The organism is Paraburkholderia sediminicola (genome assembly GCF_046030555.1).
GTDB classification, from domain to species: Bacteria; Pseudomonadota; Gammaproteobacteria; order Burkholderiales; family Burkholderiaceae; genus Paraburkholderia; species Paraburkholderia sediminicola_E.
The window spans coordinates 115,344-173,014 of sequence record NZ_JAQQCH010000014.1 but is presented as its reverse complement, the minus strand read 5'-3'; the positions used below and the strand labels follow the sequence as shown (position 1 = coordinate 173,014).

General features: G+C 60.4%; 51 protein-coding genes and 2 tRNA genes (2 of these 53 cut by a window edge). 21 read left to right on the top strand and 32 right to left on the bottom strand.

Annotation, left to right across the window (positions count from 1 at the left end):
- On the top strand, positions 1-1,126 hold the 3' portion of the coding sequence (rodA, locus tag PQQ52_RS20915; RefSeq protein WP_408215279.1) for a rod shape-determining protein RodA. The gene continues 23 nt to the left of window position 1, outside the view; only the last 1,126 of its 1,149 coding nucleotides appear in the window; its start codon lies beyond the left edge, outside the window; its stop codon occupies positions 1,124-1,126.
- A gap of 168 nt (positions 1,127-1,294) precedes the next feature.
- On the opposite strand, the gene PQQ52_RS20910 is transcribed toward rodA, so the two are convergent.
- From PQQ52_RS20910 to def, 14 genes are all read right to left on the bottom strand, one after another.
- On the bottom strand, positions 1,295-1,945 hold the full coding sequence (locus tag PQQ52_RS20910; RefSeq protein ID WP_408215387.1) for a tetratricopeptide repeat protein: 651 nt from the start codon (positions 1,943-1,945) through the stop codon (positions 1,295-1,297).
- Positions 1,946-1,995: 50 nt separating this feature from the next.
- Complete coding sequence (locus PQQ52_RS20905) at positions 1,996-2,778, bottom strand: HpcH/HpaI aldolase family protein (protein WP_408215276.1); 783 nt, start codon at positions 2,776-2,778, stop codon at positions 1,996-1,998.
- A 206-nt stretch (positions 2,779-2,984) separates the two neighbouring features.
- A complete protein-coding gene (gene queD, locus PQQ52_RS20900) occupies positions 2,985-3,431 on the bottom strand; it encodes a 6-carboxytetrahydropterin synthase QueD (RefSeq protein WP_408215274.1) in 447 nt (148 codons plus the stop codon).
- 6 nt (positions 3,432-3,437) lie between these two features.
- Complete coding sequence (gene queE, locus PQQ52_RS20895; protein WP_408215272.1) at positions 3,438-4,070, bottom strand: 7-carboxy-7-deazaguanine synthase; 633 nt, start codon at positions 4,068-4,070, stop codon at positions 3,438-3,440.
- A 76-nt stretch (positions 4,071-4,146) separates the two neighbouring features.
- Entirely contained in the window at positions 4,147-4,878 is a 732-nt protein-coding gene (gene queC / locus PQQ52_RS20890; RefSeq protein ID WP_408215270.1) for a 7-cyano-7-deazaguanine synthase QueC, read from the bottom strand.
- 428 nt (positions 4,879-5,306) lie between these two features.
- Positions 5,307-5,382: transfer RNA gene (locus PQQ52_RS20885), tRNA-Phe, on the bottom strand.
- A 94-nt stretch (positions 5,383-5,476) separates the two neighbouring features.
- On the bottom strand, positions 5,477-6,169 hold the full coding sequence (gene esaR / locus PQQ52_RS20880; protein ID WP_408215266.1) for a response regulator transcription factor EsaR: 693 nt from the start codon (positions 6,167-6,169) through the stop codon (positions 5,477-5,479).
- Positions 6,170-8,584 (bottom strand): sensor histidine kinase, encoded by a 2,415-nt coding sequence (locus tag PQQ52_RS20875; RefSeq protein ID WP_408215263.1) that lies wholly within the window; start codon positions 8,582-8,584, stop codon positions 6,170-6,172.
- Positions 8,574-9,173, bottom strand: a complete 600-nt coding sequence (locus tag PQQ52_RS20870; protein WP_408215260.1) for a DUF4390 domain-containing protein — start codon at positions 9,171-9,173, stop codon at positions 8,574-8,576. The genes PQQ52_RS20875 and PQQ52_RS20870 overlap by 11 nt, the downstream gene beginning before the upstream one ends.
- Positions 9,170-10,609 carry a 16S rRNA (cytosine(967)-C(5))-methyltransferase RsmB gene (gene rsmB, locus PQQ52_RS20865; protein WP_408215257.1) on the bottom strand — a complete coding sequence of 480 codons (1,440 nt, stop codon included), beginning with the start codon at positions 10,607-10,609 and terminating at the stop codon, positions 9,170-9,172. Before rsmB ends, PQQ52_RS20870 begins: the two co-directional genes overlap by 4 nt.
- Before the next feature lie 310 nt (positions 10,610-10,919).
- The gene (gene htpX, locus PQQ52_RS20860) at positions 10,920-11,777 is read right to left on the bottom strand and encodes a zinc metalloprotease HtpX (protein ID WP_408215255.1); all 858 of its coding nucleotides are present in this window, start codon (positions 11,775-11,777) and stop codon (positions 10,920-10,922) included.
- A gap of 103 nt (positions 11,778-11,880) precedes the next feature.
- Positions 11,881-12,522, bottom strand: a complete 642-nt coding sequence (locus PQQ52_RS20855; RefSeq protein WP_408215252.1) for a LysE family translocator — start codon at positions 12,520-12,522, stop codon at positions 11,881-11,883.
- Between the two features lie 112 nt (positions 12,523-12,634).
- Positions 12,635-13,621, bottom strand: a complete 987-nt coding sequence (fmt, locus tag PQQ52_RS20850; RefSeq protein ID WP_408215249.1) for a methionyl-tRNA formyltransferase — start codon at positions 13,619-13,621, stop codon at positions 12,635-12,637.
- Positions 13,622-13,652: 31 nt separating this feature from the next.
- On the bottom strand, positions 13,653-14,156 hold the full coding sequence (gene def, locus PQQ52_RS20845; protein WP_408215247.1) for a peptide deformylase: 504 nt from the start codon (positions 14,154-14,156) through the stop codon (positions 13,653-13,655).
- 243 nt (positions 14,157-14,399) lie between these two features.
- Between def and dprA the strand changes: the two genes are divergently transcribed.
- The 3 genes from dprA to PQQ52_RS20830 all read left to right on the top strand — a co-directional run bounded on the left by dprA (position 14,400) and on the right by PQQ52_RS20830 (position 19,024).
- Positions 14,400-15,644, top strand: a complete 1,245-nt coding sequence (gene dprA, locus PQQ52_RS20840) for a DNA-processing protein DprA (protein WP_408215244.1) — start codon at positions 14,400-14,402, stop codon at positions 15,642-15,644.
- Between the two features lie 89 nt (positions 15,645-15,733).
- Positions 15,734-16,111: a thioredoxin family protein gene (locus PQQ52_RS20835; protein WP_408215242.1), complete on the top strand. Its 378-nt coding sequence runs from the start codon at positions 15,734-15,736 to the stop codon at positions 16,109-16,111.
- 249 nt (positions 16,112-16,360) lie between these two features.
- A complete protein-coding gene (locus PQQ52_RS20830) occupies positions 16,361-19,024 on the top strand; it encodes a DNA topoisomerase III (RefSeq protein WP_408215240.1) in 2,664 nt (887 codons plus the stop codon).
- 152 nt (positions 19,025-19,176) lie between these two features.
- Here the strand turns inward: PQQ52_RS20830 and gvmR are convergent, their stop codons facing one another.
- Both gvmR and PQQ52_RS20820 read right to left on the bottom strand, forming a co-directional pair.
- Positions 19,177-20,277 (bottom strand): transcriptional regulator GvmR, encoded by a 1,101-nt coding sequence (gvmR, locus tag PQQ52_RS20825; protein ID WP_408215237.1) that lies wholly within the window; start codon positions 20,275-20,277, stop codon positions 19,177-19,179.
- A gap of 342 nt (positions 20,278-20,619) precedes the next feature.
- Positions 20,620-22,488, bottom strand: coding sequence for a phosphoenolpyruvate carboxykinase (GTP) (locus PQQ52_RS20820; RefSeq protein ID WP_408215235.1), 1,869 nt, complete (start codon positions 22,486-22,488; stop codon positions 20,620-20,622).
- 377 nt (positions 22,489-22,865) lie between these two features.
- On the opposite strand from PQQ52_RS20820, the gene PQQ52_RS20815 reads away from it, so the two are divergent.
- On the top strand, positions 22,866-23,879 hold the full coding sequence (locus PQQ52_RS20815) for a D-2-hydroxyacid dehydrogenase family protein (protein ID WP_408215232.1): 1,014 nt from the start codon (positions 22,866-22,868) through the stop codon (positions 23,877-23,879).
- A 139-nt stretch (positions 23,880-24,018) separates the two neighbouring features.
- On the opposite strand, the gene PQQ52_RS20810 is transcribed toward PQQ52_RS20815, so the two are convergent.
- Both PQQ52_RS20810 and PQQ52_RS20805 read right to left on the bottom strand, forming a co-directional pair.
- On the bottom strand, positions 24,019-24,894 hold the full coding sequence (locus PQQ52_RS20810) for a patatin-like phospholipase family protein (protein ID WP_325047471.1): 876 nt from the start codon (positions 24,892-24,894) through the stop codon (positions 24,019-24,021).
- Positions 24,895-24,945: 51 nt separating this feature from the next.
- Positions 24,946-25,350 carry a PaaI family thioesterase gene (locus PQQ52_RS20805; protein WP_097390878.1) on the bottom strand — a complete coding sequence of 135 codons (405 nt, stop codon included), beginning with the start codon at positions 25,348-25,350 and terminating at the stop codon, positions 24,946-24,948.
- A gap of 203 nt (positions 25,351-25,553) precedes the next feature.
- On the opposite strand from PQQ52_RS20805, the gene PQQ52_RS20800 reads away from it, so the two are divergent.
- The 3 genes from PQQ52_RS20800 to PQQ52_RS20790 all read left to right on the top strand — a co-directional run bounded on the left by PQQ52_RS20800 (position 25,554) and on the right by PQQ52_RS20790 (position 27,181).
- Positions 25,554-25,629: transfer RNA gene (locus tag PQQ52_RS20800), tRNA-Lys, on the top strand.
- Between the two features lie 131 nt (positions 25,630-25,760).
- A complete protein-coding gene (locus tag PQQ52_RS20795) occupies positions 25,761-26,507 on the top strand; it encodes a UPF0149 family protein (protein ID WP_408215229.1) in 747 nt (248 codons plus the stop codon).
- An 86-nt stretch (positions 26,508-26,593) separates the two neighbouring features.
- A complete protein-coding gene (locus PQQ52_RS20790; RefSeq protein ID WP_408215228.1) occupies positions 26,594-27,181 on the top strand; it encodes a LysE family translocator in 588 nt (195 codons plus the stop codon).
- 28 nt (positions 27,182-27,209) lie between these two features.
- Here the strand turns inward: PQQ52_RS20790 and PQQ52_RS20785 are convergent, their stop codons facing one another.
- Positions 27,210-28,055, bottom strand: a complete 846-nt coding sequence (locus PQQ52_RS20785; protein WP_408215225.1) for a helix-turn-helix transcriptional regulator — start codon at positions 28,053-28,055, stop codon at positions 27,210-27,212.
- Positions 28,056-28,266: 211 nt separating this feature from the next.
- On the opposite strand from PQQ52_RS20785, the gene PQQ52_RS20780 reads away from it, so the two are divergent.
- Together PQQ52_RS20780 and PQQ52_RS20775 are read left to right on the top strand one after the other, a co-directional pair.
- Positions 28,267-28,926: a PadR family transcriptional regulator gene (locus PQQ52_RS20780; protein ID WP_408215223.1), complete on the top strand. Its 660-nt coding sequence runs from the start codon at positions 28,267-28,269 to the stop codon at positions 28,924-28,926.
- Entirely contained in the window at positions 28,923-30,290 is a 1,368-nt protein-coding gene (locus PQQ52_RS20775) for an FAD-dependent oxidoreductase (protein WP_408215220.1), read from the top strand. Before PQQ52_RS20780 ends, PQQ52_RS20775 begins: the two co-directional genes overlap by 4 nt.
- A 26-nt stretch (positions 30,291-30,316) precedes the next feature.
- Here PQQ52_RS20775 and PQQ52_RS20770 read toward each other — a convergent pair whose 3' ends face one another.
- The 6 genes from PQQ52_RS20770 to PQQ52_RS20745 form a co-directional block, all read right to left on the bottom strand.
- Positions 30,317-31,111 (bottom strand): ABC transporter substrate-binding protein, encoded by a 795-nt coding sequence (locus PQQ52_RS20770; protein ID WP_408215217.1) that lies wholly within the window; start codon positions 31,109-31,111, stop codon positions 30,317-30,319.
- A gap of 199 nt (positions 31,112-31,310) precedes the next feature.
- A complete protein-coding gene (locus PQQ52_RS20765; protein WP_408215214.1) occupies positions 31,311-32,465 on the bottom strand; it encodes a pyridoxal phosphate-dependent aminotransferase in 1,155 nt (384 codons plus the stop codon).
- A 365-nt stretch (positions 32,466-32,830) separates the two neighbouring features.
- Positions 32,831-34,234 (bottom strand): ATP-dependent RNA helicase DbpA, encoded by a 1,404-nt coding sequence (gene dbpA / locus PQQ52_RS20760; RefSeq protein ID WP_408215212.1) that lies wholly within the window; start codon positions 34,232-34,234, stop codon positions 32,831-32,833.
- Positions 34,235-34,288: 54 nt separating this feature from the next.
- Positions 34,289-34,489, bottom strand: coding sequence for a hypothetical protein (locus tag PQQ52_RS20755; RefSeq protein ID WP_074285771.1), 201 nt, complete (start codon positions 34,487-34,489; stop codon positions 34,289-34,291).
- A gap of 114 nt (positions 34,490-34,603) precedes the next feature.
- Positions 34,604-35,035, bottom strand: a complete 432-nt coding sequence (gene cadR / locus PQQ52_RS20750; RefSeq protein ID WP_408215209.1) for a Cd(II)/Pb(II)-responsive transcriptional regulator — start codon at positions 35,033-35,035, stop codon at positions 34,604-34,606.
- The gene (locus PQQ52_RS20745; protein ID WP_408215207.1) at positions 35,032-35,352 is read right to left on the bottom strand and encodes a hypothetical protein; all 321 of its coding nucleotides are present in this window, start codon (positions 35,350-35,352) and stop codon (positions 35,032-35,034) included. Before PQQ52_RS20745 ends, cadR begins: the two co-directional genes overlap by 4 nt.
- Before the next feature lie 114 nt (positions 35,353-35,466).
- On the opposite strand from PQQ52_RS20745, the gene PQQ52_RS20740 reads away from it, so the two are divergent.
- Entirely contained in the window at positions 35,467-37,542 is a 2,076-nt protein-coding gene (locus PQQ52_RS20740) for a heavy metal translocating P-type ATPase (RefSeq protein ID WP_408215384.1), read from the top strand.
- Between the two features lie 84 nt (positions 37,543-37,626).
- Here PQQ52_RS20740 and PQQ52_RS20735 read toward each other — a convergent pair whose 3' ends face one another.
- Positions 37,627-38,670, bottom strand: coding sequence for a helix-turn-helix domain-containing protein (locus PQQ52_RS20735; RefSeq protein ID WP_408215204.1), 1,044 nt, complete (start codon positions 38,668-38,670; stop codon positions 37,627-37,629).
- A gap of 326 nt (positions 38,671-38,996) precedes the next feature.
- On the opposite strand from PQQ52_RS20735, the gene adh reads away from it, so the two are divergent.
- Entirely contained in the window at positions 38,997-40,517 is a 1,521-nt protein-coding gene (gene adh / locus PQQ52_RS20730) for an aldehyde dehydrogenase (protein ID WP_408215202.1), read from the top strand.
- 75 nt (positions 40,518-40,592) lie between these two features.
- Entirely contained in the window at positions 40,593-40,988 is a 396-nt protein-coding gene (locus PQQ52_RS20725) for a DUF779 domain-containing protein (protein WP_408215199.1), read from the top strand.
- A 70-nt stretch (positions 40,989-41,058) separates the two neighbouring features.
- Here PQQ52_RS20725 and eutC read toward each other — a convergent pair whose 3' ends face one another.
- The 3 genes from eutC to eat are packed head-to-tail and all read right to left on the bottom strand — an operon-like array spanning position 41,059 to position 44,681.
- Entirely contained in the window at positions 41,059-41,844 is a 786-nt protein-coding gene (eutC, locus tag PQQ52_RS20720; RefSeq protein ID WP_408215196.1) for an ethanolamine ammonia-lyase subunit EutC, read from the bottom strand.
- A complete protein-coding gene (locus PQQ52_RS20715; protein WP_408215194.1) occupies positions 41,841-43,235 on the bottom strand; it encodes an ethanolamine ammonia-lyase subunit EutB in 1,395 nt (464 codons plus the stop codon). The genes eutC and PQQ52_RS20715 overlap by 4 nt, the downstream gene beginning before the upstream one ends.
- A gap of 42 nt (positions 43,236-43,277) precedes the next feature.
- The gene (gene eat, locus PQQ52_RS20710; RefSeq protein WP_408215191.1) at positions 43,278-44,681 is read right to left on the bottom strand and encodes an ethanolamine permease; all 1,404 of its coding nucleotides are present in this window, start codon (positions 44,679-44,681) and stop codon (positions 43,278-43,280) included.
- Between the two features lie 258 nt (positions 44,682-44,939).
- Between eat and PQQ52_RS20705 the strand changes: the two genes are divergently transcribed.
- Both PQQ52_RS20705 and PQQ52_RS20700 read left to right on the top strand, forming a co-directional pair.
- Positions 44,940-45,806: an AraC family transcriptional regulator gene (locus PQQ52_RS20705; RefSeq protein WP_408215189.1), complete on the top strand. Its 867-nt coding sequence runs from the start codon at positions 44,940-44,942 to the stop codon at positions 45,804-45,806.
- Between the two features lie 997 nt (positions 45,807-46,803).
- Positions 46,804-48,171: a reverse transcriptase family protein gene (locus PQQ52_RS20700; RefSeq protein WP_408215381.1), complete on the top strand. Its 1,368-nt coding sequence runs from the start codon at positions 46,804-46,806 to the stop codon at positions 48,169-48,171.
- A 281-nt stretch (positions 48,172-48,452) separates the two neighbouring features.
- Here the strand turns inward: PQQ52_RS20700 and PQQ52_RS20695 are convergent, their stop codons facing one another.
- The 3 genes from PQQ52_RS20695 to PQQ52_RS20685 form a co-directional block, all read right to left on the bottom strand.
- A complete protein-coding gene (locus PQQ52_RS20695) occupies positions 48,453-49,109 on the bottom strand; it encodes a hypothetical protein (protein ID WP_408215187.1) in 657 nt (218 codons plus the stop codon).
- 88 nt (positions 49,110-49,197) lie between these two features.
- Positions 49,198-50,124: a pentapeptide repeat-containing protein gene (locus PQQ52_RS20690; protein ID WP_408215185.1), complete on the bottom strand. Its 927-nt coding sequence runs from the start codon at positions 50,122-50,124 to the stop codon at positions 49,198-49,200.
- A 156-nt stretch (positions 50,125-50,280) separates the two neighbouring features.
- On the bottom strand, positions 50,281-50,724 hold the full coding sequence (locus tag PQQ52_RS20685; protein ID WP_408215182.1) for a DUF6708 domain-containing protein: 444 nt from the start codon (positions 50,722-50,724) through the stop codon (positions 50,281-50,283).
- 331 nt (positions 50,725-51,055) lie between these two features.
- On the opposite strand from PQQ52_RS20685, the gene PQQ52_RS20680 reads away from it, so the two are divergent.
- The 6 genes from PQQ52_RS20680 to PQQ52_RS20655 form a co-directional block, all read left to right on the top strand.
- Positions 51,056-52,621 carry a recombinase family protein gene (locus tag PQQ52_RS20680; RefSeq protein ID WP_408215179.1) on the top strand — a complete coding sequence of 522 codons (1,566 nt, stop codon included), beginning with the start codon at positions 51,056-51,058 and terminating at the stop codon, positions 52,619-52,621.
- A complete protein-coding gene (locus PQQ52_RS20675; RefSeq protein ID WP_408215178.1) occupies positions 52,618-53,520 on the top strand; it encodes a ParB/RepB/Spo0J family partition protein in 903 nt (300 codons plus the stop codon). Before PQQ52_RS20680 ends, PQQ52_RS20675 begins: the two co-directional genes overlap by 4 nt.
- On the top strand, positions 53,517-54,419 hold the full coding sequence (locus PQQ52_RS20670) for a plasmid partitioning protein RepB C-terminal domain-containing protein (RefSeq protein WP_408215176.1): 903 nt from the start codon (positions 53,517-53,519) through the stop codon (positions 54,417-54,419). The genes PQQ52_RS20675 and PQQ52_RS20670 overlap by 4 nt, the downstream gene beginning before the upstream one ends.
- Before the next feature lie 298 nt (positions 54,420-54,717).
- Positions 54,718-55,473 carry an HNH endonuclease gene (locus PQQ52_RS20665; RefSeq protein WP_408215174.1) on the top strand — a complete coding sequence of 252 codons (756 nt, stop codon included), beginning with the start codon at positions 54,718-54,720 and terminating at the stop codon, positions 55,471-55,473.
- Between the two features lie 208 nt (positions 55,474-55,681).
- Positions 55,682-56,194 (top strand): hypothetical protein, encoded by a 513-nt coding sequence (locus PQQ52_RS20660; protein ID WP_408215172.1) that lies wholly within the window; start codon positions 55,682-55,684, stop codon positions 56,192-56,194.
- Positions 56,195-56,996: 802 nt separating this feature from the next.
- Positions 56,997-57,671 carry the 5' end (the start) of a type VI secretion system Vgr family protein gene (locus PQQ52_RS20655; protein WP_408215169.1) on the top strand. 1,968 nt of this gene lie beyond the right edge of the window, so 675 of the gene's 2,643 nt are visible here — the first part of the coding sequence; its start codon is at positions 56,997-56,999; its stop codon lies beyond the right edge, outside the window.

The following is a 57,671-nucleotide window of genomic DNA, read 5'->3' as shown; positions in this document are numbered from 1 at the left end:
GCTCGACCGCATCAAGCGGATGTTCGTGGGCTTCGACCGGCCGCTCGCACTGATCGTGTTTCTGCTGCTGTGCGTCGGCATTGTCACGCTATACAGTGCGACGCTGGACATGCCGGGCCGGGTGGAAGACCAACTGCGCAACATCATGCTGACGTTCGTGCTGATGTGGGCACTGGCCAATGTGCCGCCCACCACGCTGATGCGCTTCGCGGTCCCGCTCTATACATTCGGGATCGCGCTACTGGTTGCGGTGGCGATGTTCGGCCTCACGCGTAAGGGTGCGAAGCGCTGGATCAACGTCGGCGTGGTGATCCAGCCGTCGGAGATTCTGAAGATCGCCACACCGCTGATGCTGGCCTGGTACTACCAGCGCCGTGAAGGCGTCATGCGCTGGTACGACTTTCTGGTTGGCTTCGTGATTCTGATTGTGCCGGTCGCTTTGATCGCCAAGCAGCCTGACCTGGGCACCGCGGTGCTGGTGTTCGCGGCGGGCTTCTTCGTGATTTACTTCGCGGGGCTGAGTTTCAAGCTGATCGTGCCGGTGCTGATTGCGGGCGTGATCGCGGTTGGCTCGATCGCGGCGTTCCAGGACAAGATCTGTCAGCCGGAAGTGCAATGGCCGCTGATGCACGATTATCAGAAGCACCGTATCTGTACGCTGCTCGATCCGACGTCCGATCCGCTCGGCAAGGGTTTCCACACGATCCAGGCGGTGATTGCAATCGGCTCGGGCGGCCCGCTTGGCAAGGGCTGGCTCAAGGGTACCCAGGCGCATCTGGAATTCATCCCCGAGAAGCACACCGACTTCATCTTCGCGGTATTTTCCGAGGAGTTCGGGCTGGCGGGCGGGATCGTGCTGCTCACGCTTTATATGCTGCTGATCGCGCGCGGTTTGTATATCGCGGCCAATGGGGCGACGCTGTTTGGGCGATTGCTGGCCGGGTCGCTGACGATGGCGTTCTTCACCTACGCGTTCGTCAACATCGGCATGGTGAGCGGGATCTTGCCAGTGGTGGGCGTGCCGTTGCCATTCATGAGTTACGGAGGCACCGCGCTGACTACGTTGGGGGTCGCGATTGGCCTCATCATGAGCATCGCGCGGCAGAAGCGGTTGATGCAGAGTTAGAGCGGCACACAGGGCTGCGGCGCAGCGCTAATCGACTCGCGAAAACGCCACAGAAAAACGGCCGAACGAACAAAAAGGGGCGCACCGTCTGAACTGCACCTCAAAAGTTGGACACGCTCTCGTCCATGCTTTTGGGTGCAGTCCCCGTCAGGAGCGCCCCTTTTTCATTTACTGCGGTTTCACCTCGTGTTGATCCCGCAGCTGCGCGCTCAGTTGCTGATACTTGAGTTTCGCCGCCGGGTCGCCCTGAACGGCCGCTGCCGCGTAATACGCACGCGCCACGTTCAGGTTTTTGTCCACGCCGTCGCCACCGCGTTCGTAGAACGAGCCGGTTACGTACTGCGCGGTCATGTCGCCGCCTTGCGCGGCCTTCTTGTACCAGACGAACGCCTGCTGGTTGTCGCGTGCAGTGCCGCGGCCGTCAAGGAACTGGTTGGCCAGTGCAAGTTCCGCCTGCACGTGTCCCTGACGCGCGGCCTTCAGGAACCACCGATGTGCCTCGACCGGATCACGCCCGACGAACTCGCCGTCGTCGTACATCTTGCCGTAGACGTACTGCGCGTGCGACATGTTGGCATCGGCGGCTTTGCGCAGCCACTTCTTGCCTTCGTCGACATTGGCTGGGGCGCCCTCACCATTGAGCAGCATCATCGCGTAGTTGAACTCAGCGAGCCGGTTGCCGCGCTCGGCGGCTTTACGGAACTCGGTAAGCGCTGCGCCCAGATTGCCGGCGTTGTAATCGGCGACCGCAGTTTGCGTCTCCGGATCGTTCGACTTCGCGACGCGGCTGTCCTGCGCATACGCCGTCATACTCGCCATCAACGCCGCTGTGACCACCAGACGCACCACGACGCACTGCACCATCCCCTTCATATCCTCACCTCCTGCAACGCCTGGCGGGTCGCGCGCAACATCCACATGACGTCGGCGGCCAAGGCAATAAAACGAAAACCGGCATCGCGATGCTGCTTTGCGCTCGCGGCATCCATAGCAAAAATTCCCGTGGCGATACCGGCCTTGTCGGCCGCGCTAACAACGCGCGCCATCGCGGTCTGTACCTCGGCATGTTTCGAATCGCCGAGATGACCAAGGCTCGCGGCCAGATCGGCCGGTCCGACGAACAGGCAATCGACACCCGGCGTCGCCGCAATCTTCTCCACTTCCTCCAAGCCGCGCGCCGACTCGATCTGCACGATGCTAGCAATCTGCGCATTGGCGCTCTGCACGTAGTCGCGCCGCATGCCGTACGCAGCCGCCCGCACCGCGCCGGCGACGCCACGCTCACCGTCGAGCGCATCGGCGGTCGGATACTGCGTCAGACGCACGGCGTGTGCCGCCTCCTCGGCGGATTCGATATTCGGGAACATCAACGTGCGAGCGCCCGCGTCCAGCACGCGTTTGACGAGCCACGCTTCGCTGGCGGGCACGCGCACGACCGGCTCGCTCGGCAGATGCGCTGCGGCAATCGCGCGCAATTGCGACGTGACATCGCCGCTATCGTTCGGCGCATGCTCCATGTCGATCAGCAGCCAGTCGAAACCGGCGTGCGCGAGCGCCTCGGCAGCCGAATCGCTGCCGAGCGAAAGCCATAGGCCAAACAGCGGATCGGCTTCTTTCAGACGTTGCTTGAGGGGATTCGTGAAGGTGCTCATTGCCGCGCTCCCTGGCGATGGAATACATCGACTGAAACACGGTTGAGGATGCTGGCGCGGTGGAACAGCTCAACGCCAGGGCCATGGCGGCCTGAATGCCTGCTGCGACGCAATGCGGTGACCGGCATGTCTCGCTCCGTGTGGTTATCGGAGCGATCATACCGTGACAATAACGCGGGGGTTGGGTCGTGAAGTTGACCCAGCGTTTAGTCGCGAACGACGTCGGCCCAGCAATTCGGCGTCTCGAACAGACGCACCTTATGCAGACGCAGATTCACGCCGTAATGCGCGTCGTAGACGTTCGCGAGGATGCCGAACGCGACGGCAGCAAGATTTTCAACGGTGGGGATGCGGTCGAGCACGACCGTCTTGTGTCCCGCCATCGTTTCCAGAAAGCCGCGCACCTGCGTATCGCCTTCGTAGACGAGGAACGCATGGTCCCACTTGTCGACCAGATGCTCGACGGCGAGCGACTTCACGTCGGCGAAGTCCATCACCATGCCGCGATCCGGTGCGCCTTCGGTGTCGACCAGATCGCCTTGCAGCGTGATTTCGAGCACATAGCGATGGCCGTGCAGATTACGGCACTGGCTGCGGTGATCGGGGATGCGGTGGCCCGCGTCGAATTCGAGTTTTCGTGTAATCGTCAGCACGGCAAATCAGGGAATGTTCAGATACTTGTGGGTCTGCATCGACAGGCGCCATTGCGGATGGCGTTTGCACCAGTCGATCGCGAGCTTGGTGTTGAGATCGCGCGACGGGCCGTCCATTGGCTGGACGAGGAAATACTCGAAGTCGAGCTTCGCATAGTCGGACAAGCGCTGGTTGTCCTGCGGAATCACGACCTTCAATTCGTTGCCCTTGGTGACGACGAGCGGCGCGTCCGCCTTCGGGCTCACGCAGATCCAGTCGATCGTCTCGAGCACGGGCAGTGAGCCGTTAGTCTCGATGGCGATTTCAAAGCCAGCGGCATGCAGCGCGTCGACAAACGGCGGGTCGATCTGCAGCATCGGTTCGCCGCCCGTGCAGACCACGAAGCGCTCGCCTTCGCCTTCCGGCCATTGCGACGCAATCATCTGCACCAGTTCTTCGGCGGTGCGGTACTTGCCACCGTTCTCGCCGTCGGTGCCGACGAAGTCCGTATCGCAGAAGCGGCACACCGCCTCCGCACGATCTTCCTCTCGGCCCGACCACAGATTGCAGCCGGCGAACCGGCAGAACACGGCCGGACGCCCGGCATTCGCGCCCTCGCCCTGCAATGTGTAGAAGATTTCCTTGACCGCGTACGTCATGCTGCTTTCTGCCTTGTGTTCCTGAAAATGATTGCCCGTTAGGGCACCGTTCGCACGATGCGCTAACGTCAGACCGTCAGACTGGCTCGGTGACCTTCTCGCCGGCCAGATACGCTTCATAACCCCGCTTGCGCAAGCGGCACGCCGGGCATTCGCCACAGCCGAAGCCCCATGCATGCAGTTCGGCGCGCTCGCCAACATAACAGGTGTGCGTTTCGACGCGCACCAGTTCGACGAGTTCGTCGCCACCAAGCTCGTGCGCGAGACGCCATGTGTCGGCCTTGTCGAGCCACATCAACGGCGTTTCGAGCAGGAAGCGCGTGTCCATGCCGAGGTTCAGCGCGACCTGCAACGCTTTCATCGTGTCGTCGCGGCAATCGGGGTAGCCCGAGAAGTCCGTCTCGCACATCCCGCCGACCAGCACTTGCAAACCGCGCCGATACGCGATGGCCGCCGCGATCGTCATGAACATCAGATTGCGGCCCGGCACGAACGTATTCGGCAAACCGTTGGCGGTGGCGTGAATCTCGATTTCGCGTGTCATCGCGGTATCGCTGATCGAACCGAGTACTGACAGATCGATCATGTGATCTTCGCCGAGCCGGTCGGCCCATGCCGGAAATGCCTGTACGACGCCGTTGCGAAACCCTTCGCGGCATTCGAGTTCGACGCGGTGCCGCTGACCGTAATCGAAGCCCAGCGTTTCGACCGTTTCATAACGTTCGAGCGCCCAGGCGAGGCATGTGGCGGAATCCTGGCCGCCGGAAAACAGCACCAGAGCGCTACGTTTAGCGTCTTTGCGGATCACCGTGAAACTCCGTGAATGATGAGTGCCACGTCGCGCTGCGCGAGGTGCGCCATGCAAGCAACGCGGCGCGACGCGTGCCGGCACTGCTGCCGGCCCAAAGCAGTATAGGCCGCGCCTTCCACATGCAGAGTCGCTGGGCGCTTATACCGTTAATCGTCGGGCGAAGGGTTCGGCGCCTGTTGCAGCCTTGCCGTCTTGCGGCAAAGTGCGCAGAAGGCCCCGCTTCAGGATACGAAAGACGTGTTTGGCGCGCTGGCGTACCCGCCGAACGTCGGCCACGCGCTCGCACGCAAGTCCTTGAACTGGCGCGATTTTATCACGCGACGCCCAATGCCGCCGAGCACGCCCGCCTGCAGCGAATGCCTGTCAATAAAGGGGCAAAAAAAGGAAAAGCCCCAGGAATCTTGCGATTTCCTGGGGCTGAATCCTGGTGGCCTGGGACGGAATCGAACCATCGACACGCGGATTTTCAATCCGCTGCTCTACCAACTGAGCTACCGGGCCAACGAAGAACGAAATGATATCAAAGGGTCAGCAGCGCGGCAAGCCCCTTCTCGAAAAAATCTGGCCGCCCGGACCTGCGCGCATTGCGCGCCGTTCACTCCCCTTTGTTCTTGCCAAGATCGACGCCGAGCTGCTTGAGCTTGCGATACAAGTGCGTACGCTCCAGCCCCGTCTTCTCCGCAACGCGCGTCATGCTGCCATTCTCGCGCGCGAGGTGATATTCGAAGTACGCACGCTCGAACGCATCGCGCGCGTCGCGCAACGGGATGTCGAACGAAATCGACGCCGTTTGCGCAGCCAGCGCGCCGCTGCCCATGCCATCCGACGACAACATCGGCAACGCAGCCGCCGATGCCACCGCGGAAGTGCTGACCGGCAACGCCGGTTTCGCCGCCGCGCCGCCTGGCGTACCGGCCGCCGCGTTGCCACGAGCGAGCCCTTGCTCGACCGCCTTCAGCAGTTTCTGCAACGCAATCGGCTTCTCGAGAAAATTGAGGGCGCCGATCTTGGTCGCTTCGACCGCCGTATCGATGGTTGCATGACCGGACATCATGATCACCGGCATAGTCAGTTGCCCTTGCGCGGCCCACTCCTTGAGCAAGGTCACGCCGTCGGTATCGGGCATCCAGATGTCGAGCAGCACCAGGTCCGGCGCCTGGCGCAAGCGGAACTCGCGCGCTTCCTGCGCGTTTTCCGCCGCTTCCACGACATGCCCCTCGTCGCTCAGGATCTCCGAGAGCAATTCCCGGATGCCCATTTCATCATCTACCACCAGGATGGTTGCCATTTACGCTGCCCTTGTCTGCACTGTTGCTTTTGTCGTTCCCTGCGCCGCATTGCCATGCGCCGCCCGCGGTCCTGCTCCAGGTGCCGCGGCATCGTCTGCCAGTTGAAGGAAGAGGATCGAGATCTGCGCGCCTTCAATCACATCGCCCGCCTTCATGCGGTTGCGAATGTCGATCCGCGCGCCGTGTTCGTCGACGATCTTCTTGACCATCGCAAGACCGAGACCTGTACCTTTGGCCTTGGTCGTCACGTAAGGTTCGAATGCACGTGTCAGGATACGCGCGGGGAAGCCCGGTCCGTTATCCGACACCGTCAGACGCACCGCGACGCGTTCTTTGCCTTCCGCGTCGGGGTCTCCGTATTCTACTGTCCTCGTCTCGAGCAACACACGTGGTTGTTCGACGTCGGCCACGGCATCCTGTGCATTCTGCAGCAGGTTGTGAATCACCTGGCGCAATTGCGTGGCGTCACCGCGAATCGCCGGCAAGGCCGCGAGTTCCACCTGGATCGCGCCCTTGCCTTCCTCTATACCGTACAACGTCAGCACTTCGCTGACCAGTTCGTTCAGTTGCAGATGCGCGAGCACCGCCGGCGGCGTGCGCGCATAGTCACGGAAATTGTCGACCATCTGCTTCATCGCCGCGACCTGATTGACGATGGTGGTCGCGCCGCGCTTCAACACATCGGCATCCGATGGCGACAGCTTATCGGCGAGCTTCATCTGCAAACGCTCGGCGGAGAGCTGAATCGGCGTGAGCGGGTTCTTGATCTCGTGCGCGAGACGCCGCGCCACTTCGCCCCATGCGATCGAACGCTGCGCGGAGATCACGTCCGAAATATCGTCGAACACGACGACGTAGCCGGAGGTCTGCATATCTTCCGCATCGCGATCAGTCGCGGACACCAGACGCGCGCCGCGCACAAGCAAGGTGAGCGGCTCGGTTTCGCCCGGCACCTGCACCGAGAACTGCTGCTGCCAGTGGCCGCGATCGTCGTGCCCGTCGCCGCTCGCGGCTTCGCGATCGGCAAACGCCTTGCGCACCATCCCGCCGAATTCGATCAACACGCCGATCTGCTCAAGCGCCGAACCCAGCACTTCCTGGAACTGCTGACGGAAGATGCGCTCAGCGCCACGGTTCGCGGTGGTGAGACGGAACTGCCGGTCGAACACGAACACGCCCGCCGTCAGGTTCGCGAGAATGCTTTCCAGATAGGCCTTCGAATGCTCGAGCGCGATGCGGTTGTTCTCGACCGCCGCACGCGCTTCGGATAGCTGCCGCGTCATCGCGTTGAACGATTGCGTAAGGAAGCCCAGTTCGTCACGCGACTTGATTTCTCGCTTTGGCGTGTAGTCGCCCTCGGTCACCTCCTTGGTGCCTTGCGCGAGCAGGAACAATGGCCGCGCGAGCTGATTGCCGAGCGCGAGCGCGAGCATCATCGCGATGAAGGTGGCGAGGAACAGCGCAAGCGTCAGCGTGCCGATGTACATCTTGCGCAAGCCGGTGCGGCCCAGCGCCTTCTCCTGATACTCGCGATAGGCGCGCTGCACCGCATCGGCATTACGCGCGAGCGACGGCGACACCGGCTGCGTGAGTTGCAGAAAGCGTTCGGTGGGCTGCAACAGCGACGCATTCGAATCGGGAATGCGCTGCACGATGCGCAGCCGCAGCACACCCTTGCTGCCATGCGCACCCGGATCGCCGTCGACTTCTCCTTCGATCGCCGCATAGCCGCGGCCGCGCGCCTGATCGATCATCATCGGCGTGGGCAGGTCGTTCGGCACGAGCGTCGCGTAATTGCCGGATGCCTGCGCGACCACGTGCATATCCGGTGTCGCGCCCGACATGCTGCGCGTGGGTTCGACGATCGTCGCGTCCTGCACGCCGAATTGATCGCGCAAACGCAGGAGCGTGAGCGTCGTGCCGGCGGCGTCCGCGCTCGCCAGCTGCTCGGACATCAGGCGCCCCTTGGTCTGCAGATCGGACAGCGACGCGTCGAGCATGCCGCGACCCAAATTCAGGCCCGAGGTCAACGCGGTTTCGACGTTCACGTCGAACCACGATTCGATACTGCGCGACACGAACTGGTACGAGACGACGTAAATGATGCCGCCTGGCACCACGCCGACCAACGCCATGAAGAACGCGAGTTTGGCTAATAGCCGCGTGCCGAACTTACCTTTTCGAAGGCGGGCAATGATGATGATGACGAGCGTCGCCACCACCAGCAAAAAAATCATCGCGACCACGAGGTTGGCCGCATACAGCCACTGGTAATAGCGGTCAAAGAATTCAGTGTTCGCGCTCGCCGCTGCGAGCAGCACGAGCAGCAGCACGGCCGTCACGGCGACCGTGGACACCAGCACGCGCACGACGATGCTGCTGACGCTGGTGGCTCGGCGCACTCTATTTAGCACGTTCGGTCACCGTGAAGGTAAAACGCTTCCAGTCGGACGAAAGGTTCCAGTCGCGGTTGTTCACCGCGTCGATCTGGAACGGCTTGGGCATCAGCGCGATGTCGAGTTGCGTACGCACCGACGCGGTGTACGTCTCTCCAACATGCACCTGATTGCGGTCGATCACATGCCACGACGTGATGTGCTTGATCACTGCGAGCGCGTCTTTCAATGTGGTGAAGCCGAGCTGCAACCCACCCGATGCCACGCTCGACACCCGATACTCACGCGTGAGCGGCTGGAACGACAGGCGAATGCTCTGCGAGACGCTCACCGGCTGTTCGTCGAACCAGTACCAGCGCGGCCGGCTCAGTTCGAAGTCCGTTGTGAAGTACAGCGGAATGCCTTTGTTGACAGCATCTTCGAGATTGCTGTTCAGGTCGAAGTCGAAACGTGCGTCAAGGCTCCAGCCAGTGTTGTCCGATTGCAGCGACGCGCGCTGCACCGCGATCGAATCGGCATATGCCGCGCCCGGTGCGGCGAGCCATATGGCCAGCACGATCCAGAACACGGCAGCGAGCCGAAGCGGGAAGAAGCGTTTGATGGTCACCGTTTCTGGAAGCGCGCGTAGAAAAATCCGTCGTGGTCTAAGTTCGAGCCGGCGCTATCTTCAGCGGCGTGTCCGGCATGGGAACCGGCCGATGTGTCGGCGGGCGCGCGGGCAGCTGAGGGTAAAAGTTGCCCCGGCGCGTCCAATCGTACCGCATCCTGATACTTGTATCCAAACCACTGCGCCTGCAACTCGCCTTCTTCGGGAAAGATCGAACACGTAACGTAGAGCAACTCGCCGCCAGGCTTCACGAGCGGCCATAGCGCGTCGAGAATGCGGCGCTGCTCGGCGACCAGCGCGGGAATATCCGACGCGCGGCGCAGCCAGCGAATATCCGGATGGCGCCGCACGATGCCTGAGGCCGAACACGGCACGTCGGCCAGAATGCGATCGAACGGCTGGTCGATATCGTCATGCCATTTTGCCGGCGCGCCCGCGTCGCCGATACGCACTTCCGCTTCGAGCTTGAGTCGCCGCAGGTTCTCACCAATGCGACGCGCGCGCGACGCGTCGCTTTCGAGCGCCACGAGCTGCAGATTGGCGAGCTCGAGCAGATGGCCGGTTTTGCCGCCAGGCGCCGCGCACGCGTCGAGCACGCGCATGCCGTCGCGCACGTCGAGCAGCTGCGCGGCGAGTTGCGCGCCGGCGTCCTGCACCGAGACGACGCCGTCGTTGAAGCCGGGAATGCGGTCGACCGGCATCGCCGTAGCGAGCTTGACGGCATACTCGCCGGCTTTGCTCGCAGGGATGTGATGGTCCTGCAGCACTTGCAGATAGGCCTCGACGGTCGAGCGGCGCGCGTTCACGCGCAGCGTCAGCGGACCCTGCGTGTTACCGGAAGCGAGCACCGCTTGCCATGCGTCGGGCCACGCGTTTTTGACCGCATCGATCCACCACGCCGGGTAGTTCCAGCGCGCGACTTCGTCGGCTTGCGCGGCGACCAGCAACGCCTCGCGCTCGCGCAAGAAATTGCGCAGCACGGCGTTGACGAGGCCCTTTGCGAACGCGAACTCACGACGCGCGGCGATCGCGCTCACCGCCTGATCGACGACCGTGAACGGCGTATAGGCGGCGTTCGCTTCATCATCGACGAGCAAAGCGAGCGCGCAGGCGAGCACGTGCCCGACGTGCGGCGCCGGTGCCTTTTTCACCAGCTTCGCGATCAGCCACTCGGCGGTCGCCAGGCGCCGCATGGTGCGATAGGCGATGTCCTGCACTGCGCCGCGCGCAGCGGCGGCACTCGCCTCAGGCGCGGAGACGAATACGGATTGCAGTGCGGCCGGCAAAGCCGCGCCGAGGCGCACGGCTCCGACGGCCTGGCCCGCGCAGTCGAGCGCGAAACCGAGCGATTCGGGCGCAAGGTGCAGCATCGACAGACGGGATTCGCGCGGATGTGCCGACGGGAAAGCAGAACGCGAAGAAGGCTTTGGAGTCATGAAAGAGGGAAAAGCAGGCCACGCGGTGCGCGCGACGCAAACAGCACACATTGTAGCGTGGCGCGGGACAAGGGCCGCCGAGGGCGGACGACAGCCGACGGCTGTCGTCGCTGCAACCGGGGCGGTAACGCAATAGGACAAGGGCCTGCAGAGGAGCGCAGGTAACGCAGCGCGAAGCTGCCCCCGAGGCGAAAACGCTCGGCATTGGCTCCAGCCGGCCGAGCCGCCGCCCGCCCGCGTCTTCCAGCGCTTGAACAAAAAAGGCGAGTCCCCAGACTCGCCTTTCTTCACGCCACACAGCGCCGTTTTTTCACTCGAACCGCCCCGTGCGCGCCATTTCCATCAAACGCGCGACGCGTTCCTCGGTGGCCGGGTGCGTGGAGAACAGATTCGCAATGCCGCCGCCCGACAGCGGATTCATGATCATCATCTGCGCGGTGGCCGGATGCTGCTCGGCCACAGGGAAGGGAATCCCGCTCGCATAACGATGGATCTTGTCGAGCGCCGAGGCGAGCGCCTGCGGATCGCCGGAAATCTGCGCGCCGCCGCGGTCCGCTTCGAATTCACGCGCGCGCGAAATCGCCATCTGAATCAGCGCACCGGCAATCGGCGCGAGCAACGCGACAGCGATGCCCGCGATCGGGTTCGTCGAACGGCCGTTTTCGTCGCGGCTGCCGAAAAACATCGCGAAGTTCGCCAGTGCGGAAATAGCGCCGGCCATCGTCGCCGAAACGGTGGAGATCAGGATGTCGCGATGCTTCACGTGCGCCAGTTCGTGCGCCATCACGCCACGCATTTCGCGCTCCGACAGCACGCGCAAGATGCCGGTAGTGGCGGCGACGGCCGCATGCTCCGGGTTACGGCCGGTGGCGAACGCGTTCGGCGCGTCTTCATTGATCAGGTAGACGCGCGGCATCGGCAAACCAGCGCGCGTGGAGAGTTCGCGCACCATGCGGTAGAACTGCGGCGCACTGTTTTCGTCGACTTCCTGCGCGTTGTACATGCGCAGGACCATCTTGTCCGAGAACCAGTACGAAAAGAAATTCATTCCAAGGGCGATCACGAGCGCGATCATCATGCCGCGCGACCCGCCGATCATCCCGCCGATCACGATGAAAAGGGCCGTGATCGCGGCCATCAACATCGCGGTTTTGACCCAATTGAACATGTCTGCCACTCCTTGCCCTAACGCGGGTTCATATCTGCGCCGCATGATCGCGGCGACTGATTGTAAGCTAAACGTTAGATATGGGCGCGCAAGGAAAATTCAATCATCTTGATGCGGTGGCGAGCTTGATGCCCAAGCTGACGAATGCGCCGCCGACGCCGCGATCCAGCCATTTCTTCATCGACGGCTTGCCGGAGAAACGCCGGGTCACACTACCAGCAATCCACGCGACAAAGCTGTTCCAGATCATGCTCATCACGACGAATACCCCGCCGAGCGTGAGAAACGCCAGCGCCTTATGATCGCTGCCCGTCGTGACGAATTGCGGAAAGAACGACACGAAAAACAGCACGACCTTGGGGTTCAGCACATTGGTCCAGAAGCCTTGCAGGAAAAGCTGACGCAGCGATTTCGGCGCGCCGGCAGCGCGCGCTTCGCCGGCCGCCTGATCCGCCGCCGGCCTGGCGAAAATCAGGCGTACGCCGAGATACATCAGATAAATAGCACCGACGAACTTGATGACGGTGAACGCGGTGGCCGAAGCGGCCAGTAGCGCCGTCAAGCCGAACGCACAAGCAAGAGAATGAACGCAGCAACCGGCGGAGATGCCGAGCGCGGACATCAGACCTGCGCCACGGCCCTGAGCGACGCTGCGCCCGACGATGTAAGCCGTATCGGGACCGGGCGTCACGTTCAGCAGAAAAACCGCGACGACGAAAAATTCGAAATGGGTGATGCCAAACATGGGGATCCTCGAAACGCGAGCACTTGCATAGAGGATTCTAACGCGCCGCAAGCTGCGGCGCGCGCCTTGAACATCGGCCGAACGGGGGATGTTCAAGACACGCGCAAGGCAGCTATTTTGCCTCGGGAAGCTGAAAACGCTGCCCCACAGCCAGCGTTGCGCCGGCCAGGAATTCGCGCACCGGCAAGCGCTTACCGCCGGGTTTTTGCAATTGCGTGAGACGCAGTGCGCCTTCGCCACAGGCAACCACGACGCCCTCGGGGGAAACCTCGGCGATAACGCCGGGGGGGGCGTTGCTTTGCGCTTCGACTGGAACCGCTGCCCAGATTTTGATCGACGTGCCGTCTTCCAGTGTGCCCACGCCGCCGGGGAACGGGTCGAACGCGCGCACCTGACGCGCGAGGACTGCGGCTGGCTTGCGCCAGTCGAGCGCAGCCTCGTGCTTGCCGATCTTTTCCGCGTAAGTCACGCCATCCGCCGGTTGCGGTGTTGCCGCCAGCGTGCCGCTGCGCTCGAGTTCGATCAGCGCTTCGACGATGAGCCTCGCGCCGTCTTGTGCAAGCCGGTCGTGCAGGACAGCCGTCGTGTCGCCGTCGGAAATCGACGTGCGTGCTTCGGAGATCATCGCGCCGGTGTCGAGGCCGGCGTCCATCTGCATCAGCGTGATGCCGGTTTCAGCGTCACCCGCCTCGATCGCGCGATGGATCGGCGCGGCGCCGCGCCAGCGCGGCAACAACGAGGCGTGAATGTTGATGCAGCCCAGCGGCGGAATATCGAGCACTTCCTGCGGCAGGATCAGACCGTACGCGGCCACGACCATCACGTCGTGTGGCGTGGCACGCAGTTGCTCGATCGCGGCTGCAGCTTCAGCCGGATACTTGCCCGTGCGGCGCAACGAGGGTGGCTGCGCGACAGCAATGCCATGCTCCTGCGCGTAGCGTTTGACCGGGCTTGCCTGCAATTTCATTCCGCGTCCGGCAGGCTGATCTTGCCGCGTCAGCACGAGTGGCACGGGAAAACCGGCGCGATGGATCGCGGCCAGCGCGGCCGCGGCGAACTCCGGCGTACCGGCAAAGATGACGCGCAACGAATGACTCATGAACGGGGGCAGTAGGCGAGGTGAACGCGCATTACATCGCGTGGGCGAGCTTCTTCATCTTGCTCTTGATGCGCGTCTGCTTCAGCGACGACAGGTACTCGACGAACACGCGGCCCATCAGGTGATCCATTTCGTGCTGGACGCAAACCGCCAGCAGCCCTTCGCAGTCCATCTCGAAGGTTTCGCCCTTCTCGTTCAACGCCCGAACCCGTACCTGCTCGGCGCGCTCGACGTTGTCGTAAATGCCCGGCACCGAGAGGCAGCCCTCTTCCGACAGCTTCTTCTCGTCGCTCGACCAGACGATTTCAGGGTTGATGAACGCGAGCAGTTCGTCGTGCGTTTCCGACACGTCGATCACGATCACGCGTTCATGCACGTCCACCTGGGTCGCGGCGAGGCCGACGCCGGGCGCGGCGTACATCGTTTCAGCCATGTCGGCGACAAGGCGGCGGATGCGGTCATTGACCACTTCGACCGGCTTCGCAATCTTGTGCAGCCGTTTGTCCGGGTAATTGAGGATGTTCAGTAAAGCCATGATCTTGAGTGTGTTTTTAGGCGCCGCTGACCGGTGGAAGACCAGCGTTAGCCGTTTGGCCAGGTTGTGGGCGCATCGCGTTACGCAGAGGATAGATGGTGTCGAACCGGTTCGATTCAACGCACCACGTGCGCTAGACGACGAGCCCGCGCGGGTGGGCGCGGCGCTACAGTTATTTCGGATGATGAAAATTTTAGCATGGCGCCCGCCTGCCCGCAGGCCCTGCAGGAGGATCGACTGTCAATGCACACCTTGCCCGCAACCGATATTGAACTCGCTGCCTGGCTGCGGCTTTCGCTCGCGCCGGGGCTGAAACCCGCCGCCCTGCGTCTATTGCTGAGCGCTTTTGGACTGCCGGAAGCGATTTTCAATCAATCGCCCGAGGCACTTGTCGAGATCGCAGGTGAGACCGCGGCGCGCGCTGTGCTGGCACCACCCAGCCCAGACTTCGAGGCGCAACTCGACGCGGCAATCGCATGGCGGGAGCTGCCCGGCAACCACGTGGTGACACTCGACGATCCTGCCTACCCTCCCGCGCTACTCACCATGCCAGATCCGCCGCCGCTACTATATATAAAGGGCCGGCTGAATCTGTTGCACACGAGGGCGGTTGCGCTGGTAGGCAGCCGCAGCGCGACGCCACAAGGTGTTGAAGACGCGGAGCGCTTCGCACGCGAGCTTTCGCAAGCCGGCGTCACTATCGTGTCGGGGCTCGCTCTGGGTATCGACGGTGCCGCGCATCGCGGCGGGCTGGAAGGCGTCGGCGGAACGGTAGCCGTGATCGGCACCGGCGCGGACCTCGTGTATCCGGCCGCGCATCATGCGCTGGCGCGGCAGATTGCGGCGCAAGGGGCGATCCTTTCGGAATGGCCACTCGGCACGCCGGCGCGCGCCGCCAATTTTCCGCAACGTAACCGCCTGATCGCCGGCCTCGTCAGCGGGGTTGTGATCGTCGAAGCCGCAATGAGCTCGGGCTCGCTGATCACGGCTCGACTTGCCAACGAAATGGGGCGCGATATCTTCGCGTTGCCCGGCTCGATCCATGCGCCGCTATCCCGCGGCTGTCATCGAATCATCAAGCAGGGCGCCAAGCTGGTGGAAACGCCCGATGAGGTGCTGGAGGAACTGGGCTTCGTCAAAACCATGGCTGCCAAGGCCGCCAGCAAGCAGGCGGTGCGTCGGGAGGGCACGGGCTCGGCGTATGTATCGGCACCGGTCCAGCCCGAATTACTCGCGGCCCATGCCCAGACAGCGGTTCAGCCGGAATTCACGGCGGCGCCTGCATCCTCCACAGCCCCGCCGGCCATGAGCCTCGAAGCGCTGCAACTCCTCGACGCACTCGGTCATGCCCCCGCCACGCTTGAAATTCTTGCCACCCGCACCGAGATGGGGGACGCGGCGTTGCAAAACACGCTGCTGCAACTCGAACTCGCCGGCCAGGTGACCGCGCTGCCCGGCGGCCGCTTCACGCGAGCGACCCACGGCTGACCCCGCATTGACCAGGGTTGACCACGATTCGGGATCGGCCATGCTACATTCGCGCCAAAGCACCTGATAAAAGTACGCAAGGAACCACCATGCCCGCGCTGAATCTCGACACCGACCAAGACCGGATCGCCGAGCGCGTCAACGAACCCGACACGCTGTTCGTTGCCTGCCTGTGCGCGGAGTGGTGTGGGACCTGCCGTGAGTATCGTGACGCCTTCGACCGGCTGGCGGATAGGCATCCGGATATCTGTTTCGCATGGATCGACATCGAAACCCATGCGGACCGCTTCGACGATCTGGATGTCGAAAATTTCCCGACCATCCTGATCGAAGACTCGATAACGACACGTTTCTTCGGCACGGTTTTGCCACAGGCGGCGATTGTGGAGCGGATGTTGTCTGACCTGACGGCCGTGCCGGGCGTCAGCGGAGCGCCCAAACTGCGGCCCGCGCTGACCGTCGCGTGAATGTGGTCACCAGCCGCTGAACCTTGCCGCACGGGCGATGCGAGCGGTACACACCGCGTTTGCCGCGGCTTGTTCAATGACTGGGCGCGCAATTATCATGGCGCGCTTTTAATGGCACTTGACACGCCGCTTCCGCGCCGTGTGCTATAAAGCGGTCGTTATTGGGTCGCAAAGGTCGCAAACGAGGGTCGCGCTAATAAAAGCGCACTCAAGGCCATCAACCCGGATCTACCAACCTCACATCGAGTCATGTCCAAAGCACTGATCATCGCCGAAAAGCCTTCCGTCGCGAACGACATCGCGAAGGCTCTGGGCGGCTTTACCAAGCATGACGAATACTACGAAAGCGACGACTACGTCCTTTCCTCGGCAGTCGGCCACTTGCTGGAAATCGCCGCGCCCGAAGACTATGAAGTCAAACGCGGCAAGTGGAGTTTCGCCAACTTGCCCGTCATTCCGCCGCATTTCGATCTGAATCCGATCGCCAAGAGCGAGTCGCGCCTGAAGGTGCTGACCAAGCTGCTCAAGCGTGAAGACGTCGATCGTCTGATCAACGCATGTGACGCGGGGCGTGAGGGCGAGCTGATTTTCCGCCTGATCGCGCAGCACGCGAAAGCCAAGCAACCCGTGCAGCGCCTGTGGCTTCAGTCGATGACAGCCGGCTCGATCCGTGACGGCTTTGCCCGTCTGCGCAGCGACGAAGAAATGCAGCCGCTCGCCGATGCGGCGCGCTGCCGTTCGGAAGCGGACTGGCTGGTCGGCATCAACGGCACGCGCGCCATGACCGCGTTCAACAGCAAGGGCGGCGGCTTCTTCCTGACCACGGTCGGGCGAGTGCAGACGCCTACGCTGTCGATCGTCGTCGAACGCGAAGAGAAGATTCGCCGCTTCGTGCCGCGGGACTACTGGGAAGTGAAGGCGGAGTTCGTCTGCGCGGCTGGTTTCTACGAAGGCCGCTGGTTCGATCCGCAGTTCAAGCGTGACGAGTTCGATCCGGAAAAACGCGATTCGCGCCTGTGGGCACTGCCCGCGGCCGAAACGATCGTCGCGGCCTGCCGCGGCCAGATCGGCAAAGTAACGGAAGAATCAAAGCCGTCCACGCAACTGTCGCCGGCGCTGTTCGACCTGACCAGCTTGCAGCGTGAAGCCAACGGCCGCTTCGGCTTCTCGGCCAAAAACACGCTTGGCCTTGCTCAGGCCCTGTACGAAAAGCACAAGGTGCTGACCTATCCCCGGACCGACGCGCGCGCGTTGCCGGAAGACTATATGGATACGGTCAAGGAAACGCTCGGCATGCTCAAGGAGAGCAACAACTATCTCCCGTATGCCAAGCAGGTGTTGGACAAGGGCTGGGTGAAGCCGAACAAGCGCATCTTCGACAATTCGAAGATCAGCGACCACTTCGCAATCATCCCGACGGCGCAAGCGCCGAAGAATCTGTCCGAGCCGGAACAGAAGCTTTACGACCTCGTCGTGAAACGCTTCCTGTCGGTGTTCTTCCCGGCTGCCGAATACAAGGTGACGACGCGGATCACGGAAGTGGTCGGCCATCACTTCAAGACCGAAGGCAAGGTACTGGTCGAACCGGGCTGGTTGCAGGTTTATGGCCGCGAAATCAGCGGCGAAGACGCGAACCTCGTGCCGGTGCAGAAGGACGAGAAGGTCAAGACAGACAAGATCGCCGCCCAGCAACTGGTGACGAAGCCGCCCGCCCGCTACAACGAAGCAACCTTGCTGTCGGCAATGGAAGGCGCGGGCAAGCTGGTCGAAGACGACGAATTGCGCGAAGCCATGGCGGCCAAGGGGCTCGGCACACCGGCCACGCGCGCCGCCATTATCGAAGGGCTGCTCGGCGAAAAGTATCTGATCCGCGAGGGCCGCGATCTGATTCCAACCGCGAAGGCATTCCAGCTGATGACGCTACTACGCGGCCTCGGCGTAAAGGAATTGACCGCACCGGAATTGACCGGCGAATGGGAGTACAAGCTCTCGCAGATGGAGCGTGGCAACCTGCCGCGCGACGCGTTCATGCAGGAAATCGCCCGCATGACGCAGACCATCGTCAAGCGCGCGAAAGAGTACGATTCCGACACGATCCCGGGTGATTACGCGACGTTGCAAACGCCGTGTCCGAATTGTGGCGGTCAGGTGAAGGAAAACTACCGGCGCTTTGCCTGCTCGAAATGTGAGTTCTCGATTTCGAAAATTCCGGGCGGACGTCAGTTCGAAATTCCGGAAGTTGAAGAGCTGTTGCAGAACAAGACGATCGGACCGCTGTCGGGTTTCCGCAGCAAGATGGGCCGCCCGTTCTCGGCGATCCTGAAGCTCTCACTCGACGACGAGATCAAGAACTACAAGCTCGAGTTCGACTTCGGTCAGGACTCTGGCGGTGAAGACGGTGAACCGCCTGACTTCTCCGACCAGCAAGCGGTCGGCGCATGCCCGAAGTGCAAAGGTCGCGTGTTCGAACACGGCATGAGCTATGTCTGCGAGAACTCGGTTGCGAATCCGAAGACTTGCGACTTCCGCTCGGGCAAGGTGATTCTGCAGCAGGAAATCGCGCGTGAGCAGATGGCGAAGTTGCTCGAAGAAGGGCGCACCGACCTGTTGACGAACTTCAAGTCGTCGCGCACCGGCCGCAACTTCAAGGCGTTCCTCGTCAAGCAGAACGACGGCAAGATCGGCTTCGAGTTCGAGAAGAAAGAGCCGTCAGCCAAGACGGCAGCGAAGACCGCCGCGGCAAAGGCGGCAGCCAAGGCAGCGCCGGAGTCGGACGACGAAGATGCACCGGTCGCAGTGAAGGCGGTGCCCGCCGCCAAGAAGGTAGCGGCGAAGAAAGCGCCTGCGAAGAAGACCGCTGCGGCCAAGAAGGCGCCGGCCAAAAAAGCGGTAGCGCGCAAGACGGGCTCGTAAATCGGGCGGGCGGCCGGAGGTATTCAGTTTCCGGCCCGCTTTGCATCCGCCCAGAAAAAAGGCGCAGTCACTTCACGTGACTGCGCCTTTTTGTTTTGGCCACCAGACTTGTTGCGCTCACCTCAGCGCCGCCGGTGCCATCGCCCGAATGTTTAAAGCGGCGACAGAGCGGTGGGCCGTGGACGATTCGTCGTCTTTGTCAACGTCTTCGGTACCGGAGATAACTCGCTATCCAGCAGCCGTGACAGCGGCTCAGCGCCATCGAATGCTTCCGGCGGCATGTGATCCGCTGCATCGAGCGCGGAGGACGTGGCAGGCCGTTCAAGGCCGTCTTTGATCCACTGCTCGCCGAGCAGACTGTTCGGCGTCTGGCTGAAATGCTCGACCAGATGATCGATGAACGTACGTACCTTGGCCGGCAAGTGACGGCGGCTCGGATACGCGATGTTGATCTCGACCTGCGGCAAACGGAAATCACCGAGCAGACGCACGAGCCTGCCGCGCGTCATGTCGCGGCCAATCAGATAGCTCGGCAGAATCGCGATGCCCATGCCGAGCAACGCGAACTGACGCAGCATTTCCGTGTTGTTCGCCACGATGACGTTGACCGGCCGCACGCGCACTTCGCCTTCGGAACCCGTGAACACCCGCTCGTCGCCCCAATACTCGGACGGCAAGCTCAGGCACGGGTGCTCGAGCAAATGCTCGGGACGCGTTGGCGTGCCGTGCTTTTCCAGATACGCCGGGGTTGCACACACCGTCATGCAACCGGTGGTCAAACGCCGCGTGACAATGCTCGCGCTGCGCATCTGCCGTGTGACCACGACGCCCACATCGAACCCTTCTTCGACCAGATCAACCTGACGGTCGACCAGCGTGACATCGGGAATGACTTTCGGATAGCGCTCCGCGTACGTCTGCAGCACAGGCGCAAGGTTATGCAACCCAAACACCACCGGTGCGACTATTCGCAACGTACCGACGGGTTCGTGATTGCGCGCGACCACCATCTGCTCGACGTCTTCCAGTTCGTCGAGAATCTGGCGCGCGCGCTCAAGATAAACCTGGCCGGATTCGGTCAGGGACAGGCTGCGGGTTGTGCGATTGAGCAGCCGCGTACCAAGACGACCTTCGAGATCGGCAACGTGACGGGTGGCCACTGCGTTGGAAATATCCATCGCGCTCGCAGCGCGGGCAAAACTGCCGAGATCCGCCACTTTGACGAAAACTCGCATCGACTGCAAATGATCCATGGGACAACTCCTGCCGTGTTACAGCTTCCTGACAATTAGTGAAAACCAGTGAAGCGAACTTGGAATTCTCCTACGACTCGCGAAATCGTGCAGAAGTTGCCCGCCAAAGCGGAAATATTGTCGATATTTGTGCGACTGTGCTCCCCAGTGTGGGGCACGAACCTCGATTGTTCCGACAAGAGCAACAATCTGCTGCACCGCAGCTTGCACTGTCTTTTTTGTTCGAACAGATGCAAAGATCTGCCGCCATGGCGAAATCGGAGAAAATCGCGGTGCCGGTTGAGCCGGGAAAGAAAAAAACCGCCCGAAGGCGGCTTTCATGCGAAGTGAACACTCACCTAATCAGGCAGCGAGTTTTCCTTCGAGCGTAAGTTTGGTCTGTTTCAAGGCCGCCGGCAGACCTTGCTGCAATGTGTCAAACAACTCGGCATGCAGCGCGAGTTCGTCGCGCCATGCCGCGTCGTCGACGGAAATCACCTGCTGGAATTGCTCACGGCTGAAATTCAGGCCACTCCAGTCGATGTCTTCGTAGTGCGGCGACACGCCGAACGCGTGTTCCTCACCTTGCGCCCGGCCTTCGATGCGCCCGACCATCCAGCTCAACACGCGCATGTTCTCGCCAAAGCCCGGCCAGACGAACTTGCCGTCCGCGCCCTTACGGAACCAGTTGACGCAGAAGATTTTCGGCAGCTTCGCGCCCAATGCCTCGAGACGCTCTCCGGTTTTCAGCCAGTGGCCGAAGTAGTCGCTCATGTTGTAGCCGCAGAACGGCAGCATCGCGAACGGGTCACGGCGCACCACGCCCTGCTGCCCTGCGGCCGCCGCGGTCGTTTCCGAGCCCATGGTCGCGGCCATGTAGACGCCTTCGACCCAGTTGCGCGATTCGGTGACGAGCGGCACGGTAGTCGAACGGCGGCCGCCGAAAATGAACGCGTCGATCGCGACGCCCGCCGGGTTCTCCCAGTCGGCATCGATCGACGGACATTGTGAAGCCGGCGCCGTGAAGCGCGCGTTCGGGTGCGCGGCCTTGCGCCCGCTCTCCTTCGCGATCGCCGGCGTCCAGTCCTTACCCTGCCAGTCGATCAGGTGCGCGGGTGGCGCGTCGGTCATGCCCTCCCACCAGACGTCGCCGTCGTCCGTCAGCGCGACGTTGGTGAAGATGACGTTCTCATTTAACGTAGCCATCGCGTTGAAGTTGGTCTTTTCGCTCGTGCCTGGCGCGACGCCGAAATAGCCCGCTTCCGGGTTGATCGCGTACAGGCGGCCGTCCTTACCCGGCTTGATCCACGCAATATCGTCGCCGATCGTGGAGATTTTCCAGCCGTTCAGGCCTTCCGGTGGAATCAGCATCGCGAAGTTGGTCTTGCCGCACGCCGACGGAAACGCCGCCGCGACGTGATGCTTGTGCCCTTGCGGCGACGTCACGCCGAGAACCAGCATGTGTTCGGCGAGCCAGCCCTCGTCGCGCCCCATGGTGGACGCGATGCGCAGCGCGAAGCACTTCTTGCCGAGCAGCGCGTTGCCGCCATATCCCGAGCCGTAGCTCCAGATTTCGCGCGATTCGGGGAAATGGACAATATATTTGGTGTCGTTGCATGGCCACGGTACATCTTTCGCGCCCGCTGCGAGCGGTGCGCCGACCGAATGCACGCACGGCACGAATTCGCCGTCTTCGCCCAATACCTCGTACACCTTGCGGCCCATGCGCGTCATGATCCGCATGTTGGTCACCACGTAAGGGCTGTCGCTCAACTCGACGCCGATGTGCGCGATCGGCGAACCGAGCGGCCCCATCGAGAATGGCACGACATACATGGTGCGGCCATGCATCGCGCCGTCGAACAGGCCGTCGAGCTTCGCGCGCATCTCAGCCGGTTCGATCCAGTTGTTGGTCGGCCCGGCATCTTCACGACGCTTTGAGCAGATGAACGTGCGGTCTTCGACACGCGCCACATCCGACGGATCGGACCATGCCAGATAAGAATTCGGGCGTTTGGCGGGATTGAGTTTCTTGAGGGTGCCGGCTTCGACCATCTGAGCGCACAGGCGGTCGTACTCCTCCTGTGAACCGTCGCACCAGACGATTCGATCGGGCTTGGTCATGGCGGCAACGCGCTGGACCCAGTCGATCAGCTTCCGGTTTTTGACCCACGCGGGCGCCCCTGCGAACGCCTCATTAGTGGGCTGTCCTTCGAATGAGGGATGATTCATCGACCTGTCTCCGTTTTGAAAGCAATAGAAAAACGGTACAAGCCCAGTGACGCTGCATGCGAGAGGCGTTCAATTCATCGCGACGACATTTCCTGCCAGCCGACGCACAATTGTGCAGGTCATCACGGGCCACACAGCGTGTTGTGCGGAGGCATCCGCAGCCAGTCGTCTGCAACCGTCTGTAAAGCGGCTTGCCTCAACACGCAACAAACTGTTAAAAACGATGTCAATCGGCCTTGCAGTGGCGCTGCCGTTCTATGCGGCAGCTTCTACGTTAAGGCATTCAGTCATACCGGCATGTGACCTGGGTCACATGGTGGGACAGTCAGCATAACACTCCGTTCCGCACCGCTATGGTGCGTCGCAAGACACATACCATGAAGATTGCCATCCTCGACGATTACCAGGACGCTGTCCGCAAGCTCGATTGCTTTCAATTGCTGGCCGACCATGAGGTCAAGGTTTTCAACAACACTGTCCGCGGTCTCGGGCAACTGGCGAGCCGTCTTTCCGAGGTCGACGCTCTCGTCCTGATTCGCGAACGCACCCGCATCAGCTCGCAACTACTCGATAAGTTGCCGCATCTGCGCATGATCAGCCAGACCGGCAAAGTCTCAAGCCATATCGATCTCGCCGCCTGTACCGAGCGCGGCATCGCCGTGCTGGAGGGCAGCGGTTCGCCGACGGCACCGGCTGAACTGACGTGGGCCCTCATCATGGCGGCTCAGCGGCGGATTCCGCAATACGTAGCAAACCTTAAGCAAGGGGCCTGGCAGCAGTCCGGTTTGAAGACGTCGGCGCTGCCGCCGAACTTCGGTCTGGGCCAGGTGTTACGCGGTCAGACGCTGGGAATTTGGGGCTACGGCAAGATCGGGCGGCTGCTTGCCGGGTACGGCAAGGCGTTTGGCATGAACGTGCTGATCTGGGGGCGCGAGCATTCGCGCGAAGCGGCACGGGCGGACGGATACGGTGTGGCCGAGAGCCGCGAGGCGCTGTTCGAGCAGAGCGACGTGTTGTCGTTGCACTTGCGTCTGCATGACGACACGCGCGGCATCGTCAAGCAGGAAGACCTGATGCGGATGAAGCCGACCGCGTTGCTCGTGAACACGAGCCGGGCCGAATTGCTCGACGAAAACGCCCTGGTGAACGCGCTGTCGCACAACCGGCCGGGGATGGTCGCGATCGATGTCTACGAGAGCGAGCCGATTCTGCAGGGCTATAGCCTGCTGCGCATGGAGAACGTGATCTGCACGCCGCACATCGGCTACGTGGAGCGCGAGAGCTACGAGTTGTATTTCACCGCGGCATTCCAGAACATTCTGGCTTTCGACGCCGGCGATACCTCCAGCACAGCGAATCCGGAAGCATTGCAGGGCGGGCGTCGGCGATAGTCTGTGGCGTTGGTTAAGCGACCGCGTTCATCCCTCGCGGTTGTGTCGGCTTCAATCTACGCGCCGATCTGGTTGGCGCGTGGCCTGCGAGCCGCGCAACGCTTTTAGCAGCCGCGCCACCCCGTTAGTCACATTCACCTCAGCGCGCTTCGTGCGCGCCGGCTTCCAGCAGATCGGGCATGCGTTCCAGAAAGACCTCGCCATCGGCACGGCCAAGGTTGTACGCGTGCACCATCTGCGATGGGCTCGTGTAATCCCAACTCGAAATCGGCACCTTGCGCGACGGCTGCACGTAGAGCCGTTGCTGCACGCCGTGCGGCACGACGAACATCTGCGGCCGCGGATAAAGACGCGTGACCATCACCAGCACGTTGCCGGGTGCATCGGCGTCGAGCGCGCCGACCGGCACGTTGTCGACCATCCCGCCATCCAGCACCGGCCGGCCGTTGCGCCGCAAAACCGGCGTAAACGGCGGCGTACTCGACGATTGCAGAATCAGATCGGCGAGATCCTCCACCGTCGCGCAATCCTGCGCGCGCACGAATTCCGGATGAAAGCCGAGCGTCTGACCGAGCGTCGGATGCAGCGTCTTACGCACGTATTTCTCGATGTTGTACGCAATCAGGCCCGCGGCGACGGCACTTCGCGCGCCGAGCCAGCGCGGCAGATGCGATACGCCGATGCGGATTTCGGGTGCGTCGGCGAGCGTCGAGAATTTGTCACCGTAGATGTCGAGCAGCGCCTTCCGGTAGATCCGGTAATGCGGAAACACCGATTCGCCGCGCAGCAGATTGCCCCAGTACGCGTTGCGGGTGTTGTGACGCAGTGCTTCTTCGTAATAGCGCATAACCCAGTCGGAATCGCGCGTGTAGAGCATGCACGCAGTGGCGGCGCCGGCCGAAATGCTGGTGATGACGCGCGGCCGGATATTCAGCGCCGGCTGCGCCACGTCCCAGAATCCCGCCTGCCACCAGCAGCGATTGCCGCCGCCGGCGAATACGACCTGATCGAACATCTTGGCTTTTTCCTCTATTGCGGCTTACGGGCCAGCTTCAAATTTCAGGTTTCAGTCGAGCAGCGCGTAGGTGGTGGTGGCGTGGACGGCCATGTTGCCGGCTTCGTCGAATAATTCGACTTCGCCGAACACGAGATTGCGGCCCATGCGCAGCACGCGCGCGGTGATCAGCACGTCGCCGTTGCGGACCGCGCGCATGAAACTGATATTGAGCGACACCGTGCTCATCGGCTTGAAGCCGCCGAGCGCAGCGGAAATCGCGACGATCATTGCCGTGTCAGCGGCCGCCATGAAGACCTGGCCGCAGATCACACCGCCCGAGTGACGCAGCCCGCCGGAGAATGGCAGGCGCAAAGTCGCACTCTCTTCGTCGACCTTGACCGGGGTCAGCGTGAGCGCGCGGACCCAAGGCGCGAGGATGCGGTCGAGCAGCTCGATAATTTCTTTGTCATCCATGGCGGTCCCCGGTCGAAAGCCGCGCGACGCTTCGCGCGGCAGGTGTCCGCGACATGATACCGGGACGGTGAGCCGCGCGCCTTTCCGGTGCCTGACAGCAGACCGTGCGGGATTGGGATCGCCTCCCACCCCAGATTTTTTAAGAAATCTGCTAAAGGGGGTTGGCAATCTCGGAAAGTTTCGGCATAATTTCGCTTCTGTTTGGGGCGTTAGCTCAGCTGGTAGAGCAGCGGACTCTTAATCCGTAGGTCGACAGTTCGAATCTGTCACGCCCCACCAAAGATTCAACGAAAAGCCCGGTCCTTGCGACTGGGCTTTTTGCTTTGCGGCGCCGGTGCCGCGTGAGCAAGCCGGCTCCGCGTTCCCGAGATGTCATCGGGACCTACGATTCGAAGCGCCGGAGCCTCGCTATGTCCAAGTCAAAACTCGACCCCGCCAATCTGGCCACTCCGCTCTCCGAAAAAGAGTTCGACGAACTCGATGAGTTTCTGATTTCCGACCTGACGTCGGATGAAACACTGACGATCGAAGGGCTCGACGGTTATCTGACCGCGATGGCGATCGGACCGAATACCGTACCGCCCAGTTACTGGTTGCCAGGCGTCTGGGGACCCAGCGAGGATGACGCTCCGGCATTCGAAACAATGGATCAGGCGCAACATATTCTTGGGCTGATCCTGCGGAACATGAACGGCATCATTGCCAGTCTGGAAAATGATCCTGATGGGTTCGAACCGGTATTTGGCTTCTGCCAGATCGACGACAGCAATCGCGAATTCATCGACGGCGAAGCGTGGGCAGTGGGCTTCATGCAAGGTCTCACGCTCGTTCGAGCGGATTGGCAAGCGTTGTTCGACAGCGAGCAAGGCCGGGAATGGCTGAATCCGATACATCTGATGGGCGCTCTGGATCTCACGCCGGAAGAGGAGGAATTGATCGGCACGCCGCAACAGGACGATGCCCTCACCAAACGGATTCCCGCAAGCGTCGCCGCGATCTATCGTTTCTGGCTTCCCCAGCGCCAGGCCGTCAATGAGCGGAAGCTCGCCGCCACGACGCAGCGCACCGAACCTAAAGTCGGCCGCAACGATCCGTGTCCTTGCGGCAGCGGCAAGAAATTCAAGAAATGCTGCGGCGCTGCGGCAGAGCTTCACTGAAAGTAATTTCCTTCAATACACCCCGCCCCACTGCCCGATACCGTTGAGCGTCGCAAATCCTGCGCACTCACGTATCGAGGCACCAGATGACCGTTTTACTCTCCATGGCCGCCTTTGCGCTGGTCTCGTCGATTTCTCCCGGGCCGGTCAATGTCGTCGCGCTCAGCGCCGGCGCACAACATGGGTTCACCGCGAGCATGCGGCATGTGACCGGCGCGACCGTCGGATTCACGCTGTTGCTGTTGCTCATCGGTCTGGGTCTGCATGCGTTGCTCGCGCATTTCCCCAATCTGATCACCATCGTCAAATGGGCCGGCGTCGGGTTTCTGCTTTACATGGCCTACAAACTCGCTGTCGATGACGGCAAGCTCGGCGCGGACAAACCCACTCGCGGGCCATCGTTCGCCTACGGCGCGGCGATGCAGTGGCTCAATCCGAAAGCATGGCTCGCATCATTAGCCGGCATGGGCGCCTACGCGGCCGATGGCGAAGGCCAGCTCGTCTGGCAATTCACTGTCGTGTACTTCGTGGTTTGCTATCTATCGATTGCCAGTTGGGCGTACGCCGGCACGTTCCTGCGCCGGTACTTGCAGGAGCCGAGGCGCGTGAGGTTTTTCAATCGTGGGATGGCTGCTTTGCTCGCGGCCAGTGCGCTGTATCTGCTGATAGCGTGACGTGGCGCGCGGAACGCACCTGCGCAATTCAACTGCGATACTGCCCCGGCGTCGCCGCAACCAGCCGCTTGAAGGTCCGCTGCAAATGCGCCTGATCGGCAAAGCCCGCATCGAGCGCGACGTCTGCTATAGCGCAGCCGCGCCGGAGTTGTGCGCGGCTGTACTGGATGCGCCGATTGGTCAGATACGCGTGCGGCGTCATGCCATAACGCTGTTTGAACGCGCGGATCAAGTGCGAGGCGGACAACTCTGCCGCCTTGCAGACATCCTCCAGCTTCAGCGGAAGGGTACAGTTTTCAGCGATGAATTCCGCGGCCCGCGCGAGTTGGCCGCTCGCGTCATCATCCGGTAAGGGCGCCGGATTCAACTTCTGTTGCACTTCCGAGAAGAAAGCGAGCGCAGCGCTTTCTTTGCGCATGGGCTCGCTGTCATTGTCGACGAGGACCGTGTAAAGACGGTTCAAACCGTCGAACAAGGCCGGGTCCACCGTCATGGTCTGCGAGAAAGCGCGAAACGCGTGGTTGTCGCTGAAACCCAGGTCGTGTTGCAGACCCGTGAGCCAATCGACATCCACATGCAGCATCCGATACGACCATCGCTCGTCGGCGACCGGGTTGCATGCGTGCACGTCGTCCGGATTCATCATCACGACCGCACCGGCGCCGATCCATGCGCTCGCGTGCCGATTCACATACACGCTACGCCCGCCGGTAACGGCGCCGATCGAGAACGTCTCGTGCGAGTGTTTGGCATAGCAGACCTCGCGGCCATCTTCGATAGAACGCGCCTCGATGAACGGCAACGCTTCATCGCGCCAGAACTTCGGCGCCGCAGCCGTCACCGCTGAATCACTGCAGTCATTCGTCCCGCTCATCGCGTGCTCCTCGGTCATGCGCGTTATCCCATCGCAGCTTCGTCGCCTGTGCATGGGGCGCGACCCACATCCTAACGGTCCAATCCGCCGCGGACCAGCGCGAAAAACAGTGCGACCGCAGGAAATCCCGACATGCCGTACTTCCAATCTCGAAAAAACATAGTTATATTATGACTAGATCAACAAAGACTAGCTCACAGTCACCCTGACTATGGTCCGCCACTCTCCGCTTGCCCTCGCTGTCCTTGCCATGCTGACTGAAGCGCCGATGCATCCATACCGAATGCAGCAGCTCATCAAGGCACGCGGCAAGGATGAGGTGATCAACGTTGGCCAGCGCAATAGCCTGTATCAAACCATCGATCGCCTGGTGCGCGGCGACCTGATCGCCATTCGCGAAACGGAACGCGACGGCGCGTTCCCCGAGCGCACCGTCTATGAAATCACCGAAGCCGGCCGTGACACCGGCCGTCTGTGGTTGCGCGAACAGCTCGCGCAACCCGCCCGCGATTTCCCAGCCTTTCCGGCCGCACTCTCGTTCCTGCCACTGCTTTCACCGGACGACGTGTGCCGCCAGCTCGAGACCCGCATCAGCGCGCTCGAGCGGGAATTGGTCCGGATCGACAACGCCACTGAACAAGCCACCCAGATGCAGGTGCCGCGGCTTTTTCTGCTCGAAGGCGAATTGGTGCGCGCGCAACTGGTCGTCGAGATGGATTGGGTTCGCAGTGTGGTGGCCGATCTGAAGGCCGGCACGCTGACCTGGAGTCCGGAATGGCTCGAAGAAATCGCTCAACGTTTCACGCTGCCGGCCGGCGAATACAAGTACAGGCCGGCCCAACCTGCCACAAAGAAGGAGGCGAAGTCATGAACCGTGAACCCATGAATGTGATCGTAATCGGAGCCGGCACTGGCGGCCTCTGTCTTGCGCACGGGTTGAAGCGCGCCGGCATCAACGTGAATGTCTATGAACGCGATCGCACGCGCGCGGACGGTTTGCAGGGCTATCGCGTCGGTATCAATCCGCACGGGCTGGCATCGCTGAACGCGTGCCTTCCACCAGAACTTTATGCGACGTTTCTGGCGACTTGCGCACGCACGCCGGGCCACTTCAACATCCTGACCGAGCGACTGACCGAATTGCTCACGGTGCCGCTCGCGGACGAATCGATGAGCGGCGGCAAATCGGTCAGCCGGATGACGCTCAGGCAAGTGCTGCTCACCGGTCTTGATGCACACGTGCATTTCGATAAGACCTTCACGTCGTACGAACAGCATGCCGACGGCAGCGTCACCGCGCATTTCGCAGACGGCACCCACGCGACTGCCGACCTGCTGATCGGTGCGGACGGTGCACGGTCGAAGGTGCGCCGCCAATTGCTGCCGCACGCGCGGCTGGAAAACACAGGCATCGTCAGCGTCGGTGCAAAGGTACCGATGGACGAAACGTCACGCGCGCTGCTGCCGCCCAAAGTGCTCGACGGCATTACGCTGATCAACGCGCCGAAGGGTTATGGCGGCATCGTGCATGTAATGGAATTTCCGTGGCGCGCGGACGGCAGCGGAATGAAGGAGAGTATCGGCAGTAACGACGCCGAGTTGCTCTCGCGCTGGCCTGGATTGCTCTACGACAACACGCGCGACTATCTGATGTGGGGTGTCTGGGGCGCATTGCGCAATTTGCCGGCCGATCCCAAATCACTCGGACAGGCTGCGTTGCTCGCGCTCGCGACGCAGATCACCGATGGCTGGCATCCCAATCTACGCGCGCTGATTCGCGCATCCGATCCGTCCACCGTGTTCAGTGTCGACGTGCGCACGTCGGTTCCGGTCGACGCCTGGCCGACCACCAACGTCACGGTCCTGGGTGACGCGGTGCATCTGATGACGCCGGGCCGCGGCGTCGGCGCGAACACCGCGCTACGTGATGCCGCGTTGCTCGCCGCACGTCTGGCCGATGCACAACAGGGCAAGCTGTCGGGCCACGACGCCGTCGCGGGTTACGAGGAAGAGATGCGCCGCTACGGCTTTCACGCGGTCGCGGAATCGCGCAAGCAATTCGATGCCAGCAGTGCGCTGCATCGGCCGGTGGTCGGGCGGATGGCGTTGAGTGCCATGCGCACCAGCTTGCGCGTGGTGAACAACCTGCCGATGCTCAAGCGCCGCATGGTCAACGCCGAGAACGAATTTCGCGGCGCCGATCGCAACACGGCAGCCGCGGAACACGGCCAGTAATACTGGTCAGTAATACGGCCAATCAGTTACTTCGCGGTCACATCGATATTGCCGAGATACTTCGCCGCCAACGTCTTCACGGTACCGTCGGCCTGAACCTTCGCAATCGCCGCGTTCAGTTGATCACGCAGCGCGCTGTCGCCCTTGCGAATCCCGTACGCAATGCCGCTGCCGAGGATCTTGTCATCGCGCACCGGCTGACCGACGAACGCGTAGCCCTTGCCGCTCGGCTTCGACAGAAAACCCGTCTGTCCAGCCGGCGCGAGAACGAGCGTTGCATCGAGTCGACCCGCGACGAGATCCGTATAAACCTGGTTCTGGTCCTGATACGGCACGACGGTGACGCCTGCCGGTTCCCAATGCGCCTTCGCAAAGGTTTCCTGAATCGACGCCTGCAACACGCCGACGCGCTTGCCCTTCAACGATGCCGGCGTCGGCAGCAAACCGCTGTCGTGCTTCGCGATCAACTGCGTCGGGACGCGATACACGACGGTCGTGAAATCGATCGCCTGACGGCGCTGTTCGGTGGCGTTCATCGCTGAATTGATCGCATCGAACTTGCGACCCTGCAGCGCGGGAATCAAACCGTCGAACGAGGTTTCAACCCATTTGCATGTCATATGCGCAGCGACGCAGACGGCATTGCCGACGTCGATGTCGAGACCCTGCAGTTCACCGTTCGGCCCTTTCGATTCGAACGGCGGATACTGCGCCTCGAGTCCAAAACGCAGGGTCGCGGGTTCGGCGGCGATCGCGGCAGACGATGCGGCGATTGCCGTGAATGCGCAGGCCAGCACCAATAGAGGCTTGAGCAACTTCATAACAGGTCCCTTTCCTTCGATATTGTTGTAATCGCAGCATGCAACGCATCGATGCATCACGACGTACGACGTAACGACGCGACGATCATACTGCGATCAAAAATGCTGCCGGTTCACGCCGCCGTTGATCTGATCGCGTCTCTCTGCGACCAGGTCAGATCTTCAAGCGTTCGCCGGGAAAACTCGCACAACCGGCGAATCAGATTTCGCACAAACGCCGCGCGCCTTCGATCAAGGTCGCGTCGTCCTTCGAAAAGCTCAGGCGGATCAAACCGGAATCCGTGCCGTCGGTATAAAACGCCGACAGCGGAATCGTCGCCACGCGCGCATCGCGAATCAGGCGCAGCACGAAATCGCTATCGCTTTCCTCGGAGAATCCGCGGAAACGCGCGAGCATGAAGAAGCTGCCCTCGCTCGGCAACAACTCGAAGCGTGAATCGCGCAGCGCATGGGCGAGCAGATCGCGCTTCTTCTGATAGAACGCGGACAGGCCGAGATAGCTCTCACGATTGGCCAATGCATCGACAAACGCGTACTGCATCGGCGTGTCCGCAGAAAACACCATGAACTGATGGACTTTGCGAATCTCGTCCATCAGCGCGGCGGGCGCAAGGCAATAGCCGACGCGCCAGCCGGTCACGTGATACGACTTGCCGAACGACGACACGATCACGCTGCGCTCCGCGAGTTCGGCGTCGCAGGCCATGCTCTGATGTTTGGCGCCGTCGAACACGACATGTTCGTAGACTTCGTCCGCCAGAATCACGATGTCGGTGTTACGCGTCACGGCCTTCAGACGCGCGATGTCGGCCTCACTGAATACGGTCGCGGTCGGGTTGTGTGGCGTGTTGATGATGATCATGCGCGTCTTCGGCGTGATCGCGGCGGCGACCTCGTCCCAGTTCACGCGGAAATCGGTCAGCGACAGTTTGATCGGGATCGGCGTTGCGCCTTGCAGGCGAACGATCGGGCCATAGCTGTCGAACGACGGTTCGAAGTAGATGACTTCGTCGCCCGGATGCACCAACGCACTGATCGTCGAATACAGGCCTTCGCTGGCGCTCGCGATCACGGTAACTTCGCTCGACGGGTCGTAGCGCACGCCGTACAGCGTCTCGACCTTGTCGGCGAGCGCTTCGCGCAAGGCGGCGATGCCGGCCATCGGTGCGTACTGGTTATGACCGGCACGCATGGCTTGCGCGACACCGTCGATCAGTTTCGCGTCGGGCGCGAAATTCGGCGCACCTTGTGACAGGTTCAGCGCGTCATGTTGCGCGGCCAGTTGACCGATCACGGTAAAAATCGTCGTGCCTACGTCAGGCAGTTTCGAGCGGGCTTGCATGGCGCTCTGCATAAGGCTTCTCCCTTTCTCCATCCGGCAGCGGATTCGCGGACTGCCCACTGCGCGGCGGTCCCATCCGGTTCGATGATTAGGCATCAGCCAAAGAACGGTCACAATCGAAACTTTGTCATGCACGGCATGCGTTTACGTCATGGCTCGCGCAATGCCGTGCTGGAGCAGGCGAAGGCAATGAAATCGGGGGTTTAGCGGGAGAAAGGCGGCCGCGCGGGGAGCGCGGAAAATAGCCGAGGTATGACGTAATGTGATGCGCGGCGGCGAGATGGCGCTGCGATTTGCTGCGACGGCGCGCAGCGGTGAGGCGGAGCAACCAGGCTGCGACCAGGCGGTCGCAGCCGTCAAAGCAAACTAGTCAGCGATCACGCGTCGTCCATCATGCGGACTTTGACCTTCTTGCCCTTCACCTTGCCGCCGCTGAGCTTGCGCATTGCCTCGCGCGCGATGCTGCGCTCCACGGCCACATAGGTCGACATTTCGGTCACGTTGATCTTGCCGATCTGCGAACCGGCGAAACCCGCTTCGCCGGTCAGTGCGCCGAGCACGTCGCCCGGACGGATCTTTTCCTTGCGACCGCCGAGAATCTGCAGCGTTTCCATCGGCGGCAGCAGACGCTCGTTGCTCGCCGGCTTGAGATCGGCCAGCTTGTGCCATTCGACTTCACGCTTCTGTGCCTGTTCGAGACTGCCGACGCGGCCCATCTCGTTCATGCTGGCGAGACTGAGCGCCCAGCCTTCCTGATCGGCACGACCCGTGCGACCGATGCGGTGCACGTGTACTTCCGGATCCGGCGTCACGTCGACGTTGATCACCGCTTCGAGCTCCGCGATATCCAGACCGCGCGAGGCGACATCGGTGGCAACCAGCACCGAGCAACTGCGGTTCGCAAACTGGATCAGCACCTGATCGCGTTCACGCTGATCGAGTTCGCCGTGCAGCGCGAGCGCATGAAAACCCTGCGCGCGCAGCACGTCGAGCAGATCTCGGCATTGCTGCTTGGTGTTGCAGAACGCCAGCGTGCTCACTGGACGATAGTGGTTCAGCAGCAGACCGACGGCATGCAGACGCTGGTCTTCGGTCACTTCATAGAAGCGCTGACGAATCTTGGTGTTGTCGTGCCGCTCGGCGAGCTTCACTTCCTTCGGATTACGCAGGAATTGCTGGCTGAGTTTGACGATGCCTTCGGGGTACGTCGCCGAGAACAGCAGCGTTTGGCGCTCTTTCGGGCATTGCTTCACGACCGTCGCGATATCGTCGAAGAAACCCATGTCGAGCATGCGGTCGGCTTCGTCGAGCACCAGCGTGTTGAGCGACTGCAACGGCAGGCTGCCGCGCTCAAGGTGATCCATGATCCGGCCCGGCGTGCCGACCACGATGTGCGCACCGTGTTCGAGGCTAGCGGTTTGCGGACGCATCGGCGTGCCGCCGCACAGCGTCAGCACCTTGATGTTTTCTTCGGCACGCGCCAGACGGCGGATTTCCTGCGTGACCTGGTCGGCGAGTTCGCGCGTCGGGCAGAGCACCATCGCCTGCACGGCAAAGTTGCGCACGTCGAGGCGGTTGAGCAGCGCCAGCGAAAATGCCGCGGTCTTGCCGCTGCCGGTTTTCGCCTGGGCGATCAGATCGTTGCCGGCCAGTGCGATCGGCAAGCTCGCGGCCTGAATCGGCGTCATCTCGACATAGCCGATCTGCGTCAGATTGGCGAGCGTCGCGGGGGGCAGCGGTAGCTGGCTAAACGGCGCGCCGGCTGGTGTGGGACTGTTCATAAGGGTGGTGGCTCGCTATCGACTGAAGGGGCTGAAGAGACTGAAGGCCAGGAATTAATCGGCCATGGGGCCGGTTGCGGGACGGCCTTCGATCTGCTCGTACAGCACCGAGCCATCTTCCCCGTCGAAACGTTCGACGTAATTGCGCGCGCCGCACATCGGGCAACGGAACAGGAGCCCCTGCCCTTCATTCTTGATGACGACGTCCGACATCTCCCACTGCTCGCCGCAGGGCTGGTTTCTACAGGTAAACACGTTGATTCTCCAACTGGATTCGATTGTTTATTGGGTGGGCCGGATAAATGGCCCAGCCGTGAATGCTGTCACTGCCGTGGTCAGCGCCGCCGTCATCAATACGGACGGAACGCTTCAACCCAGATGCGTATGCCGCGCACGCGCTGCGCCGACATCCATTTCAGTGAGGCCCTGGACGATGCCGCAGTCTTCAACGGCCTGCTCGCCGTGACATTGCTCGCGCAACGTGGTCAGTTGCGCTTTCAGTTGCTTCAATTCGTCGATGCGCGTGTCGACGTGCGCAATGTGCTCGTCGATCAGGTCATTAATGCCGCCGCAGCCGTCCGCTGGTGCGTCGGTCAGACGCAGCAACGCACGGATTTCGTCGTGGGTCATATCGAGCGCACGGCAATTGCGGATGAAGCGCAGGCGTTCGACGTGCCTCACCGAATAGCTGCGGTAATTGGCCTCGGTACGCTCCGCTTCGGGCAACAGACCCTCTTTTTCGTAGAAGCGGATGGTTTCGGTCGTGCAATGGGCGATTTTCGCCAGTTCGCCGATTTTCATGGACCCTCCGGATTGCGGCCTTGACCTTGTAGTGGCTTCAAGGTGTTTACTAGACCACAAATCGAACCAGGAAGCCACCTATGCCTCACGCGAACCAAGCCGAAGCAGACCGTCCGGATCAGGCCAAAGCCTGTGCCGACGGGCACGAAGGGCACGCCCACAAGCCTGCCGATGAAAACGTCGACGGTCACGGTCATGGCGAATCCTGTGGTCACGGCCATAGTAAAACCCGCCGTCATGGCCACGAAGCGCACTCTCACGTTCACGGTGAAAGCTGCAGCCATGGCGACGCGGCGAACGACCACGGTCATGCCCACGCCCACCTCCACGCCGAAGCAGGCTGTTGCGGAACGGCGCACGTGGCAGCCGCGTCGGTCACGCTCCCGCAATCCGAAGCCGTCGGCAGCGACGTACGCACCGCGATCCGCATCATGCAGATGGACTGCCCGACTGAAGAGGCGCTGATCCGCAAGAAATTCAGCCGCATGCCGTCCGTGCGCAGCATGGACTTCAACCTGATGCAGCGCGTCCTGACCGTCGTCCACGCGCCGGACGCCCTCGAAACAATCCTCGCCGCGATCCGTTCGCTCGACTTCACGCCTGAACTGGCAGACGCGACCCCGGACGCCGCTGCGGCCGTCCCCCACGCACCGCCCAAGCCGTGGTGGCCGCTGGCGCTCGCCGGTATTGCTGCGGTGGGCTCAGAGGCCGCTGGCTGGCTTGGCGCCCCCGTCTGGCTGGCAGCGGGTCTGGCAATCCTGGCGATCGCCGCCTGCGGCCTCACGACGTACAGAAAGGGCTGGGTCGCGATCCGTAACGGCAACCTGAACATCAACGCCCTGATGAGTATTGCGGTCACTGGCGCGCTGATCCTGCAACAGTGGCCGGAAGCCGCGATGGTGATGGTGCTCTTCACGATCGCCGAACTGATCGAAGCGAAGTCGCTCGACCGTGCCCGCAATGCCATCCAGGGGCTGATGCAACTCACGCCCGAACAGGCCAGCGTGCAGCAAGCCGACGGTAGCTGGCGGCCCATGGACCTCAAAGCGATCGCGCTCGGCGCGGTCGTGCGCGTGAAGCCGGGTGAGCGGATTGCACTCGACGGCGAAATCGTCGCGGGCCGCTCGAGCGTCGACCAGGCGCCGATCACCGGCGAAAGCCTGCCGGTCGACAAGACCTTGGGGGACGCAGTGTTCGCCGGCACGATCAACCAGGCCGGGTCGTTCGACTATCGCGTCACGGCCGCGGCCAGCAACACGACACTTGCGCGCATCATCCACGCGGTCGAAGAAGCACAAGGCACCAAAGCGCCGACGCAGCGTTTCGTCGATCAGTTCGCGCGTATCTACACGCCGATCGTGTTCGCTGCCGCGCTCGCCGTGGCGGTGTTGCCGCCGCTGCTTTTTGGCGGACAGTGGCACGAATGGGTCTACAAGGCACTCGTGATGCTGGTGATCGCGTGCCCGTGCGCGCTGGTGATCTCGACGCCGGTGACGATTGTCAGCGGCCTCGCTGCTGCCGCCCGCAAAGGCATCCTGATCAAAGGCGGCGCCTACCTCGAGCAGGGGCGCAAGCTGAGCCGGCTCGCACTGGACAAGACCGGCACGATCACGCACGGCAAGCCGGTGCAAACCGAGTTCGAAATGCTGGCCGATGTCGACGTCGTCCGTTGCAGGACGCTCGCGACGAGTCTTGCGGGTCGTTCGGATCATCCCGTGTCGATGGCGATCGCGGCTGCGGCTCAAGCCGAAGGCATATCGAACGCCGCGGTCGACACGTTCGAGGCACTACCGGGCCGCGGCGTGCGCGGCGAAATAGACGGCTCGCCCTATTGGCTCGGCAATCATCGGCTGGTCGAAGAACTCGGCCGATGCTCAACGTCGCTCGAGGCGCGGCTGGATGCGCTCGAGGGGCAAGGCAAAACCGTCGTGATGCTGGTGGATGCCGAACGCGTACTCGCGCTGTTCGCCGTCGCCGATACGGTGAAGGACACGAGCCGCGCCGCCATCGCCGATTTGCAGCGCCTCGGCGTGCGTGCCGTCATGCTCACTGGCGACAATCCGCACACGGCCGCGGCGATCGCGCAGCAGGTCGGCATCGATGAAGCACGCGGCAATCAGTTACCCGAAGACAAGTTGAACGCGGTCGCGCAATGGTCGCAGGAAGGGGCGACGGTGGGCATGGTTGGCGACGGCATCAACGACGCCCCCGCGCTGGCGCGTGCCGACATCGGCTTTGCGATGGGCGCGATGGGCACCGACACCGCGATCGAAACCGCCGACGTCGCGTTGATGGATGACGATCTGCGCAAGATTCCGCAGTTCATCCGTCTGTCGAAGGCGACGCATTCGGTGCTGGTGCAGAACATCACGCTGGCACTGGGCATCAAGAGCTTTTTCCTCGTGCTGACGATGATGGGCTCGGGCACGATGTGGATGGCCGTGTTCGCCGATGTGGGCGCGAGTCTGCTGGTGGTGGCGAATGGCTTGCGGCTATTGCGCAAATAAGTGTGTGCGGGGGCCGCCGCCTGCAAACAGCAGGCCGCCGGCCGGCGTACGTTGTGCCAGCGATGCGCAACGCGCCGCACGATCCTAGTGAGCGAACGAACGATTCCCCGTCACCTGATGAGCGCCGATCGCGGTCTTCAACGTATCGGAAGGTCGCATGCCGAACAGCTTCCGGTAGTCGGTAGCGAACTGGCTCAGATGCCAGAAGCCCCACGCCGTCGCCACATCCTGCACCGAACGCGATTCACGCGACGCATTGCACAGATCGCGCCGTGCGCCATTCAGGCGGATCGTGCGCAGATACGTGGCGGGCGCCATCCCCAGCACATCCTGAAAGCAGTATTGCAGCGTGCGCCGGCTCACATGCAAGCGCTCACACAACTCCGGCACGTTGATCGCACGGTCGCGATTGGCCAGCACATATTCGCGCGCTTCCGACACGATCGACTGACGGCGCCCACGCGCAGGCATCGCCACCTGCTCCGCGGCCGGCAACGCACCCACATCGAATAGTGAAGCCAGTACCGACGCCTGCAAATTGTTGCGTGCGAACGAGGACAGCGGGGTACTGCTCGCTGCGCCGTCGTTGAGAAGTTGCCGCAACGAAGCGCACAAGCGCTCTCTGCGCGCCGTGCCGATCGACACGACTTCCGTGTTCGGCAGATGATCAACCAGGCCGACGCGTTCCACTTCAGCGGCGTAACGGCGCAGCACTTCACCCTTCACCACTACGCCGAAAATCTCGTAGCCCGCCGAGGTCAGCAATTCGAATTCGATCCCGCCCGGACGGAATGCGAGCGCATCGCCAGCGATCACTTGCGCATCGATACGCCCCGAACCTTCACGGCAAATCGGAATACCGAACCAATAGGCGTCCTTCTGCACCTCGCAGGTCTGCCGCAGCGTGTGACTGGTCGTTTCGACGAACACCTGCATGTGATCGAGGCACAACTCCGTCAGGCCACCGACAAAACGACCCGCGGTCAGTTGGTCATAGGTCTGGTGCCAGCCATGGAGGTTGCGCGCCTGTTCGTCGGCGTCGTAGGCGACGCAGGTCTGCACGCAAAAGCTCGGCTGTTGGGTGTGCGTCGGTGCTGTCAGGCTGTCGTTTCGGAAATCGATCGTCATACCGGGTCTGCGAAAGCGGAATATCGAAGCGAGAAAGGAAGGCAATTCCCATGCCGAACGGATTCTTCGCTTACTTTGCTTCGATCTCACCAGTCGGTACGCGCGCCCTGTTCAATTCCTGAACAGCGCTGCGCACCCTGGTCAGAAACGAAACGGTCACCTCCGGCAAGCTGAACAATGCCACGCGTCATGCTTCGCAGGAGTGCCTGCTGCGCGTGCGCGGCTCACCAGCGCGGTGCATTGGCACGGTTCTGGCTCTAGCCTCTCGCGGCCAAGCGAAATATCGCGCCGAATATAGCCCATTCAAACATGTGAGGAGCACACAGATGAATCACGCAGAGATGCAGTTTCTGACCACCGAATTCCCGTACAAAAAGCAGTATGCGAATTTCATCGGCGGCGAATGGGTAAAACCGGTGGGCGGCGAGTACTTCGACAACGTCTCGCCAATCACCGGTGAGGCGTTTACGTCGATCCCGCGTTCACGCGAAGCCGATATCGAACTCGCGCTCGACGCCGCGCATCGTGCCAAGGCAGCGTGGGGCAAGACGTCCGTCGCCGATCGCGCCAACATCCTGAACCGTATCGCCGACCGGATGGAAGCGAATCTGCAACGCATCGCCGTAGCTGAAACGATCGACAACGGCAAACCGCTGCGCGAAACAATGGCGGCCGATATCCCGCTAGCCATCGATCACTTCCGTTATTTCGCCGGCGCCGTGCGTGCGCAGGAAGGTGGGATCTCCGAGATCGACCACGACACCGTCGCGTATCACTTTCACGAACCGCTCGGCGTGGTCGGCCAGATCATTCCGTGGAATTTCCCGATCCTGATGGCGGTATGGAAGCTCGCGCCGGCCTTGGCTGCCGGCAATTGCGTCGTGCTGAAGCCGGCCGAGCAAACGCCCGCTTCGATTCTCGTGCTGCTCGAACTGATTCACGATTTGCTGCCGCCGGGCGTCCTGAACGTGGTGAACGGTTTCGGCCTCGAAGCCGGCAAACCGCTCGCATCGAGCAAGCGCATCGCGAAGATCGCTTTCACCGGCGAGACGACGACGGGCCGCCTGATCATGCAGTACGCGAGCCAGAACATTATTCCTGTGACGCTCGAACTCGGCGGCAAGAGCCCGAATATCTTCTTCGCCGACGTGATGAACGAGGACGACAGCTATTTCGACAAGGCGCTCGAAGGCTTCACGATGTTCGCGCTGAATCAGGGTGAAGTATGCACGTGTCCGTCGCGTGTGCTGATCGACGAAAAGATTTACGACCGCTTCATGGAACGCGCATTGAAGCGTGTGGCCGCTATCACACAAGGCCACCCGCTCGATACGAAGACGATGATCGGCGCGCAAGCCTCGCAGGAGCAACTGGAAAAAATCCTCTCGTACGTCGATCTCGGCAAGCAGGAGGGTGCCGAATGTCTGATCGGCGGTGAACGCAATGCGCTCGGCGGTGAACTGAGCAAGGGCTACTATGTGAAGCCCACCGTATTCCGCGGTCATAACAAGATGCGCATCTTCCAGGAAGAAATCTTCGGACCGGTTGTTTCCGTGACGACCTTCAAGAACGAAGACGAAGCGCTCGAGATCGCCAACGATACGCTTTACGGCCTGGGCGCCGGTGTATGGACACGCGACGGTACGCGCGCCTATCGCTTCGGCCGGCAAATCCAGGCGGGCCGCGTGTGGACCAACTGCTATCACGCGTATCCGGCACACGCCGCGTTCGGTGGCTACAAGCAATCGGGCATCGGCCGCGAGAATCACAAGATGATGCTCGATCACTATCAGCAGACCAAGAACCTGCTCGTCAGCTATAGCGATAAGCCACTCGGTTTCTTCTGAGCGTTACGAGGAGCTGGCGATTCTGTTCGAGCGGGCCGCTTTGCGCGGCTCGCTCTTTTTCAGTGAGGGTATGTGATGGCTGATGAGAAGGAAGTGGCCCGCGTAATCGTCACGCCCGCCGCAGTCGATTTGATCGAGAAGTTACGCGCCGAACACGGGGCGGTACTGTTTCACCAATCCGGTGGATGCTGCGACGGCAGCGCGCCGATGATGTTTCCTCAGAGTGAGTTCATGGTCGGCTCGTCCGATGTGAAACTCGGCACGATTGCCGGCGTGCCGTTCTATATGAGCGAATCGCAGTTTGAATACTGGCAGCACACGCAGTTGATCATTGACGTGGTGCCGGGTAATGGCGGGATGTTTTCTTTGGAACGGCCGAGCGGCTTGCGTTTTCTCACGCGCTCGCGGCTGTTCGCGGACGATGAAAACGCGTGGTTGGAAACGCATCCGGTGGAACGGGCGGATGCTTAAGTGGCGTGTTTATGTCGCGCCTGAGTTCGACTTGTTGTTGACTGCAGGCGTGCCCGTTAGCAGCGCGTTGCTAATTTGAATCGCTGCCGACTGCAGGTGTTGTCGGCGTACTCGCTAGCAGCGCGTCGCTATCGTCTTTCAAACCAACGCCCGTGAGACCCAAGCGTTTTGCATGCGTCAGCAGATAGTGCAACTTGTGTGCGGCTGACTCGTAGTTGAGACCTTCAGGACGCACGTTGGAAATGCAGTTACGTTGCGCATCGCTGCAGCCCACTTTTGGCGCGTAAGTCAGGTAAATACCGAGGCTATCGGGTGAACTCAAACCCGGACGCTCGCCGATCAGCATCACCACCAGTTTGGCATTGAGCAATTCGCCGATCTCGTCACCGAGCGCGACGCGAGCCTGACGTGCGACGACTACCGGGCCGATCTTCCAGTCTGTGAGTTTTGCGCAAACTGCTTGCAGCAGTGGGATCGATTGCTTCGACGCAGCGAATGCAGAGAGACCGTCGGCAATGACGAAGACTACTTCGGGTGACTCGATCTTAAGTTGACCAAGCGCTGTGCGGCTCTCATCGCTTAAGCGCCTGCCGAGATCAGGCCGCCGCAAATAATGCTCGCGATCAGGCGCGGCACTATGCACATCCAATGTGCTGAAACTTTGTGCGCGCAGCTGTTCGTGCAACACGTCCGTGTCGAGCGGATGATGCACCGCGTCGCGCGCCTGCGCATGCGACAGGTTGAACGCCAGCAACGGTGCCGTCGGCAAACTGTTGCCCGCGCGGCCCAACGCGATCCGAGCGTTGGTGAACTGCCGCAGCGCGTTCCACGGATTCTTTTCGAGGAAGTCGCTCATGCGATGCCCATCCAGTCGCGCGCGCCTTCCAGCAGCGGTTGTTGTGTCGACGCACTCAGCAATGCGCCGCGCGCGTCGGTGATCTGCATCGACTCCAGCCACTCTTCGAATTCCGGTGCACGGCGCAGGCCGAGCACGTCGCGCACATACAGTGCATCGTGGAATGAGGTGCTTTGGTAGTTGAGCATCACATCGTCCGCGCCCGGAATGCCCATGATGAAATTGATCCCTGCCACGCCGAGTAGCGTGAGCAGGTTGTCCATGTCGTCCTGATCGGCTTCGGCGTGATTCGTGTAGCAGATGTCGCAGCCCATCGGCACGCCAAGCAGCTTGCCGCAGAAGTGGTCTTCGAGACCCGCACGGGTGATCTGCTTGCCGTCGTACAGATACTCCGGTCCGATGAAACCGACCACCGTGTTGACCAGAAATGGATTGAATGTACGCGCGACGGCATAGGCGCGCACTTCGCATGTCTGTTGATCGACGCCGAAATGCGCATCGGCCGACAACGCGCTGCCCTGCCCGGTTTCGAAATACATCAGGTTATTGCCGACGGTGCCGCGTTTCAGCGACAGCCCCGCCTCATACGCTTCCTGCAACAGCGCGAGCGAAATACCGAAACCCGCGTTCGCTTTCTCCGTCCCAGCAATCGATTGAAACACCAGATCGACCGGCGCGCCTTTTTCGATGGCGGCAATCGTATTCGTGACATGGGTCAGCACACACGATTGTGTCGGCACCTGATAGCGCAGGCGGAAATCGTCGATCATCAGCAACAGTTTGGTGATCGCGGCGAGATTGTCGCTGGCGGGGTTGATGCCGATCATCGCGTCGCCGCAGCCGTACATCAGGCCGTCGAGCATTGACGCGGCGATCCCTTTGACATCGTCGGTCGGATGATTCGGTTGCAGACGCACCGACATGCGGCCAGGCAAGCCGACCGTATTGCGAAACCGCGTGATCACCGGACGTTTACGCGCCGCCGTGATCAGATCCTGATTGCGCATCAGCTTCGAGACCGCCGCAACCATCTCCGGGGTAAGGCCGGTGGTGATACGCGTGAGCGCATCTGCATCGGTCGTGCTGCTCAGCAGCCAGTTGCGAAAATCGCCGACGGTGAGATGCGAGATCTCGGCGAATGCTTGTGGCGAGTGATCGTCGATCACGAGGCGCGTGACCTCGTCGGTTTCGTACGGGATCAACGCTTCGTTGAGAAACGTGCGCAAAGGCACCTGCGCGAGCGCCATCTTGGCCGCGACGCGCTCTTCTTCGCTCGCCGCCGCGACGCCCGCGAGCTGGTCGCCCGAACGTTGCGGGCTGGCTTTCGCCATTAACGTTTTCAGATCGGCGAAACGATAAGTGCGGCTGCCGATTGTCTCGGTGTAGCTCATTTTACGACTCCATCGCCGCTGCTTGCGCAGCAGCTCGTTCCGTCACTCTTCGAGCAAAGCGTCTGCCGGTGCTGCTTCGCGTTGATGGCGCGTCAACAGGAAGTAGACGTAGCCGAGCGCGAGAAAGATCGCGAACACGACGGCCACCACAAAATTGAAGTAAACCATCGTTGCCAGACAAATCACCGCAGCCACCAGCGCGAACGCCGGAAAGAACGGAAACAGCGGCGCGCGGAACGGGCGCTCCATGTTCGGGTCCGAGCGGCGCAGCTTGAACAGCGACAACATGCTGATGATATACATCACGATAGCGCCAAATACGGACATCGTCACGATGTTCGCTGTCAGCGTCTGCCCGCCGAACTGGATCAGCTCGTCGCTATAGATCGCGGCGATGCCAACCACGCCACCCGCGATGATCGCGCGATGCGGTGTTTTGAAGCGCGGATGCACCTTGGAGAGCCACTCCGGCAGATAACCCGCGCGGGCCAGCGCGAAGATCTGACGCGAGTATCCGAGAATGATGCCGTGAAACGACGCGACGAGCCCGAACAGGCCGAGCCACACCAGCATATGCATCCAGCCGCTATGCTCGCCGACGATGAATTTCATGGCCTGCGGCAACGGATCGTTGATGTTCGCCAATTTGGTCCAGTCGCCGGCGGCGCCTGCGAACACCATCACGCCGACGGCGAGCACCACCAGCGTGAGAATACCGGTGATGTAGGCAATCGGAATCGAACGCTTCGGATTCTTGGCTTCTTCGGCAGCCATCGCGACGCCTTCAATCGCCAGGAAAAACCAGATGGCGAAAGGAATCGCCGCGAACATGCCGTGGAACGAGCCCATGCTGAAGGTATCCGCGCCGGACCAGCCGCCTTTCGTGAAGTTCGACCACTGAAAGCCGGGTGACACGACGCCCATGAACACCAGCAATTCGAAGATCGCAAGCAGCGTCACGCACAACTCGAAGGCCGCGGCAATCTGCACGCCGACGATATTCAACGCCATAAAGACGAGATACGCGCCCATCGCCGCGTGTTTGGGTTCGAGACCCGGAAACTGAACGTGTAGATAGGCGCCGATCGCGAGTGCGATCGCAGGTGGCGCAAAGACAAATTCGACTAACGTCGCCGCGCCCGCCAGATAACCGCCGGTTGGGCCAAAAGCGTGGCGCGCATAGGCGAACGGGCCGCCCGCATGCGGAATCGACGTGGTGAGTTCTGTGAAACTAAAAATGAAGGTGGTGTACATCGCGGCAATAAAAACCGCCGTGATGACGAAGCCAAGCGTGCCCGCGCTCGCCCAGCCGTAGCTCCAGCCGAAATACTCGCCGGAGATGACCAGACCGACCGCGATTCCCCACAGTTGCCACGTCCCGAGCGTCTGCTTCAACTCATGATGCGTGACCTTACCGACGTGCTGACTTTTGGACTCTGATTTCATCGGGCGCTCCTGATATTGCCGCTTGCTCGACGCCGCAAGGTTTTGCGGTGCATGAGCGGACAGGCTTCAGCCGATGGTAGTGAGCCATTATTCGAGGTGTTATCGAAATTCGGCAAAGTTCGAGCGCGATTGTGTCAGTGGGCGCTTAATTCCGTTTGCGTGTGGCGTGTGAAGTTCGCAGGATTTGGTAAATGGGGACGTGATACTTTGGTTCGCATCCCTTCGGCAATCTTCTTTCGGTTAGTCAGGCACTCAGTCATGCACCCATCGGACAATCGGACACGCTACGAAACTCGGCTAGGCCGCGTGCTGGACCATATTTACGATCATCTCGACGAACCGTTGGATATCGATCGGTTAGCGGAAATCGCCTGCATGTCGCCGTATCACTGGCATCGCATCTATCAGGCGATGTATGGCGAGACGGTGGCGACGACCGTACGCCGGTTGCGGCTGCATCGCGCGGCGGGATATCTGGCGAATGGTTCGATGCCGATCGCTGAAATTGCTGAGCGCTCGGGCTATAGCAGTTTGCAGTCTTTCTCTCGCACCTTTCGCGCGGCGTTCGGCGTTCCGCCGGCGCTGTATCGCAAGCAAGGCACACATAGCCGGTTTCGTCCGGCGCTTTCTGGAGACGATCAAATGACGATGCGTGAAGTGGTGATTCGTCACGTGGAGCCGATGGAGGTTTTGTCGGTGGATCACGTGGGACCGTATATGCAGATCGGCAAGGCGTTCGATGGGTTATTCGGCTGGTTGGCGAAACACAATTTGCTGGCGGGGCAGATGCGCATGATCGGGATTTACTACGACGATCCGGGTGTTGTTGCGGAGAATGAGTTGCGGTCGAAGGCAGGGGTGTTGTTGCCGCATCCGGTTCAGGCTTCTGTGACCGTGAGTCCGCCGGTTTCGGTGGCGCACGTGAAAGGCGGTGAGTACGCGGTGTTGCGCCACAAGGGGCCGTATAGCGATATGCGTGCGGCTTATGAGTGGCTGTATGGGACGTGGCTAGTGCAGTCGGGGCGCGAGGCTGCGGATGCGCCGGTGTTCGAGGAGTATCTGAATAGCCCTAAGGAGACTGCACCTGCTGATCTGTTGACCGAGATTTGTTTGCCGTTGGTTTGATGGCTTTGGCCTGGTTCTGTTTGTTTTGCCTGCTTTGTGCGTGTTTATGCAGCGGGCTTTCCGGATGCCTCTCTGGTTTTTATAGTCTTTGTATATGTATACGTAGTAATAGTTAACAAGCACCGCGCCTGGTTGTGGATAACTTGAATCTTCGTTTACGGATCAAGGGACTGCGGAATCGATAACCCTGCGGAGCATGAGCGGACAGGGGCAAGGAGCCAGGGACAACTTTCGACTGACCTGGCGAGATCGCGGATTTATCAAAGTTTCGCCCACAAGGTGTCAGGTGGCTTGTACAAAAGTTGTCCAGAGGGGGCTGTGGATAAGTAGCGTGACTTATCCAGCGCTCAATCTGCGAGTTCGTACGACGTGCTGCGGCCCAGCTACCGCTGATTTTTTCGACACCCCGAGTGCGATGCCGATCCGAACTATCTCCCCTGCAGGCACCAATCATTCGCCGCAGAAAACGCGGAGAATAGTGCGCTATTCTCCGCTTGAGACAGTGCGCTCCTCACGAACAACTGATTTCTCGAACGGATCGGGTTGAGTAAGGCAAAAGCGGTTGGGGCCGCGCTGCAAGACACGTAATAGCTGCGGCAAAGTCAAATCAGAATAGGTTGTCGCACTTATCGGATACCGCCTGTGCAATGGTGGGACCGTTTCCTCACCTATTGCCGATTTTGCCGCTGCGCATCGCCGACTGTGAGTTATCGTGCCTTCTGCATCAATCAGGCGCCTCGGCAACACTTTATTGCAGAATTGATTCGTACTGCAGATGCGTTGACAACACTTAGCCGCGTCGCTTATCTTCGACTCGCGGGTCGGCTGGTCAAGCTTGCCAAGGTGCGGGCAGTATTCGTTCCAGGCACTACGGGGCTACCCCGTGGATCAGAAAGACCTCCGCAGTTCGTCGCATGAGCGTCACTTGCGCGGTGCGCAAACCCGCTCACGCCACACAAGACGCGTTGACTGGCCGCCCCGCCCCTCTCTTTGCTCTATGCCCTTATCTTCTCTGCAATTCGTCACCTACGCGATCGCCGATGCCATGCTGGCCGGACCTCCCGAGGGCGCCGCGATGATCGAGCGGATGACGCTCGTATTGGGTGAACGCTCCGGTTGGATGAATGGGTTGGCGCGCGGGGTCGAGAAGCGATTTGGCGCGCGTTGGGACAGCGTCGGAAGTAAAGAATTGTCGAAGGTCATTGCTGAGGACACGGGTTTTGTTTCAGCTTGGAGGAGTGAAAACCGGCCGAAGGTTTTTCGTGTGTTGCCCCGCCCTCCTGTTCAGCGGCCGCCACCGCCCTGGCTGCATGACGTGGCGCTACCGCAGTTGCCGACGCTCGGCGATCTGGCCGCGTGGCTGGAAATCGAGTCAAACGAACTGGACTGGTTTGCCGATCGCTGGCGTGTTCAAGCGCAGAGTGCGGCGACACCGCTTCATCACTATTCGTACAAGGCGATCGAGAAACGCGACGGTCGGTGTCGGATCATCGAAGTGCCCAAATCGCGCTTGCGGGCTTTGCAGAGGAAAGTGCTTCACGGCTTGCTCGATCGAATTCCTGCTCACGATGCGGTGCATGGTTTTCGACATGGACGGAATACGGTTACGTTCGCGGCGCCTCACGCAGGGAAGGTGGTTGTGATTCGCTTCGATTTGACGGATTTCTTTGCGTCGGTGCATGAGGGACGTGTTTACTCCACGATGCGTGCTTTGGGTTATCCCTTGGAGGTTTCGCGAGCGTTGACTGCGCTGTGTACCAATCGTGTGCCGAGTGGCAGGTTGCTGGCACCGGATGTGCGCGACAAGATCGATTGGCTGGAACGGCAGCGGTATCGGAGCCGGCATTTGCCGCAAGGGGCGCCGACTTCGCCGGCGTTGGCGAATCTGTGTGCGTTTCGGTTGGATCTGAGGTTGGCTGGGTTGGCGCGTTCGTTAGGTGCGACGTACACGCGCTATGCCGATGATCTGGCGTTTTCCGGTGGTGACGATCTCGCGCGGATGGCTCAGCGGCTTGAGATTCGTGTGGCGGCGATTGCTATTGAGGAAGGGTTTTCGGTCAATCTAAGGAAGACTCGGGTGATGCGGCGGGGTGCGAGACAGCATCTGGCTGGGGTGGTGGTGAACAGTCATCCGAATCTTGCGAGGCCGGAGTTTGATGCTTTGAAGGCGGTGCTGACGAATTGTGTGCGGCTTGGACCGGGTTCGCAGAATCGCGACAATTATTCCGACTTTCGAGCTCATCTCATGGGTCGCGTCGCGCACGCTGCGATGCTGAATGCGACCAGAGGCGCGAAGCTGAAAGCGATCTTCGAGCGGATCGTGTGGGATGAAGATAGCGATGCCGGAGCAGAACCACGCATGTGAGGTCCGATCGCCGCGATCCTTGCGATGTTGAACGCTTCGACCGCTACCCGTGGAGTCTGTCTGTTCCTGCTCCCGCTCGTCGCGACGATCGCAACTGCCGTCGGGCTATTCGCTAGCGGCGTTCACGGCCACGCGCTACCAATCGTTCCCATCGGCGCCGTGCTCAGCAACTGGTTGTGTTTCAGGGCGATGGCGTGGTTGCGCCTTCGTCCTTAACGGCGTGGCCGCTTCGACTGATTCCCTCCGCGTCGCCCACGCGCTCGCTCGCGGTATTCGCGAGATCAAACGTCCATAAACTGACTCGCCGTCAACGTCGTTCCCAGAAAATTCGCCACGTTGGTCATAACACTGAGCAATTCGAAGGCGACCTCGGCAGTCCATCGCTCGCCGAAATAAAATGTGGCTTCTTCGACGTTGCGGCGCCAGGCATGAATTCCCGGCTCTGCTCGTAGTACGCAAACGGCCGACACCTGGAAATATCCCGACGAGCGTGCCGGGATCGCTGATTCGACTACGAAGCCCAAGAGGGACGCGCGTCGAAAGCGGAAACTTTCGTCATGCCACCGAAAGCCAGCCCACTCGGCATCGCGCGAGCGGAACGCGAAAAAATGCGCAGGGTCGTCAATTGGCGGAACCCATCTCCGGCTAGCGAATGTGGCAAATTCGGCTTCGGTCGTCATCGACGCGGGTGAGAGGGTGTGTCCGACTTCGATATCGGTTATTTCGCCAAACACGTTCTTTAAGCCTGAGAATATTTCGTCGTTGAGACGTCCGCCGAAAGCCCTTACTTCGTCTGAAGTCGTCGCCTTGATGCGAGGGCGAAGCCCGATGTGCTCGAACACCGCCTGGTCTCCCAGCAGCCCATAAAGGCGGTTGTCGTCGGGGGGATCGTCAACACGGCGCAGGCCTAGTGGATAAGGCAGATCCTCGGTCGGCATGCGCCTGTCGGTCGTACGGGTAGGCGGCTGATCTTGCGGCGCGGTCGGGTCAGAGCTCATCGGTATGTCTTCATACGTGCCCCAGAAGTTACACCTGGTCGTTAGGGTTGTAACTCCAGATCACGCGCCCCCAATCCGTCATTTCCGTGTCGGGGAATTTTTGCCCAGCTTCGAAATAACGTCGGCCCTGTTCGGCCCCTAAGGCCGGGCTCACCCACCAGCCGCTTTGCGGCACGATTTCCCCCGGATTACCCTTCAACCTGGACGAAAAGGATGCAAGCACGGGCGCATTCGTGTCCGGAACCAGGGAGCACCATTCAATACAATCTTGCTTCTCCGCACTACTCAAAGCAATCGCCCGGCGCGCCTCCGGCGTGTCATCGAATTTGGTTTGGGCCATCACCGAGCCTTGAGGCACATTTCCAAAGGTCCCGCCATCAAAGCGCACCCTCTCCAGCATCGCCCCTCGGAAATCCACACCACTCAAGTCACAATTCTGAAACTCGGCCCCGACCAAACGCCCTTCATTAAGCTGCGACCCAGTAAGATCGCAGTCAATAAATCGAGCGGCTGAAAAATTGCAATTCCGTGCGTCGTTCCATCTAATTTTTCCCTTCTCAACCAGCACGGCCGAAAAGTCGCTATTCGTTACATTTGAATTGGTCAGATTCCCACCCTGCATCGCGACATGCGAGAAATTCGATCTCTTCAGCTGGGCATGGTCAATATGAGATTTTTCGAACTCGGCGTGGCTAAAATCAATCTCTTCGCCGGAAATTATGATCAGCTGCGCCGAACGGAATTTACACACCCTAAAGGACGCCCCGCTCATGAGGGACCCTTGGAATTGCGCCCCATCAAAACTGCTGCGATCGAAAACTGCGAAATCAAGAAAGCTGCTGCTTATATCCAGATTTTTTAGATCTTTCCCGTCCAGTGATGACCCACTTATGCCGTCCATCACGACACCGTTACGGTCAGTTGTGTCGCCCTGGACAATGAATCTACGTCCCATGTTTTCATCTCCGTGAGCAATTTCTTCGCTGGCGGCGTCGCGTTAGAGGCGCACAAGCCGCCTGGCCGATGTGTCCCTGCAGGCAAGCTCGACGTCCGCGGGCCAAACGGGCTCGCGACTTGTAAGGCCATTGCATAGAGTGGCATCTATCGCCAGTCACACTTCCGCTACCACCGCTGGCCGGACGTTGTCGCATGCTGCCTCGACGTCCTCCGGCCATATCGGTTCACGAGAGGTTAGCTGTGCAATGTAGTGAAGCACGGACAGCAAAAAAACTGGGACACTGAGTACGAGAGAAAAAATGCGGAGTCCCGCATTAACGCCGCCAATGTCCCGCAGTCCGTAGAACCATATGCTCATGGAGGCTAGAAGAGAGGGGCCGCGTGGCAGATACTTTTTCACAAGTGGCAGCGAATCCTGACCGTTTTCCATATAGCGGCGAATGAACTCGAAGTTGGCCTGGACCTGATAAAGCACCTGTTTGCCGTAGCGCGTAGACTCTTTCGCTCCGTTGACTGTCCGAAGCCCAAAGCTGCCGGGAGCGCAATTGCGCGATGCAACGGGCGCGGAATGCACGACGAAGTTCCAGTCCAGTTGCAAACATGGACGCGTCACCGCCTTTACACCCGCTCGCGTCGGGCTTCTACATACTGCGCCGTGCGGTCGACACAGGCATTGCAAAGATGAACGCGTGCACCGTCCATATCGCCGTGCTGTCGGCACCAAACGGACCACCCATACGTAATTGCAAAGAGATGACGTGATCGACTTCCGCGCCACGCCTGCTACCTTTGCCTTGTACCCGCTCTGAATCAGACACCACCGCAGTTGCGACGCGGTTGCGTTTCGAAGGTGACGATCTGCGTGTCCGACGCGATGCCGGACACGCAAGCTCAGGGGAGCGAGGATTCGAAGCAGCGGGAGCAGGACCGTGTCACTCGATCACATAAGCGATACCGCCGTCGCGCAGGCCCTCTCGGTACGGGCGGCCGAATACGTTCGGATGTCGACTGAGCACCAGCAGTACTCGACTGAGAACCAGCGCGACAGGATCCGGGAGTACGCCGTGCGACGTGGTCTCGAGATCGTTCGCACCTACGCTAACGAGGGCAAAAGCGGTCTGCGTATCGACGGGCGGCAGGCGCTGCAGCAACTGATCAAGGACGTCGAAAGCGGGCGCGCGGATTTTCAGGTGATTCTCGTCTATGACGTCAGTCGCTGGGGGAGATTCCAGGACGCGGATGAAAGTGCGTACTACGAGTATGTCTGCCGGCGCGTCGGCATCCAGGTTGCCTACTGCGCCGAACAGTTCGAAAACGACGGCTCGCCGGTATCGACCATCGTGAAAGGAGTCAAGCGGGCAATGGCCGGCGAATACAGCCGGGAATTGTCGGCCAAGGTGTTTGCCGGCCAGTGCCGGCTGATCGAACTCGGCTTCCGGCAGGGCGGACCGGCTGGATATGGCTTACGCCGTGTGCTCATTGATCAGCACGGGATCATGAAAGGAGAACTTCAGCGAGGCGAGCACAAGAGCCTCCAGACCGATCGGGTGATTCTTATGCCAGGGCCCGAGAGCGAAATCCGGATTATCAATCTCATCTACAACTGGTTTATCGACGGGTCATTAAATGAATATGAGATTGCGGCCCGGTTAAATGGTATGCGTGTTCGCACAAATCTCGACCGGGAATGGACACGAGCGACTGTACGGGAGGTACTGACCAACGAGAAATACATCGGCAATAACGTCTACAACCGCGTCTCATTCAAACTCAAGAAAATGCGTGTTGTGAACACACCGGACATGTGGATCAGGAAAGAAGGCGCATTCCAGTCTATCGTACCAAGCGAGGCGTTTTACACAGCGCAGGGCATCATGCGGGCACGCGCCCGGCGCTATTCGAATGAGGAGCTCATTGAGCGTCTGCGCAACCTCTACCGCAATCGCGGTTTCCTGTCTGGCCTGATTATCGACGAAACTGATGGCATGCCATCAAGCTACGTTTACATGTACAGGTTCGGTAGTCTGATCCGCGCATACCAGACCGTGGGCTTTACACCCGGTCGCGACTACCGCTATCTCGAAACCAACCGGTTTCTCCGGCAGCTTCACCCGGAAATCATTGCACAGACCGAGAAGAAGATCGCCGATCTCGGCGGCGCAGTGCTACGCGATCCAGCCACAGACATGCTCACCGTCAACCACGAGTTCACGACCTGCCTGGTTCTTGCCCGCTGCCAGACGCACGAAAATGGCCGGCATCACTGGAAGGTTCGGTTTGACACTAGTCTGCTGCCGGACATCACGGTAGCCGTGCGGCTCGATCACGCGAATTCGACGGCCCTCGACTATTACCTCCTTCCACGCCTGGATTTCGGCCAGCCGCGCATCAGCCTCGCGGACCAGAATACGATCGAGTTTGAGAGCTACCGCTTCGATACGCTGGACTATCTCTATGGCATGGCTGAGCGGGCACGCCTCCGGAGGGTGGCATGAACCCGCAGCAACAGACGGGCGAGGTCCGGATGGTTCCGGTCGACCAGATCGAGGTCATCAATCCGCGCGAGCGTAACAACCGCGCCTTCAACGAAATCGTCGGCAACATCAGGACGATTGGCCTGAAAAAGCCCATCAAGGTCACACCGCGTGTCACTGCCGATGGCGTCGAGAAGTATCTGCTTGTGTGCGGCGAAGGTCGCCTGAAGGCCTTCCGTTCACTAGGCGAAACGACCATCCCGGCGCTGGTTGTAAATGTCAGCGACGAAGACGCATTCATCATGAGTCTCGCGGAGAACATTGCGCGTCGTCAGTGCCGACCACTCGAACTCCTCGCCGGCATCCGGCAATTGCAGGAGCAGGGATACACGCCGAAGGTGATCGCAGAAAAGACCGGGCTGACGCAGCAGTATGTCCAGGGCATTCTGATGCTACTGCACCACGGAGAGGAGCGGCTGGTCATTGCGGTTGAGAGGGGACGGATTCCACTTAACGCTGCGCTCACGATTGTCGGCGCCGGTGAAGATGACGCAGCGATACAGGCTGCTCTGCAGGAGGCTTACGAGTCCGGTAAATTGCGTGGCAAACAGTTGATGGACGCCCGTCGGATCATCGACCGACGGAAGACACTTGGGCGCTCAGCCGGCCGCAACATGTCGGGCAAGCTCGCGGACGTGACAACATCGAGCCTGGTGCGGACCTACCAGCACGAAGTCGAGCGCCAGAAATCGATGGTGCGCAAAGCCGAGTTTGCGCAGCAGCGGCTTATGTTCGTGGTGGGTGCACTCCGGCAAATGTTCGCCGATGAGAACTTCGTCAATCTGTTGCGTGCAGAAGGCCTTGCGACATTGCCGAAATATCTTGCCGAGCGCGTCTGGTCGGGCGGGAGCGTCGCATGACAGGCGTGACCCTCGGTTTCATTCCCGAGCCTCTATCGGTTCCAGTAGTGTGCATCTTGCCGTCGCGCAGGACGCCCGCGACGATCATCGACTCCCGCAAGTTCAAACAGATCAAGACGTCGATTGCAGAGATCGGACTGATTGAACCGCTGTCCATTACAGCAGCGCACCAGAGTACGGGTCAACACGTGCTGCTTGACGGTCACCTGCGGCTTATTGCGATGCAGGAGATCGGATTTGTCGAAGTATCGTGCCTCGTTGCGACCGACGACGAAAGCTACACCTACAATAACCGCGTGAACCGGCTGTCTACAATTCAGGAGCACTATATGATCCGGCGCGTCGTCGAGAGGGGCGTATCGCCGGAGAGACTGGCAAAGGCTCTTGCCATGGACGTATCTCAGATTCTGAAAAAGCTTTCACTGCTGGATGGCATATGCCCGGAAGCCGCAGAACTTCTGGGGGACCGTCAGTTTTCCGTAGAGCTTGCCCGCGCGGTTCGAAAAATGAAGCCAACGCGGCAGGTCGAATGTGTCGAACTGATGATAGCGGCGAACAACGTGACCGCCCCATACGCCGAAGCGCTGCTCGTCGCGACACCTGCTGCGCGTCTGGTTGACGGTAAGAAGCCGCCAAAGCTGACAGGTGTGACGCCTGAACAGATGGCGAAGATGGAGCGGGAGATGAGCAACCTACAGGGCCAATACAAACTTGTCGAGCAGACCTACGGACAGGATGTGCTGAACCTAGTGCTCGCAAAGGGATATCTCGCCAGACTCCTTGAGAACGAACTGGTAGCTCAATACCTGCGGCAGCGTCAACCAGACCTGATGGCCGAGTTCGAAACGATTGTCGAGACAGTTTCGCTTGAACAGCAGCAATTCAGCGCTCTCACGTAGCTGCTCTTCGGATCGCCAATGCGGTGCATGGCGTCGCATTAGACCTCGAAATGGACGGCCGACCTCTGCTATTCGAAGGAGTTAGTTTTGAGAACGGGCGCATAGGTGACAGGGAGCAGGCGGGCCAGCTTGGGACGTTCGACATGAGCCTATAAATCGCTAACAATGGACGCTCAATTTTCGCGGTCAGAAGAGACTGCACTGAACGCGCAACCCGCGAAGATGCCTATCGACCGAAGATGGCAGTTTCACGCGGCGGTGCGATTCGCCTAAATTCTTCCAAGTCTTCGGGGTTAGCATGGAGCGCATCACCTTATCAGCAGCTGAACTTCTGGATATCCTGCGGTCTCTCGGCGCGCCAGCCGTCATAACAAAGAACAAGCATCCGGAATCCGAGGGAAATTTTCGGGAGCGTCCAGACCGTCCGTGGCAAATGTTGGACGGGTACTGGACCGGCAAACCAACACGCGTCACGGCTGGTAACGGCTTTGCCATTCACTTTGTTGAACGGCTAAACCGCGTCTGGCTGGGCGATTATCTGGGCGCAGAAGAATGGGATGGTCGCGCTGGCGTCTATTCGCTCATCCTCGGTGACGTGCAATGTTTTGAAGTTCTAGACCTTAACCTCGCCGACGAGCACCAGCGCGAACTGTGTGAGATCCTCAAAAAACCGGGGGCCGTGACCTACTCCTATTTCGAGCCAGATGTGGCAACCGAAGTGGATGACCGCATGGAGAGCGGCCCAACGTTCCGACTCGCAGAGATTAAGCAGCGGCTTCAACAACGGGCATTCAGGAAGGCCGTTTTCGAATTTCTGGGTGCTCGCTGTGTGGTTACGGGTTGCGCTGTGGAGGCTCTTCTTGAAGCGGCGCATCTTAAGGGACGACGATGGGAGACGGGGGACAATAGCTGCCGTGACGGAATCCCATTGCGCGCCGATGTCCACCGGGCATATGACGCTGGTCTGATCAAGCTTGATCGAGAGCACAGGCTAATCAGAGTAGATCCTAGCGTCGCGGATGAATACGGGCAGTACATTCAGCCGCGGGAATGAGCGCCAATCTGGGAGCTATGGTTGTTGGTTATGCTGTCAATGATGCTGGTTGGAGTCCGAATGGCAGTTGAGGGTCGAGTTTGTTGAATTTATGCGCGATGAATCAATATCAAGTTTTATTGCGGACAAAGCCCGGACTGTCGTGCAGAATACTCTTCCAGCCTATTCGTTTTTGTCCGAATAAAAATATCGCTGAATTATCCACGTCGTGGAAGTGCAGGGAAGTGCCGGGCCTGGTGTCTTCCGCGAGTTCAACTGTCTTATTTCTTATATGAACAGCCTACCCCAGACTATCGAGCCAGAACTGATCGTGCGTGGCAGCCGCTTTGCAATGCCGGCTCTTGGTATCATTTTTCTCATTATTGCCGGGTCTTACATCGTCTTTGCGCAGTCGAACCCATTCATGAGTTTTGGCGATGTTTTTATGGTCTTCCTCGCACCTCTGGCTGCCCTGGTAAGCATGAATTTCACGACACGCGCGGTTTTCTATGTCGATCGATGCAAGGTGGGTCGCACCACGATTCTTTACGAGAACATCGCTTTTGTAAACCGAGGGCGCTTTCTGTTGGTGATCCGGTATAACCGCCCGAATGAAGCGCGTACCAGTCCGCGTCGAGCCACACTGTCATTCTATGAAATGCGTCGACCCGAACAAGAAAAGTGTCTTGATATTTTGCATTCGCGTCTGACTGAAAAGGCTGTTTTAAACTCCCGCTTCTGAATCCGGAATGGTAACGAGCGCTGCTGCGGAGCCTCCCGCCGATCGCTTATGCTTTTGCGGCGATTAAATGTCTTGCCTCATCAGGTTAGCTCGATCGATCGGCGGGTGGCGAGATGCTTAAGCGCCGGATCGGCTTAATGGGGCACAAGAGCCATGCGGATGTTGAAAACTCGAAAAGAAAGTGTGGCGTCTTTCCCCGGCCGAACTATCTGTCCTTCTTTCGCTAATAGAACTGGAACCAGTGGAGCCACGAGCCGAGGGCGACTGAGCGCGGCCACTTTTCGGTCATTCGTAGTCGCTTCCAAAATGGACCATAAGTCCTGCCGAAGTTATTTCAACAAATGCCTCACCACTGCCGCCATGCTTTGCTTTTCTTTGACCCGCCGTACCGTTTTTAGCTTGAATTCGAGCGTGTACTGTGTCCGCTTTGCCTTGACGGTCATCGCCTGCTCCTTGCTTGAGTTTACTTTTTCAGCAAGGGATTCGTTTTACGAGGGCAAACTCATTGTCACGAATCTCATCTTGCTAATTGGGAGACGGTTACAGTAACGCGTACGTACTCAAGAAAATATTTCCGATTTCCAGAATTTAACAATTTGATCGGAATGTATTTCCGGTCGCCGCCGCCTTTAACAGGAACGGATAGCTACATTCAAAGGGAATGTTTACCATCCGCTATCATCAGACTTAGAATCTGCGGGCGAGAACCAATACGTGACAAGACGGGGTGCAAAAAATGGGCGCAGCTGACCTAATCGAACAAATTCGTTCGGGAATATTCCAGAATGAGCGTTTGCTCAAATTGGATACGCCTATCGGTGCGAATGCATTGCTCGTCCAGCGAGTGGTGGGAAACAGCCGCGTAGGCCGCGATTACGCATTCACCGTCGACGTCGCGTCTACAGACGAAAACATCGAACTTAAACGGCTTATCGCGCAGCCCGTTACGCTATGGATGCAGCAAACCGACAAATCGTATCGGCCAGTGCACGGTTTCGTTCACACCGCTCGCCGGCTCGGCTCGGATGGTGGGCTGACCAGCTATCAAGTCGCATTTGCATGCTGGTTGCATTTTCTGCGCTTCAGACGTGATGCGCACATCTGGCAGGACGTCACGGTTGATGAAATCATTACTGACGTATTCAATCAGCATCCTCAAGCCCAGGGCGCATTTCGCTTTGCGCTGAATAAGCCGCTTCAGCTGCGGTCATTCTGCGTTCAGTACGAAGACGACTGGAATTTCGTCAATCGTTTGATGGAAGCTGAAGGCTGGTACAGCTATTTTGAACAGGCCGACGACGGACAATCGCACAAGTTGGTGGTGACGGACAATCTGGATTCGTTCAAATCTGCGTCACCGCAAAGCGTGGCGTTCTATCGGGCGGGCACTAACAGCGAAACCGACGCGCTCGTTCAATGGTCCGGTACCCGGACGCTGCAAAGCACCTCGCTTGTCACGAGTACATTCGACTATAAA

Excerpts from the sequence above, each read along its gene's own strand:
- PQQ52_RS20910 (WP_408215387.1), bottom strand. The coding sequence starts at position 1,945 with ATGGCGAGTATGACGGCGTATGCGCAGGACAGCCGCGTCGCGAAGTCG.
- PQQ52_RS20905 (WP_408215276.1), bottom strand. The coding sequence starts at position 2,778 with ATGAGCACCTTCACGAATCCCCTCAAGCAACGTCTGAAAGAAGCCGAT.
- queE (WP_408215272.1), bottom strand. The coding sequence starts at position 4,070 with ATGACGTACGCGGTCAAGGAAATCTTCTACACATTGCAGGGCGAGGGC.
- esaR (WP_408215266.1), bottom strand. The coding sequence starts at position 6,169 with ATGGCAACCATCCTGGTGGTAGATGATGAAATGGGCATCCGGGAATTG.
- rsmB (WP_408215257.1), bottom strand. The coding sequence starts at position 10,609 with ATGACTCCAAAGCCTTCTTCGCGTTCTGCTTTCCCGTCGGCACATCCG.
- htpX (WP_408215255.1), bottom strand. The coding sequence starts at position 11,777 with ATGTTCAATTGGGTCAAAACCGCGATGTTGATGGCCGCGATCACGGCC.
- PQQ52_RS20855 (WP_408215252.1), bottom strand. The coding sequence starts at position 12,522 with ATGTTTGGCATCACCCATTTCGAATTTTTCGTCGTCGCGGTTTTTCTG.
- fmt (WP_408215249.1), bottom strand. The coding sequence starts at position 13,621 with ATGAGTCATTCGTTGCGCGTCATCTTTGCCGGTACGCCGGAGTTCGCC.
- def (WP_408215247.1), bottom strand. The coding sequence starts at position 14,156 with ATGGCTTTACTGAACATCCTCAATTACCCGGACAAACGGCTGCACAAG.
- dprA (WP_408215244.1), top strand. The coding sequence starts at position 14,400 with ATGCACACCTTGCCCGCAACCGATATTGAACTCGCTGCCTGGCTGCGG.
- PQQ52_RS20835 (WP_408215242.1), top strand. The coding sequence starts at position 15,734 with ATGCCCGCGCTGAATCTCGACACCGACCAAGACCGGATCGCCGAGCGC.
- PQQ52_RS20830 (WP_408215240.1), top strand. The coding sequence starts at position 16,361 with ATGTCCAAAGCACTGATCATCGCCGAAAAGCCTTCCGTCGCGAACGAC.
- gvmR (WP_408215237.1), bottom strand. The coding sequence starts at position 20,277 with ATGGATCATTTGCAGTCGATGCGAGTTTTCGTCAAAGTGGCGGATCTC.
- PQQ52_RS20820 (WP_408215235.1), bottom strand. The coding sequence starts at position 22,488 with ATGAATCATCCCTCATTCGAAGGACAGCCCACTAATGAGGCGTTCGCA.
- PQQ52_RS20815 (WP_408215232.1), top strand. The coding sequence starts at position 22,866 with ATGAAGATTGCCATCCTCGACGATTACCAGGACGCTGTCCGCAAGCTC.
- PQQ52_RS20810 (WP_325047471.1), bottom strand. The coding sequence starts at position 24,894 with ATGTTCGATCAGGTCGTATTCGCCGGCGGCGGCAATCGCTGCTGGTGG.
- PQQ52_RS20805 (WP_097390878.1), bottom strand. The coding sequence starts at position 25,350 with ATGGATGACAAAGAAATTATCGAGCTGCTCGACCGCATCCTCGCGCCT.
- PQQ52_RS20795 (WP_408215229.1), top strand. The coding sequence starts at position 25,761 with ATGTCCAAGTCAAAACTCGACCCCGCCAATCTGGCCACTCCGCTCTCC.
- PQQ52_RS20790 (WP_408215228.1), top strand. The coding sequence starts at position 26,594 with ATGACCGTTTTACTCTCCATGGCCGCCTTTGCGCTGGTCTCGTCGATT.
- PQQ52_RS20785 (WP_408215225.1), bottom strand. The coding sequence starts at position 28,055 with ATGAGCGGGACGAATGACTGCAGTGATTCAGCGGTGACGGCTGCGGCG.
- PQQ52_RS20780 (WP_408215223.1), top strand. The coding sequence starts at position 28,267 with ATGGTCCGCCACTCTCCGCTTGCCCTCGCTGTCCTTGCCATGCTGACT.
- PQQ52_RS20775 (WP_408215220.1), top strand. The coding sequence starts at position 28,923 with ATGAACCGTGAACCCATGAATGTGATCGTAATCGGAGCCGGCACTGGC.
- PQQ52_RS20770 (WP_408215217.1), bottom strand. The coding sequence starts at position 31,111 with ATGAAGTTGCTCAAGCCTCTATTGGTGCTGGCCTGCGCATTCACGGCA.
- PQQ52_RS20765 (WP_408215214.1), bottom strand. The coding sequence starts at position 32,465 with ATGCAGAGCGCCATGCAAGCCCGCTCGAAACTGCCTGACGTAGGCACG.
- dbpA (WP_408215212.1), bottom strand. The coding sequence starts at position 34,234 with ATGAACAGTCCCACACCAGCCGGCGCGCCGTTTAGCCAGCTACCGCTG.
- cadR (WP_408215209.1), bottom strand. The coding sequence starts at position 35,035 with ATGAAAATCGGCGAACTGGCGAAAATCGCCCATTGCACGACCGAAACC.
- PQQ52_RS20740 (WP_408215384.1), top strand. The coding sequence starts at position 35,467 with ATGCAGATGGACTGCCCGACTGAAGAGGCGCTGATCCGCAAGAAATTC.
- PQQ52_RS20735 (WP_408215204.1), bottom strand. The coding sequence starts at position 38,670 with ATGACGATCGATTTCCGAAACGACAGCCTGACAGCACCGACGCACACC.
- adh (WP_408215202.1), top strand. The coding sequence starts at position 38,997 with ATGAATCACGCAGAGATGCAGTTTCTGACCACCGAATTCCCGTACAAA.
- PQQ52_RS20725 (WP_408215199.1), top strand. The coding sequence starts at position 40,593 with ATGGCTGATGAGAAGGAAGTGGCCCGCGTAATCGTCACGCCCGCCGCA.
- eutC (WP_408215196.1), bottom strand. The coding sequence starts at position 41,844 with ATGAGCGACTTCCTCGAAAAGAATCCGTGGAACGCGCTGCGGCAGTTC.
- PQQ52_RS20715 (WP_408215194.1), bottom strand. The coding sequence starts at position 43,235 with ATGAGCTACACCGAGACAATCGGCAGCCGCACTTATCGTTTCGCCGAT.
- eat (WP_408215191.1), bottom strand. The coding sequence starts at position 44,681 with ATGAAATCAGAGTCCAAAAGTCAGCACGTCGGTAAGGTCACGCATCAT.
- PQQ52_RS20705 (WP_408215189.1), top strand. The coding sequence starts at position 44,940 with ATGCACCCATCGGACAATCGGACACGCTACGAAACTCGGCTAGGCCGC.
- PQQ52_RS20700 (WP_408215381.1), top strand. The coding sequence starts at position 46,804 with ATGCCCTTATCTTCTCTGCAATTCGTCACCTACGCGATCGCCGATGCC.
- PQQ52_RS20695 (WP_408215187.1), bottom strand. The coding sequence starts at position 49,109 with ATGCCGACCGAGGATCTGCCTTATCCACTAGGCCTGCGCCGTGTTGAC.
- PQQ52_RS20690 (WP_408215185.1), bottom strand. The coding sequence starts at position 50,124 with ATGGGACGTAGATTCATTGTCCAGGGCGACACAACTGACCGTAACGGT.
- PQQ52_RS20675 (WP_408215178.1), top strand. The coding sequence starts at position 52,618 with ATGAACCCGCAGCAACAGACGGGCGAGGTCCGGATGGTTCCGGTCGAC.
- PQQ52_RS20670 (WP_408215176.1), top strand. The coding sequence starts at position 53,517 with ATGACAGGCGTGACCCTCGGTTTCATTCCCGAGCCTCTATCGGTTCCA.
- PQQ52_RS20665 (WP_408215174.1), top strand. The coding sequence starts at position 54,718 with ATGGAGCGCATCACCTTATCAGCAGCTGAACTTCTGGATATCCTGCGG.